We start from the raw sequence: 55,713 nt of genomic DNA, 5'->3' as shown, positions 1-55,713 counted from the left end.
CGGGTGCGCTGGCACTTCCGGCGCCACGACTTCGCCGCGCACGGCACGGAGGTCGTCCAGCCCACCCGCGTCGTGCGCGATGACGAGCGCGGCGCCGTGCTGTGGCTGGCGGGCGAGACGCCCACCGCGGAGTCGCGGATCGCGGGCTTTGAGAAGGTCAACCCGCACGATGTCCCGGACGCCGATCGCTTCCTGCCGCCGGGCCGTGAGCCCGCCCGCGTCCAGCTTCCCGGCCGGTGGCACGGGCGGGGCGTGCTGCGGATCGTGCCGGCGGGGCTGCCGTTCTCCGTATGGGTCTTCCGCGCCCCGGGCGGGGAGCACGCGGCCTGGTACATCAACCTCGAACAGCTCCACGTCCGCGCGGGCGCGGACCTCTACACGGCCGATCACATCCTCGACATCGTCATCCACCCCGGCGAGGAGCCCCGCCTCAAGGACGAGGACGAGCTGGCCGGGGCGCTGGCCGGCGGCATGTACGACCCCGAGGCCGTGCGCACCATCCGCGCGCACGCAGACCTCGCGCTCGCCCAGTACGCGGCGGGCCACTGGGCCTTCGACGAGGAGTGGACGCACTGGGCGCCGCCCCCGGAGTGGGCGATGACCCCCGCCGAGCAGCGGGAGGCCGCCGCGCTCCTGCGCCCGTGGCTGGGCGCGGACGACTAGCCGAAGGCCCCCAGCACCTCGGCGGGATCGGCGCCGGCGCCGAGCGCGAGGATGAGGACGATGCGGGCCTTGCGCGCATCCAGCCGCCCGGCCGGGATGAGGCCCCTGGCGATGAGGTCGATGTCACCGCCGGGATACCCGTACGTGCGCTCGAGCACGCGGCCGCTGCCGGTGCGCGAGGCGAGCACCACGGGCATCGTGGCCGCGAGCTGCCCCAGGCGCTCGGCGGCCTCGGCGCGCACGTGCCCGCCGCCCACGCCGGCGATGACCGCGCCCGCGTAGCCGGCGTCGGGGAGCGCCGGGGCGATCGCGAAGTCCTCGCCCACCCCCGCCTCGACGAGCAGCACCCGGGGCAGGCCGGTGGTCCCGGCGGGCGCCTCGGCTGCGGGCCGCTCGGAGACTGCGAAGCGGCGGGCCGCCGGCGCGGGCAGGTGGGCGAGCACGAGCGCGTCCTCGCTCAGCCAGCCCACGGGGCCGGCGGCCGGGCCGGAGGTGAACGCCGCCGGGGAGCTCGTGTGCGCCTTGCGCACCCAGAGCGGGTCGTGGACCTCGTCGTTGAACACGACGAGGGCGGGGCTGTCGGCGAGGCGCTCGTCGAGGCCGGCGATGACGGCGGCGCGCACATTGGCGGGGCCGTCGGCGCCGGGCTGCTCGGGCCCGCGCATGGCGCCGGTGACGACGATGGGGATTCCGGAGTCGTTGAGCAGCGCGAGGGCGAACGCGGTCTCCTCGATCGTGTCTGTGCCCTGGGTGAGAACCACGGCCCGCGCGCCCTGCGCCGCTGCCCGCCGGGCCGCGCGGACGGTCTCCTCGAGGTCCTCGAGGCGGATCTCACCCGAGCTGACCTGGGCGATCTGCTCGAACGTGACCCGCGGGGCCTGCGCCAGGGTGGGCAGCGCCGCTGCGGCCGCGATCTCCTCGGCGCCCACCTGCGGGCGGACCCCGGCCGCGGCGCCGTGGCCGGTCGAGGCGATGGTGCCGCCCAGGGCGGCGATGTGGATGTGCGGCACGGGAACTCCTTGGGTTCGCAGGGACGGGCCCGGCGCTCAGCGCATGAGCGACCAGATGATGAGCAGCGTGGCGCAGAAGCCGGCGGCGTAGTTGAGCCAGATGAACGCGGACCAGCCGGGGTGCGCCCGGCCGGACTGCGCGTCCGTCAGGCGCGCGAACCGCGCTGTGTTGGCGATGTAGGGCAGTGCGAGGAGGCCGCCCAGGCAGGTCGGCCAGCCGGCGCAGGCCACGAGGGCCCCGGCCGCGGCGTAGAGCGCCACCGCCGCGAGTACGGTGGGGCGGGCGCCGAGCACCGTGGCGATCGAGGCGATGCCGGCCTGGCGGTCCGGCACGATGTCCTGGACCGCGCCGAACGCCTGGCTTGCCACGCCCCAGGCGAAGAACGCCGCGAGCACCAGCCAGCCCGCGCGGCTGGGCCAGGCGCCCAGCAGGGCGAGCGCGAACCAGGCGGGGGAGGAGAAGTGCGTGGAGCTCGTGAGGGAGTCCAGCACGGGGATCTCCTTGAAGCGCAGGCCCTTGACGCTGTAGGCCGCGACGGCGAAGAGGCTGAGCGCCAGGACGCCGGTGCTCGTCCACGAGCCCACCACCAGGAAGAACAGCACGAACGGCAGGCAGCTCAGCAGCGCGGCCCACAGGATCGCGGTGTGGTGGGCGGGTGCCAGGATGTGTCCCTCGATGCCGCCCTTGCGCGGATTGCGCATGTCCGACTCGTAGTCGAAGACGTCGTTGATCCCGTACATCGCCAGGTTGTAGGGGACGAGGAAGAACAGGCAGCCCACCCAGAACGCGGCGTCGGGCCCGCCCCCGGCCAACAGGTAGGCGGCTCCGAAGGGGAAGGCGGTGTTGATCCAGGACACCGGGCGCGAGGCGCGCAGCAGCTCGCTCAGCACCGCCGCCTCCGCTCCCGGCGGCCCAGCAGCTCCCACAGCGCGGGCAGGGCCGCGGCGGCGAGCACCGTGTAGGCGAGGTCCTCCAGGGGCATGAGGCCGATGCGCAGCCCGCTGGCATGCGCATCCGCGTAGACCATGAGGCCGACGGCGATCATGAGGTTGTCGAAGACGATGGTGAGCGCCACGAGCAGCGCCGCGGCCGCGGCCGCCGCCCGCCAGCGCAGCGCGCCCGCCCGCAGCGCGGCGGTCACCAGCGCGGCGGCCGGCAGCAGAAACGCGAGGTTGATGAGCCCGTACGTCATGTCCGCGGCCCGCCCCCGGCACCGCGGAGCCGGGCGCCCGCGCGCTTGGCCCCCGCGTAGGCGTTCATCGCCAGCCAGCACAGGAAGACGAGGAAGAAGACCTCCTCGAGCGTGAACTCCGGGGCCAGCATGATCCCGCTCAGGTAGGGGCTGGGCCCGCGGGAGAAGGCGCCCGCGGCGATGCAGACGAGGTCCCACGCGATGAACACGGCCACCCCGGCGCCGTGGACCGCGGCCGCGCGGCGGGGGCAGGCGAACCAGAAGAGGCGGAAGCGCCAGTCGAGGATCGCCATGCCGGCCAGCGAGGCCAGCAGGCAGCCCAGGTACGCGAGGCTCATCGCCGATCCCCGCGGACGTGGGCGGCGAGGTTGTCGGCGCTGATGAGGCACATGGGCAGGCCCACGCCGGGGGCTGCGAACGCGCCGGCGCGCAGCAGGTTGGCGGCCTTCGGGTGCTGGACCCCGCCGCGGAAGAAGGCGCTCTGGAACAGGGTGTTGGCCGGTCCCAGCGCGGAGCCGGACCAGGCGTGGTAGGCGCCCTCGAAGTCCCCGGGGGCCATGACGGTGCGGGTGAGGGTCCGCTCCCGCAGGTCCGCCGCGCCGATCCGCTGGCCGAGCGCGTCGACGATGCGGTCCGCGTACGCCTCCACGCCGGACTGGCCGGCGCGCAGGCTGGGGTTCGCGGGTGCGGGCACGAGGACGAAGAGGTTCTCGCAGCCGGCGGGGGCGACCTCGGGGTCGGTTCGGGAGGGGGCGCAGACGTACGCCGAGGCGGGCCACGGCAGCCGCGCCCGCGGTCCGAAGATCTGGTCGAAGTTGTCCTCCCAGTCCGCGGAGAACACCATCGTGTGATGGGCCAGCTGCGGCACCCTGCCCCGCACGCCGAGCATGATGACGAGCGCCCCGATGCCCGGGTCGCGCCGCTCCCAGGTCCGCTGCGGGACGGCCCGCAGGCGCGGGTCGATCACCTGCGTCTCCAGGTGGTGGAGGTCGCAGGCGCCCACCACGAGGTCCGCGGGGAACTCCGCGAGGCGCTCGCGGCCCCCCGCGCCGTCGGACACCCGCGCGACGACGCGCTCGATCCGGCGCGCGCCTGTGCCGCGGCCCGCGGGCAGGGCCACCGCTTCGGCGCCGGTGACGATGCGCGCGCCCGCCGCCCGCGCCACCCGCTCCACGGCGGCGATGACGGCGCGCATGCCCCCGCGCGGGTAGGCCGGGCCGTCGATGAGGTCGAGGCGGCTCATGAGCGCGAACAGGGCGGGCGCGCGCTGAGGGGAGGTGCCGAGGAACACGGCGGGGAAGCCCAGGATCTGGCGCAGCAGCGGGTGGGAGAACCGGGCGTCGACCCTGTGCTGCAGCGACTTGCCGAAGAGGCCCGGCAGCTGCGGCAGGCGGGCCAGGACGGAGCGGCGGGCGAACGCGCCGGGCCGGGCGAAGTTCGTGTAGAGGAAGTGGTCGAGCGCGAGGTCGTAGATCCCGTCGGCCTCGCGCAGATAGGCATCCAGGCGCTGCCCCGCCCCGGCCTCGAGGCCCTCGAAGACCTCGCGCACCGTGGCCGGTGAGATGTCGAGGGGGCCGGAGGAGCCCGTGCCCGCGGCGCCGAAGACGCGGTAGCCGGGCTCGATGTCCTCGAGCCCGTACTCGGCGGCGGCCGAGGTGCCGAAGCGGGCGAAGAAGCGGTCGAAGACCTCCGGCATGAGGTACCAGCTGGGGCCCGTGTCGAAGCCGAAGCCGGCCGCGCGGGCGAAACCGGCGCGCCCGCCCACCGCGGCGCGCCGTTCGAGGACGGTGACGTCGTGGCCGTCGGCGGCGAGCAGGGCCGCGGAGGCCAGGCCCGCGATGCCGCCGCCGATCACGATGACCCTCATGCGCGCTCCGCGCCGCGCTCGCCCCGGCTGCCGCGCAGGGCGCGCGCGGCGACGGCGACCTTGCGGGGATTCGACACCCGCACGCGCGTGCGGGCCAGACGGTCCGCCGGCGTGCGCTCGAGCTCGTCGGTGAGCTCGGCGAACAGGGCGTGGGCGCAGCGCACGGCGGGCCGCACGCGCGCGGGCAGCAGCGGGAAGGCCAGGGCGGCGCGGGCCAGGAGCATGCGGATCTGCGCGATCTCCGCTCCCTTCGCGGCCTCGTCGAAGGCGCGGGCGCTTCGCGGCAGATAGCTGCGGCCCAGCTCGCCGCCGTCGTGGCCCAGGTCGCGCAGGAAGTTGATCCGCTGGAAGGCCGCGCCCAGCGCGCACGCGCCCGCGTCCAGCTGTGCGCTCTCCTGTGGGGAGGGCGCGAGGTCCGCGGTGAAGATCCGCACGCACATGAGGCCCACCACCTCGGCGGAGCCGTGGATGTAGGCGGCCAGGCTGGCCTCATCGTGGGCGGCGGGGGCGGCGTCCTGGCGCATCGACTCGAAGAACGGGTGCCACTCCTGCGCGCCGATGCCGGCGCCGCGGGCCGTGAGCGCGAACGCGTGGACGACCATGTCCGTCGAGTGGCCGGTGCGCACTGCCTCGGCGATGCGCGCCTCGTAGGCGTCCAGGGCGGCGCGCTTGTCCTCCGCCGAGACCCCGGGCCAGGCCCCGTCCACCACCTCGTCGGCGATCCGGACCATGGCGTAGAGGGCGGCGATCTGGGCCGCGGTGCGCGGGGGCAGCAGGCGCACGGCCAGGGAGAACGAGGTGGAATAGCGGCCGATGACCTGGCGCGACGCGGCGAAGCAGACGCGGGCGTAGTCCGCCTCGGCCCGCTGCGCTGTCGTCATGTTCCCATCATGGCACGCCGCTCACCGCCGCCCGGGCGGCCGGGGCCCTAGCCTGGACTGCGACGGCAGACGGAGCCGGCGGACGGAGACGGACGGGAGAGCGGGACGATGGGGGCGACGCGGGCGCGGCGCTGGAGCCGCATGCGCATCACCGGGATGTGGCTGCTGGCGGGCGGGCTCGTCCTCGCCGTGGCACTGGGCGGCCTGGGGCTGATGCTCGCCCTGCGCGGCGGTTCGATCGTGCGCGGCACGCTGGCCTCCGGCAGCGCATTCACCGGGCAGACGGCCGTCGAGGTCAGGGCCGGGGACCGGCTGAGCCTCTACACCGAGGTCCCGCCCGCCCCGTCGGGATCCACCGGCGGGGCGCCCACCGCCCCCGGCAGCACCCGCGGAACGTACGACCCCGCGGCGGCCGGCCGGGCGGCCGAGGCGGCGCGGGCGTGCACGCTCACGCACTCGGAAGGGGCGGGCTTCGAGCGCGGGGAGACCGGCACCTACACCACCACGCGCCACGGCCAGAGCTTCGAGGCGCGCGGTTCGTACCGTGCGACGGCGAATGGCACGGTCACCGCCGCGTGCACGGACGGCAAGCAGCATCTGCTCGCCGAGCCGCTCGAGGTGAAGGGCGTCATGGGCCTCGTCGGCGGACTGGGCACGGGGGTCTTCGGCATCGGCCTGGGTGCGCTCATCGCGATCGTGGGCATCGTGCTCGTCTGCGCGGGCGGCAACCGCCGGCGCGGCTGAACTGCGCGGCGGCCGAACTGCGCGGCCGAACTGCGCGGCGGGGCCGCGTGCGCCCCGGTCGCGCGGCCCCGCACAGCGTTCGCACACCCGATTGGCACCGTCGTGCCACCGCGCCCACAGCCGCGGCAAAGCTGGGCTCCGTAGGGTCATACCCAGTGAGGCCGGTTCACCCGGTGACGAGCTGCGGGGCTCGTATCTTTGGGGAGTGGTACCGAATGGTGAACCGGCCTCACCCTCTGCCCTCAGGGCCCGCGAGCCCCAGGAGCGCCGCGGCCGTCGACACCGCCGCCGTCGCCGCCTCGTACCCCTTGTCCTCAGTGGAGCCGGGCAGGCCCGCGCGGGCCAGTGCCTGCTCGTCGTCATCACAGGTCAGCACGCCGAATCCGACCGGAGTCCGCGTATCGAGGGCCACCCGGCCCAGCCCGTCGGCGGCCGCCCGGCACACGTAGTCGAAGTGGGGCGTGCCGCCCCGCACCACCACGCCCAGCGCCACGACCGCGTCGTGGTGCGCCGCGAGGGCCTGCGCGGCCACGGGCAGCTCGAAGCTGCCGGGCACGCGCACGAGCGTGGGCTCGATGCCCGCCTCCGCGCAGGCGCGCAGCGCCCCGGCGACGAGGCCGTCCATGACCTCCGTGTGCCAGCGGGCGGCGACGATGCCCACGCTCACGCGGGAGTGGGCGGCCGGGTCGAGGCCGACGTCGGGGGCTCCGTGCCGTGCCATCAGGACACCTTTCGCTCTGCGCCGGACTGCTGCCCTGCGCTCGTGGGGGTCTGCGCCTGCGGGCCGTCCGCCGGCAGGTCGTGGTGCATCCGCGTGCGCTTAGCGTCGAGGTAGACGGCGTTCTCCGTCCGCGCCGGCACGGCGATCGGCACGCGCGCGAGCACCTCGATCCCGTGTGCGTCCAGCGCCCGGGCCTTCGCCGGGTTGTTCGTCAGGAGCCGGACGCGCGCGATCCCGAGCAGGCGGAGGATGCCCGCGGCCGCCGCGTAGTCGCGGGCATCGGCGGGCAGCCCCAGGGCGGTGTTCGCGTCGACGGTGTCGAGGCCCTCCTCCTGCAGGCGGTAGGCGCGCAGCTTGTTGGCCAGGCCGATCCCGCGCCCCTCGTGCCCGCGCAGGTAGACGAGGCAGCCGCCCTCGCGTCCCAGGCGGGCGAGTGCGGCATCGAGCTGCTCACCGCAGTCGCACCGCCGCGAGCCGAGCACGTCGCCGGTCAGGCACTCCGAGTGCACCCGCACGAGGGGCGCGGTCCCCGAGGCGCCCTGTGCTCCAGCGGCGCCCGAGGCGCCCGGTGCCTCGAGCACCAGGTGCTCGGTGCCGGTCGCGGGTTCCGAGCAGGCCCGCGCGCGGAACTCGCCGTGCGCGGTGGGCAGGCGCACGGCCTCGCCCACGCGCACCTCGGGCACGCGCACCTCGGGCACGGGAGCGTCGACCAGGGCCGCCGCGCGACCCGCCTCCGCAGCCTGGCGCACCTGGGCGCCGCCGGTGTCGAGCCACGCGGCGAGGTCGGCGATGGAGACCGTGAGCAGCCCGTGGGCGGCCCCGAAGGCCAGGAGCGCGGGCAGGCGCATCATCGACCCGTCGTCGTGGACGAGCTCGGCGATGACGGCCACGGGCGCGCAGCCGGCCAGGCGGGCGAGCTCGACGCCGGCCTCGGTGTGCCCGGCGCGCTCGCGCACCCCACCGGGGCGGGCGATGAGCGGGAACACGTGGCCGGGGCGCGAGAGCGCACCGGGCCCGGCTGCGGGATCGGCGAGCACGGCGGCCGTGCGGGCGCGGTCGGCGGCGCTGATGCCCGTCGTGGTGCCGACGGCGGCATCGCAGCTGACCGTGTAGGCGGTGCCCTTGGGGTCCTCGTTGCGCTGGACCATGGCCGGCAGGCGCAGCTGGGCGGCGCGCTCGGGCGTCATGGGGGCGCACACCACACCGGAGGTGTGGCGGACCATGAACCCCATCCACGCGGCATCGGCGTGCTCGGCGGGCATGATGAGATCGCCCTCGTTCTCCCGGTCCTCATCGTCGACGACGATGACGGGTCTGCCGGCTGCGAGCTGGGCGATGGCCGCGTCGATGGCGGCGAGGCTGCGGGTCATGCTGGGGCTCCGATCTTCTGGGCGGGTGTGGGAGCGGGGGCGAACGCGGCGAGCCGCGCGGCGTACTTGGCGAACACGTCGGCCTCGAGGTTGACCCTCCGGCCGGGGGCGGCGAGGCCCAGGACGGTGCGCTCCAGGGTGGCGGGGATGAGGCCCACTTCGAACCAGGCGCGCTCGGCCCCCGGCTCGCTGACCGCGGTGATCGTCAGGCTCGTGCCGTCCACGGCGATCGAGCCCTTCTCCGCGATGAGCGGCGCCAGCTCGGCCGGCGTGGCGATGCGCACGCGCGTCCAGCCGCCCAGGTCCTCAACGGCCGCGATCGTGCCCGTGGCGTCGACGTGGCCCTGGACGACGTGGCCGTCGAATCGGCAGCCGGCGGGCATGCACCGCTCCAGGTTGACGGGGTCGCCGGGGGACAGGGCGCCGAGCGACGTGCGCGCGAGCGTCTCGCCCATGACGTCGGCTGCGAATCCGTCGCCGGTATCCGGCACGGCGGTGAGGCAGACCCCGTTGACGGCCAGCGAGCCGCCGGCGGGCAGCCCGTCAAGCACCGCGCCCGCCGCGATCCGCAGGCGGGCGGCATCCGCGCCGGGGATGGGCTCGATGGCGCTCACCCGGCCCAGCTCCTCGATGATTCCGGTGAACATGTCAGTCCTCTCCGTGGTGGGGTGCTGTGCTGTGGTTGTGCCGTGGAGGGTCCGGCGGGCTCGGCTGCAGCCGTACGAGCGTGTCCGCACCCAGTCGCTCGGGGGCGCCGAGGCGCTCGCCGGTGGGGTCGGGGGTCCACCGCTGGGCCCCGCTCAGGGTGGCGATGCCGAGGTCCGCGAGGGCAGGTGTGCCCGCGCCCAGCAGGACCGGGGCGGTGAAGACGGCCAGCTCGTCGACGAGGCCCGCGCGCAGGAATGCGCTGATGAGCCGCGGCCCGCCCTCGACGAGGAGGTGGCCGATTCCGCGGGAATCCAGGTCTGCGAGCACGGCGGCCAGGTCGCGGCTCGGATAGCGCAGGAGCCGTGCGCTGTCGGCCAGGTGGGAGTCGGGGGCCGGGGCGCGGTGGCCGATGAGCACGGGCACCGGCTGGTGCGCGGCGGGCGCGCCGTCCGGGGTGCGCGCGCTCAGCCGCGGGTTGTCGGCCAGGGCGGTTCCGGTGCCCACCGCGATCGCATCTGCCCGCGCCCGGATGGCGTGGCCGGCGGCGCGGGATTCGGGGCCCGTGATCCACCGGCTCGTACCGTCCGCCGCCGCGACGCGGCCATCGAGGGACTGGGCGATCTTCGCGGTGACGAAGGGGCGGCCGGCCGCGCGGGCGGCGAACCAGCGTGCGTTGAGCGCGCGGGCCTCCTGGGCCCGCAGGCCGGTGCGCACCTCGGCGCCGGCCGCGCGCAGCCGCTGAGCGCCCCCGCCGGCCAGCGCGGTGGGATCCGGAGCGGCGCAGACGACGCGGCGGATGCCGGCGTCCAGGATCGCCTGCGCACAGGGGCCGGTGCGGCCGGTGTGGGCGCAGGGCTCGAGGGTGACGAGGAGGGTGGCCGCGGAGAGGTCGAAGCCGCGGGCGCGGGCCGCTGCGAGCGCGACGACCTCCGCGTGGGCGGTGCCGGCCCCCGCGTGGCGGCCCACGGCCACCCGGCCGTCGGGGGCGAGGACGGCGGCTCCCACCAGCGGGTTCGCACCGCGCACCCCGCGGGCGGCGGCCCCGAGCGCACGGTCCATGGCGGCGCGCTCGGCTCGGCTGAAGTGCGCGGCGGCCGCGGCAAGCGGTGCCGCACAGCACGAAGCCGCCCGGTCGAGCGCCATTTCCCACCTCCCGATCCTGCCGGGAGATGGAAGTGCGCCGCCGTGCGGCTGCTGGGCGCCGGGACGGGCCCGCCCACCCGCGTGTGGGTGCGGACGCCGACGGCGCCTGTTCCTCCCATCCAGACTTTCACTGTCGGCCTCGGAATCTCACCGAGTCAGCCGGCCGGCTCAGCAGGGTTCTGCTGCGCTGACCGGGTCGCGGGCTATCACCGCCGGTACGGAATCTCACCGTCCCCGGAACACTGAGGCGCACGTTACACCGGCCACATCGACAGGCACAAGGGCAAACGTCGTCTCACAGCGGTGTTCGGTACCCTGCCGATCATGTTCGAGGTGACGGCGCTCGAGGTCGCTGTGCTCTGTGTCTGGCTCGCCGGGATCGGCTGTGCGCTGGCTGTGCTCCGGCGCGTGCGCCGCAGCGCGGTGCCTGGTTCCAGCCGCGGCGCGCTCACCCTCGCGGCGGCGGTGTTCATCCTGGTCTTCGGCTCGGCGCTTGCCGCCATGGCCCTTGTCCGCGAGGTGCGCGCCGGCCGACGCTGAGCCGCTCAGGCACTCAGCCCCTGAGGCACGCAGCACCTCGGATTGCGCGGCATCTCAGGTGCGCGGCATCTCATTCGCGCAGGTACGGCGCGGAGGCGCGGTCGAGCCGCGCCACCTGCTCCGCATCCAGCGCGAGGTCCACGGCGGCGAAGAGCGGATCGAGCTGCTCGACGGTGCGAGCGGAGGCGATGGGCGCCGTCGCCCCCTTGGCCAGCAGCCATGCGATAGCGACCGAGGCGGGCGGTGCGCCCACCTCGGCGGCGACCGCCAGGAGTTCGTCGACGACGGCGAAGCCGGCGGGCGTGGCATAGCCGCCCACCGCGGCGGATCGCGCCCCGGAGCCCACGTCGGCGGCGGAGCGGTACTTCCCGGTGAGGAAGCCCGCGGCCAGCGCGAAGTAGGGGAAGACCGCGAGGTCGTACTCACGAGCCAGCGCGCCGTAGCCGTCTTCGGGATGGCCCGGCGTGCCCTCCACGGCGGCGCGGTGGACGAGGCTGTGCTGCGGCTGGATCGCCACGGGCGCCGCGAGCCCATTGGCGCGCGCGGCCTCGAGCCACGCGCGCTGGCGCTCGGGGCTCAGGTTCGACATGCCGATCGCGCGGGCCTTGCCCGAGCGGACCACGGCGTCGAACCCCGCGGCCAGGTCCTCCGCGCTCGTCTCTTCGTCGTCCCGATGGGCATAGTAGAGGTCGACGCGGTCGGTGCGCAGCCGGCGCAGGGAGTCGTCGAGCGCCGCCGCGACGTTGGCCGGGCTCAGGCCGGGGCGCTGGTCCCACGAGCCCACCTTCGTGGCGATGACGGTCTCGTCGCGGCGGCCCGTGCGCTCGAACCACTGGCCGATGATGTCCTCGGATTCGCCGCCCGTGTGCCCCTCGCCCCAGGCGGAGTAGACATCGGCGGTGTCGACGAAGTCGCCCCCGCGGTCTGCGAACGCATCGAGGACCGCGAAGGACTCCTCGCGGTCGGCCGTCCAGCCGAAGACGTTGCCGCCCAGGTTGAGGCGGAAGACTTCGATGTCCGTGCGCGGGATGCGCGCCGTGTGCTCAGTCGTCATGTCCTGTCCGACACCGCACGCCGCGCGCTTATTCCCCCTGGCGGGCGGACCGTGCCGGGCCAGCGGACCGTGCCGGGCCAGCGGGCCGCGCCGTGTGAGCGCGCAGCCCCCGGTTGAGCTCGGCGACGAAGCCCAGGGCCACGAGGGTGATGGCGGTCAGCGCCGCAGTGACCGTAGTGGGCGCGCTGGACGCCAGCTCCTCCCACGTGGCGGGCCCCGCCGTCACCAGCGCCGTGAGCCGCGGTGCCGCAAGGGCGGCGAGCACTGCGAGCGTGCAGGCGCCGTCCGCGCACAGCGCGGTGGGGGTGGGCGGAGCCGAGGCCCCGCGCGCGACGGCCACGATGACGAGTGCGCCCACGGCCCCCGCGAGGGCGAACACGGCGGGCGCACCGGGACCCAGACCCGCCTGCGCGCTGCAGGCCGCAATGAGCGCGGTGGCGATGGACAGGGCGGCGGCGATCCGGAACATGCTGCCAGTCTTGCGCCCGCGGGGCCCGCGCACACGGTGGTCAGCCCGCCGGGCGGGTCGGGAAAACCCGAACCGGCGGCCCCGGGTGCGAGGATGGAGCCATGATCGAGCTGAAGACCCCCGCCGAGATCGAGAAGATGGCCGTGACCGGCCGCTTCGTCGCCCACACCCTGCGCACCCTCGCCGAGCGCGCCGAGCCGGGGGTCGACGTCATGGACCTGGAGCACGAGGCGCGGCGGATGGTGAAGGCGCGCGGGGCCGAGTCCTGCTACTGGGACTATGCGCCGGCGTTCGGCAGCGGGCCGTTCCGCAATGTCATCTGCCTGTCCGTCAACGATGCGGCGCTGCACGGCAAGCCCCGTCCCCACGTGCTGGCCCCCGGCGACCTGCTCAGCCTGGACTTCGCCGTGTCGATCGACGGCTGGGTCGCCGATGCCGCGGTCTCCGTCGTCGTCGGGGCGGACGCCGGCAGCCCGGCGGGCGCAGGTGTGCCGGATGCGGATGCGAGCGCCGCCCTCATCGCCTCGACGCGGGACGCGCTGGACGCCGGGATCGCCGCCGCCGTTCCGGGCGGCCGGCTGGGAGACGTCTCCGCGGCCATCGGGGCGGTGGGCAGGTCCCGCGGCTACCGGATCAACACGGACTTCGGCGGCCACGGCCTGGGCCGCACGATGCACGGCGAGCCCCACGTGCCCAACCAGGGCCGCGCGGGCAAGGGGCTCCGCCTCGAGCCGGGCCTCACCATCGCGATCGAGCCCTGGTGGGGGATGGGGACGGAGGCGCTCACGGTCGACGGCGACGGCTGGACCCTGCTCATGGCCGATGGGAAGAAGGCCGCGCACACGGAGCACACGATCGCGGTGACCGAGGACGGCCCGCGCATCCTCACCCTGCCGGAGTAGGCGCCACCCCCTCCGGGATGGGGCGGCGCTTGCACATAAACATAACCCAGGTATATAACTGGTTGATATGAATCTCGACGACCTGGGCTCCGACCTCGTGACCGTGGGCGGGCGCCTCATCCGGCGCCTGAGCCGGGAGACCCGGACCGGCGAGTCCGCGAGCGTCTGGCGCGCCCTATCCGTCATCGAGCAGTACGGCTCGGTGACGATCGGCGGCCTCGCGCAGGCCTACGGCAGCTCGCAGCCCGCCGCCACGAAGCTCGCCTCCAAGCTGGAGGCCGAGGGGCTCGTCGAGCGCCGCCACGACGCGGACGACGCGCGCATCAGCCGCCTCTCGCTCACCGCGGCCGGGGGCGAGCGGCTCGCCGTGGAGCGGGCGATCGCCGCGGACTACCTCAAGCCCATGATGGCCGGCCTGAGCGCCGACGATCAGCGCGCCATCGCGCGCACCGTGGAGATCCTCAGCGCGTTCATCGACGGCCAGCCCGGGATGCCGGACCTGCCCGCCGCGCTCACTCCCGCCTGAGCCCGCGTGCCCCACGGCACGCAGCCCCTGCCCGCATCCCCCACGAAGAAGGTGTTGACCACGTCCTCCCCGTCCTCCTCCCCGTCACTCCTGCACCAGCCGCGCGCCGTCTGGGCCGTCGCATTCGCCTGCGTCATCGCGTTCATGGGCATCGGCCTCGTCGACCCGATCCTGCCGGCGATCAGCGCCTCGCTGCACGCGAGCCCGGCCCAGTCGATGCTGCTGTTCACCAGCTACCTCTTCATCACCGCGATCACGATGTTCTTCTCGTCCTTCGTCTCCTCGCGGATCGGGTCGAAGGCCACGCTGCTCATCGGCCTGGCGCTCATCGTCGTATTCGCCGCGCTTGCCGGCGCCTCCGGCTCCGTGGGCCAGGTGATCGGCTACCGGGCCGGCTGGGGTCTGGGCAACGCGCTCTTCATCTCCACCGCCCTCTCGACGATCGTGGGCGCCGCCTCCGGCGGCTCGGAGCGCGCGATCATCCTCTACGAGGCGGCGCTGGGCGTGGGCATCGCGACCGGCCCGCTGCTGGGCGGCCTGCTGGGCGGCATCAGCTGGCGCGGCCCGTTCTTCGGCACCGCCGCGCTCATGGCGATCGGCTTCGCCGCGATCGTGGTGCTGCTGCGCGGCGAGGCGGGTGCGCGCCCGGAGCGGGTGCGCCTGTCTGCCACGCTGCGCGCGCTCGGCCACCCCGGCATCCTCGCCCTGTCGATTGCCGCGCTGCTGTACAACTTCGGCTTCTTCACCCTGCTGGCCTACACCCCCTTCCCGCTCGAGGCGGCCGCCAAGGAGGCGGGCATCGAGGGCTTCGGCGCGCACCAGCTGGGCCTCATCTTCTTCGGCTGGGGCATGTGCCTGGCGCTCACCTCGGTGCTCGGCTCGCCGTGGCTGACCCGCCGCTTCGGACACCTCAAGGTGCTCGCCGGAGCGCTCACGGCCACCGCGGCGATCCTCGCTGCGATGATCTTCGCGGTGCACTCGATGCCCGCGCTCATCGTGTGCGTCGTGCTCGCCGGCCTGCCGCTGGGCATCGTCAACACCGCGATGACGGAAACGGTCATGGAGGCCTCCGAGCTGCCGCGGCCGGTCGCCTCGGCGACGTACTCCGGGGTGCGCTTCTTCGGCGGCGCGCTCTCGCCGCTCGTGGCCGGCCAGGTGGCGCTCGCCGGCGCGGGGATGCCCTACCTGCTGGGCGCTGCCACGGTGCTCATCGCGGCGGTCGTGCTCGTGTGCTGCCGGCGCTTCGTGGCCCGCGTGGACGCCCGCGCGGAGCGGGAGGCGGCGGCCGAGGCGGAGCTGACCGAGGCGTACGCCGTGACCGGCGGAGACGCCTGAGCGGCGCCGCCGGCGCTGATACGATTGGCCATTCACACCTGGGAGGTCCTCGTGGGTTCTCTGTTCTCGTTCTTCTCCGCCCCGCGGATCGCCGCCGACTGGGACCCGGAGATGCCCGCCATCGCCGCCGCGGGCCTCGGCATGAAGGGCAGCAGGCCTGTCTTCGAAGGCGTCGAGACGCACGTGCCCACGGGCGGCCTGCTCGTCATCACCGGTCCCGAGGGGTCGGGCAAGACCTCGCTGCTGCTCGCCCTCGCGGGGCGCATGCGCGTCGATGCCGGGTCCGCGCAGATCTACGGGGTGGACCTGCGCCGCAGCGCGCGCACGGTTCGCGGGCTCGTCTCGATCGGCCACGTGAGCGGGCTGACGGACTTCGACAACAACCTGCGGGTGCGCCAGCTCGTCGCCGAGCGCCTCATCATGCTCCAGCCCTGGTACAAGCCGTGGGTGTCGAAGAAGCGGGTGAACGAGGTGCTCGAGCGGCTCGCGCGGATCTACCACGAGGTGCAGGGCGCCTATTCCGCCGTCGCGGGGTCGGACCCCAGCCCGTTCCCCACCGGCGCGTACGCCGATGAGCTGACCGACCTCGAGCAGTTCCTGCTCGACGCCGCCCTCGCCTCGCTGGCGAGGTCGCCCGTCCTGGCGCTCGACAACATCGACCTGCTGCGCCGCCGCGAGGACCGCGAGTGCGCATGGCTCGCGCTCCTCGTGGGCCGCACCATCTTCGAGAGCCCACAGGTGGGCCAGCCCACCCTCATCGTCACGTGCGAAACCCACGAGGAGCTCGACGAGGTCCTCGCCGACCGCGTCGCCCTCGACCACGCCCACGTCGCCGATCCCGCGTCCGAAATCGTCCACCTCGGGCTCCGCCCTCGCTCCTAAGGCAGTGCAGATGTTCTCCCTTCCGTTCCTCGAGCTCTCCCGCTTCAAGCGGAGCACGCTCACGCGACTCGCGATCATCGTGGTGCTCATCATCCCCACGATCTACGGCGGCACGTACCTGGCGTCGAACTGGGACCCCCCGGGCAACCTCGACAAGCTCGATGCCGCGATCGTCAACCTCGACCGGGGCGCCGAGCAGCCCTCGGCGACCGGGGGCAAGAGCGAGGGGCACGTGAACGCGGGCGATGAGCTCGTGGAGAACATGACCGGCGAGGACGGCGCGGGCTTCACCTGGAAGTCCACGAGCGCCTCGGAGGCCCAGCAGGGCCTGGACTCCGGGAAGTACGCGGCGATCCTCACGGTGCCCTCGGACTTCTCCGCGCACCTGGTCTCCACCGGCGGCGACGACCCGGAGCAGGCCCAGCTGAACATGCAGACCAACGATGCGAACAACTACATCGTGGGCAAGGCCGCCTCGCAGATCCTCAATGTCATCCGCGAGAACCTCAACAAGACGACGACGGGCAAGTACGTCAACCAGGTCTACATCGGCTTCAACAACATCTTCGACAACATCAGCAAGGCCGCCGACTCCGCTGGCGAGCTGCACGACGGGGCGGCCCAGCTGCACACGGGCTCCGTCAAGCTCGCCGACGGCGCGGACCAGCTGGCCGACGGCACCGGAGAGCTCGTGGACGGCACGGGGCAGGCCGTCACCGGCTCCCGCCAGCTGCACTCCGGGCTCGTCAAGCTCGACGCGGGGGCCGGGGACCTCGCCGATGCGACCGGCCAGGCCCGCTCGGGGTCGAAGACGCTGGCGTCCGGCGCCTCGCAGGTGGCCGACGGCACCGCGCAGCTCCAGGACAAGGCCGATGACGCGACGAAGAAGGCCGACGACTTCCACAGGCGCGCCGATGACCTCGTCAACGCCACCGCGCCCAAGATCGACCGCGCCGCGAAGGACTTCGACACGGCGCGCAACACCGTGCGCGGCGACATCGGCGACGACGTGGAGCGGCTGGCCAAGAAGTACCCCGACGATCCGGACATCCAGCGCCTCGTCAAGCGGGCGGATGCCGTGGGCGACGACCTCGACGCCGCCCACCAGCGGGCCGTGGACGCATTCGAGGACGGCAAGCAGCTGCGCAAGGACGCCCAGTCATCGGCCGACCGTCTCATCAAGCAGGTCGACCGGGCCGATCGCCAGATCGGCAAGCTCAACGACGGCGCGCAGCAGGTCGCCGCGGGCGCGGGCACGCTGCACACGGGGCTCGTGAAGCTCGACAAGGGCGCGAACACCCTCCACGACTCGACCGGCCAGGCGGCCAGCGGAGCCAAGCGGCTGGCGGACGGGGCGGTCAAGCTCAACGACGGCGCGGTCAAGCTCGACAAGGGCGCGAACACGCTCGCGGACAGCTCCCACCAGCTGGCCGACGGCGCCAAGAAGATCGACGACGGCTCCGGCCAGCTCGCCGCCGGCCTCGACGACGGGGCCAAGCAGATCCCCACGTACTCGAAGTCGGACCGCGAAAACCGCTCGGAAGTCGTCGCCCTGCCGGTGACCGGGGAGAACGAGCCCCAGAACGCGGTGAACTACTACGGCGAGGGGCTGGCGCCGTTCTTCATCTCGCTGGCGCTGTGGATCGGCGGCATGATCACGTACATGGTCATCAAGGCCATCCCGTTCCGGGCGCTCGCCTCCACCGCGAGCTCGTGGCGCGTGGCCTGGAGCGGCTACGTTCCGGCGCTCATCTTCGCGGTGGGCCAGGTCCTCATCCTGTGGGCCACGCTCGCGTTCATCCTCGACTTCACGGTGTCGTCGTGGCTGTGGACGCTGCTGTTCTCGATCATCGTCGCGGCGTCATTCCACACGATCCACCAGATGTGCGTCGTGCTGTTCGGCGCTGTGGGCCGCCTGCTGGCCCTCGTCCTGCTCATGGTCCAGCTGGGCGCGGCCGGCGGCACGTATCCGGTGCAGACGGCGCCCGCGTTCTTCCAGGCGATCTCGCCCTACCTGCCCATGACGTGGGCGGTGAGCGGGCTGCGGGCGCTCATCGCCGGCGGCGAGCCCATCCACGCGGTCCGCGCGGCGCTCGTCCTCATCCTCTTCGGCCTGTGCGGCCTGCTCGTGAGCACGATCGCGTGCTCGGCCAAGCGGGTGGTGAGGATCAAGGACCTCCACCCGAGCCTCGAGCTGTAGCTCCGTCCTCGAGGTCTCGCTCAGTCCTCGAGGTCGGCGACGCTCTGCGAGGTGCCCGGGGTGCCGTCCGTGCGCACCCACGAGCAGACGAGCTCGTCGCGCCGGCCGAACCGGATGAGGTGGATGCCGAGCACGTGCTCGAAGCGCGCCAGCGCCTCGGCGTCCACGGCCTCGAGCGCGAAGTCCAGCGCGGTGGGGGCCGAGGTCAGGCGCGCGGTGGCGGCGCCGTCGGCGAAGACGATCGTGCCGGTGCCCGCCTCGGCGTCCCACTGGGCGTCGGCCTTGCGGCCCATGTGGTCGCTCAGCTGCTTGGCGTAGCGGCCGGCGCGGTCGGTGGGCACGGATGCGGTGGAGGTGTGTGCGCTCATGCGCCCAGGATAAGCCGCAGCGCCAGCAGGGTCACGACGATCCCGATTCCGATGTCGATCCAGCGCCACGCGCGCGGCGACGACACCAGCGGGGCCAGCGCGCGGGCGCCGTACCCCAGGGCGGCGAACCACGTGACCGACCCGAGCATCGCCCCCAGGGAGAACGCCCACGCGTGCCCGGCCGACTGGTTGGCAAGCGTGCCGAGCATGGCCACCGTGTCGAGGTAGACCGCCGGGTTGAGGAACGTGATCGTGAGCGTGGTGAGCACCACCGTGCGCACCGAATCGGAGCCGCCGCCTGCGCGCAGCCCGCTGGCCGTGGCGGCGCTGCGGAAGGACTGGAAGGCGAAGTAGAGCAGGTAGAGCGCCCCGGCCCAGCGCAGCACCTCGAGCGCCCACGGGGCGGCCGTGACGAGGGCCCCTACGCCCAGGTTCCCGGCCGCGATGAGGCCGATGTCGGCCAGCGTGCAGATGGCGACGACCAGGCCGACGTGCTTGCGCGCCAGGCCCTGGCGCAGGATGAAGGCGTTCTGCGGACCGACGGCGATGATGATGGACCAGCCGGCGAGTAGGCCGGAGAAGGCGTGAGTGAGCATGGCTCAACGGTAGGTCCGCGCGGCCCGCGGCGGGGCCGAAAACGGGCCGTGAGTGGGTGAAGAAACGTGACAGATTCTCATCCTCATGCAGAATTGCTTCATGAGAGCGCGCGGGTCGGAGGGCAGGACGGGATGAATGTCGAGCAGTTGCGCGCCTTCGCCGCGGCGGTCGACGCCGGTGCGCTCGACGCCGCCGCACGGCGCCTGCACATCACGCCCTCGGCCGTGAGCCAGCGCATCCGGGCACTCGAGGCGCACGTGGGGGCGGTGCTGCTGCGGCGCACCTCGCCAGTGGCGCCCACGGAGGCCGGGCAGATCGTGCTGCGCACCGCCCGCCAGGTGCTGCTCGTGCAGGCCGATGCGCTCGCCTGCCTCGCCGAGGCGGGTCTCGGCGGCCCCCTCGCCACCGGCTCGGGCTCTGGTGGAGACGGCGACGGAGAGGCCGACGGAGCTGCGGGAGGCGCCGTCGTGCCCGTCGCACTGCGCCTGGCCGTCAACGCGGATTCTCTGGCCACGTGGCTGCGCCCGCTCTTCGCGCGCGCCGCGCAGTGGCCGGATGCGCTGCTCAGCCTGGAAGTCGTCGACCAGGGCAGCTCCGCTGCGCTGCTGACGAATGGGACCGTCATGGCCGCGCTCAGCTCGCAGCCGCGCCCGCCGGCGGGCTGCGCTGCGGTGGCGCTGGGCCGGATGCGCTATCGCGCGGTGGCCAGCGAGGCGCTGCTCGCCGAGCGCGGCATCGCGGTGCCGGCGGGGGATGCGGCGTCGTCGGACGGCGCGGTCCAGGAGGGGAGCGGGCCCGGTGGGGGCCTGCGGCGCGCCTCCGTGAGCGCGGCGCAGCTCGCCGCGCTGCCCTGGGTGGACTACGGTGCCGACGACGATCTCCAGACCGATCTCCTGGCCGCCCGCGGTGTCACCGAGGCGCCCGCCCACCACCAGGTGCCCACCTCCGAGGCATTCGCGCTGGCCGTGCGCGCCGGACTCGGCTGGGGCATGGTGCCCGAGGCGCAGCTGGCCGACGCGGCGGCGGGTGGTGCGCTGCCGCAGCCGCCCGCACCGCTCATCGCGCTCGCCGGACGCGGCACCACCGCCGATGTGCCGCTGTACCTGCACCGCTGGAAGCTCGCCTCCGAGCGGCTGGACCGCGTGTGCGCGGCGATCGCGGACCTGGCCCGCGCGGGCCTGCGCCGGAACTGAGTGCCGGCCCGCGCCTCGGCGGCGGGATGGTGCGGGTGCCAGCGAGGCCAGCGGGGCAGCGGCGAGCAGGCCGGCGGGCCGCCCGGCTCAGGCCGCGGCGCGGTCCTCCGCATCCACGTCCACGCCCGTGGGATCCCAGCGGATGAGCGCCACCGCGATCGCACCGGCCAGCGGGGCGCATGCGACGATCCAGAAGACGCCGGTGGACAGCGAAGCCGCGAGCATGGGGAACGCGATGAGCGAGACGATGGAGAACGTGCGCAGCACCGCCTGGTTGAAGCCCACCCCGATCCCGCGCAGCCGGCTGGGGTAGGACAGCGTCGCATAGTTCATGAGGTTCGCGCCCGGGCCGCCGGCCTGAGCGAAGATGAACGCGGCGAGCATGGCGATCGAGACGACGACGAGGCCGCCGGCCGGGATGCCCACGGCTGCGAGCACGATGAGCGCGGCCGCCTGGATGGCGAAGCCCGTGCCCGTCACCGCGCGCGTGCCGAAGCGGTTGACGATGCTCATGCCCAGCAGCCCGCCGAGCGCGCCGAAGCACAGGTTGATGATGAGCGAGGCCATGATCGTGACGAGCGGGCCCTGATGGAAGAGCGTCGTGATGATGAGCGGGGTTCCGTAGGCCACCGCGTTGTAGCCGAAGGTGGAGAACACGGAGACGCACAGCGCCAGGATCGTGCGCTTGCGGTAGCGGGGGCTGAAGAGCTCCGCGAAGTTCGCCCAGCGCGCGCGGCCCGCCCGGCCCTGCTGCGCCTCGGGCGCCTCGTAGACGACGTCGAGCGCGTGGTGGCTGCGCATGATGTCCACGGCGGAGGAGACGTCGCCGTTGTCGGCCAGCCACTGCGGCGATTCCGCCATGTAGCGGCGGCGCACGAGGAGCACGATGAGCGCCGGCACCGCGCCGAAGCCCACGACGATGCGCCACAGGATCGCGTGCTGCTCCATGGGCAGGAGCAGGAAGACGATGAGGACGATGAGGTAGCCGGTGCCCGTGGCGATGTACCAGGCCGGCGACCACGCGTTCACGCGCTGCGAGCGGTTGCCGCGCCCGGCGAGCTTGGAGAACTCGGCGAGGAACGCCATCGCGACGGGCAGGTCGAGGCCCACGCCGATGCCCATGATGAAGCGGAAGCCGATGAGCGACCACGCGTCCCAGGCCAGCGCGCAGCCCACGGCCGCGACGACGAAGAAGACCATGTCGGCCATGAACAGCTTGTAGCGGCCGAAGCGGTCCACGAGGTAGCCGCCGAACACCGCCCCCGCCACCGCGCCGATCATGATCGCGGCGTTGACGAAGCCCGTCATGAAGCCGTTGAGCCCGAACTCCGCCTTGATGGCGGTGATGCCGAATGCGATCGAGGAGAAGTCGTAGGCGTCCATGAAGATCCCGCCCAGCGCCAGCAGGATGATCGCCTTCGTCTTCGTGCCCTGGGAGCCGTAGAGGCCCAGGACGCGGTTGACGTCACCGGCGGTGCGGATGATGAGCGGCGCTGGCTGGCCGTGCTGTTCTGGCTGGCCGTGCTGTGAGGTGGGGGAGGGGGACGCGGAGGGGGAGGAGCCCGTGGCTCGGTGCTGTGCGTTCACCAGCGCATTCTGCTCCGGTGGTGGGTGGGCGGCGCGCCGGAAGGTCATGCGGTGTCACACGGGCACCGCGCGCCCCGGTGCTGGGCGGTCTCCCATCCGGACAGGGTTGAATGGGGCGATGAGCCATTCCGCCCCCGCCCCGTGATCACGGCATGGGCGGTGGCCGTCACCGAGGCGTTCTCTCCCGCGGGCACCATCCTGCTCGCGCTCGCCACCGGGCTGGTCCTGTGGTGGGCGCGCCGCAGCTGGCGGGTGCCGGTCTACGTCTTCGGGTCCGTCGCCCTGGCGGCGGGGATCACCTACCTGCTGAAGTTCGTCTTCGAGCGCCAGCGCCCGCCCGCCATCGACCGGCTCGTGTTCGAGGCGGACTACAGCTTCCCCTCGGGCCACGCGACCGGGACCGCCGCGCTCGCGTGCGCGGCGGCGGTGGTGGTGTGCGGGATGCTCCGACGCCCCGTGTCGATGGCCCTCGTGTGGGCGGCCGCCCTGGGGCTGTCCGTCCTCGTGGCGGCCACCCGCCTGTACCTGGGCGTCCACTGGTTCACCGACACCGCCGCCGGGTTCTGCGTGGGGGCCGGCACGGCGCTCGTCCTCTCCGCCCTCATCGATCCCGGGCGCGCTCCGGGTCTTGTGGCAGCGGGTGGTGCGGCCACGCGCAGGTCGTCCGAGAGCGGGCCGCACGAGGGCAGGTCACATGAGGGAGGGCCGCCCGAGGCCAGGTCACACGGGGGTGGGGCATCCGAGGGCTGACCGCCCGCAGGCGGTTCACGCCCGGGATGATCCGGCGGCCGGGGGCGATGCGAGGCCGAATCTGTCGAGCAGCGCCTTCAGTTCGGCCGCGTCGAGACCCGTGACCGTGTTGCCGTCGCGGCCGACCATCGTGGGGGCCGAGAGCATGGCGTTGACGATGGCCTCCTCGGTGGCTTCGATCGTGGCCCAGTAGAGCTCGTTGATGCTGCGATCGGTGAGCGTGCGCAGCCGGTCGAAGTCCGGTGCCTGCGCCGGATACCGCGTCGACTCCGCGAGCCCGGCCGTCGTGGAGAACGCAACGATCATGTCGCCGCTCGAGTACTCCCCGGCTCCGCCCGTGCGGGCGATGCCCATCCCGGCCCGCTGCGCGATCCGGCTGAGCTGATGCGGCAGCAGCGGCGCATCCGTGGCGACGATGACGATGATCGACCCCTCGCCCGGGGCCAGCGGGGAAGGCGAGGCCGAGGCGCTGCCGGACTCGCTGACTGACCCGCTGCCGGGCTCGCGACCGTGTGTGCCGCAGGCGGTGTTGCCTGGCCCGCTGGCGGCTGCGCTGCTTCCACCGGCTGCGCTGCCGGCTGCGCGGTTTCGTCCGGCTGCGCTGCGCCAATCCGTGGGACCGGGCTGCGGCAGCGGTGCGGACAGCAGCGCGCCCACCGGTGCGCCGTTGACCGTCAGCCGGCTGCGCGTGCCGTGGTTCGCCTGGACCAGCACGCCCACTGTGTAGTCACCCGCCTGGCCAGTGCCCGTGGCTGTGCCCATATTCGCGGCGGTGCCCATGTCGGTGTCAGTGCGCGTGGCAGCCTCAGTACCCGTGTCAGCGGCCGTGTTAGGGGCGGGGGCCGGCACGAGGCGCGAGGCGGTGCCGATGCCGCCCTTGAGGTCGTGGCAGATCATGCCGGTGCCCCCACCGACGCTGCCCTGCTCCACGGGGCCGCCCGCTGCGGCCTCGAGGGCCTGTGCGACCGCTTCCTCGGTGACGTGGAAGCCGGCGATGTCGTTGAGGAACGCGTCGTTGGTCTCCCCACAGACCGGCTGGCCGGAGAACGTGGGGTTGCCGTCGCTGCGCGCGGCCTGGTCGGCTCGGTGGCGGATGAGGCCGGTGCGCAGCGTGCCCAGGGCATTCGTGTTGCTCAGTGCGATGGGCGAGCTGAGCGTGCCCGATTCGATGAGCCACTGGATGCCCGTCATGTCCCCCTTGCCGTTGAGCCGGTGGAAGCCCGCGCACAGCGGGGCCGTCCACACGTCGTGGGGGCTGGGATCGATCACCGTGACGCCCGTCCGCACTGGTCCGGCTCCTCGGTCGAGCGGCCCCTCTCCCTCCATGCGCGTCCAGTGCCCCACGCGCACTCCCGCGACGTCGGTGATGGCGTTGTGGGTACCGGCGGTGCGCGTTCCGATCGCGATTCCCGCCTCGTGTGCCTGCATGGCCCCATCGTGGCATGCGCCCAGCAGTTCGGGCATTCCCGCAGCCGGGTTGGACGTGTGCAGCCGGGTTGGACATGTGCGCAACCGATTCAGAAGGGCGGTGGATCGTCGGTCACGGGGTCTGCACCGGTTGCGGGATCTGCCGAGCTGGGGAGGTCTGCACCGCCCGCGGGGTCTGAGGGATCCGCCGGGGGTGCTGCGAGTGGGGGAGGCGCGAGCCGCGCAATCTGGCACGCGTGCTCCACCTCGATGTGCGAGCCCGGTGGTGCCACTGGCCCGGCGACCGCCGCGGGGAACGTCCATCGGACGCCGCCGCCCACCCCCGGTATGCCCAGGGTCGCGACGGCCTCGCCGGCGGGTGCTGTCGCGAGGCCCGCCTGGTCATCTCGGGCGACGGTGAAGACTCCGCTGGTCTTGAGGTTGTGGTGGCGACGGCAGAGCGGATGGAGGTTCCACAGCTGCGTGAGGCCGCCCCGCTCGGGGTGCGCTCGTTGGAATGGGGAGATGTGGTCGATATCCGAGCTCTCCGCCCTGCGCGAGCATCCGGGCACGGTGCACCAGACCCAGCGCGCTCGGATCGCTGCTCTGAGGGCCGCGGGGACGGGATAGCTTCTGGCCATCGCCTCGACGGCCGTCCCCGTGACCGGATCGGTGAGGATGCGGCGCATCGACGGGGCGTGCACCGCGATCCGCCGGGCATCCTCGGCGGAGACCGGTGTGAGGTCATCGAGGTGGCCCGGGAGATCCGAGGCGCCGACGAGCGTGAGGAGGGGCAGCGTCACCTGGACGGCCGCCTGGCCGCGCAGCCAGGCCTCGCTCGTGGGCATGGTGACGGCAATGGCGGCGGTGGTCCCATCGGCCCGCTGCACCGGAAGGGTCAGCCGCGGCACGGAGAGGATGCCGAGGTCGAAGCGCAGCTGGTCGAGTGTCGCCTCGGCGGCGATCCGGTCGGCTGCTCCCAGCTCGGGTGTGTGCTCGGCCAGGACTCCGGTCTGCGAGGCGAGAATCGCCCGACCCCAGGCCGTGTAGCGGCGGTATGCCGCGGCTACGACCACCGTGGGGCCGGTGAACTGCATGCACGCCGTGCCGTCACCGTTGTTCCAATAGGCCACCCGGCGCCCGCGGTGCGCCTCGCTCTCCCGGTCCGGGGTGGGCAGGAGGGTGGCGAAGATGTCGTCGACCGCCTTCTTCCAGCGCTTCCACTCCCAGGCCGCGGGGACCGCGCAGACGAGCCCGTCGAAGCGGCTGCGCAGCGGTTCCCCCAACTGCATGCCCTTGCCGGCGGCGTATTCGAGACGGCCGTAGCGCAGCTGCGCCGCGGCAGCCAGCGCCAACAGGTCCGGCAGCACCGTCAACACGGCAAATGAGCGAGTGCCGAGCGTGTGCGCCCGGTGCAGGCTGATGTCCGCCCCCGCGGCCAGCGCCGCCCACGCCGCCTCCGGCAGTGCCGCGAGGAGGTCTGCGAACTCCGCGGGCAGCTGGTCGGACGAGGCGCGCGCATCCGTGCCCCGTCCGGTGCCCAGGGGTGTGCGCTCGAGGAGATAGGCGCGGGTCAGCTGGGCGCACACGGCCTGCGCTCGCGCGAGGTGGGCCGCGTCGAGGACTGCCTCCGCGGCTGTGAGCGCCGGGGGTGTCTGGGGTGCGTGCTGGGCGGTCACCGGGTGCTCCCTTCGCGACGCTGCGGTTGTCTGGCCGCTCCGGTGACGCCGTGGGAGGTGTCCCTGGAGCGCCCTGCGAGCGGCAATCAAACCACTCGTACGATGCTTGTGTTCGATTGTAGTCCGATATATATTCGAATGGAAGAGGCTGTTGCAGGAATTCTGCGACGCTCTCTGGTGGAGAAAGGGGGGCAGCTGTGGACGAGTGTGAGACGAGCGGTCCGGGTGCGGCCGGGGCCGTGTCAGCGGGCATCGCTACAGTCGGGGGCATGAGCGACGCCGGCAATGATGGAGCGGGCCCTGCCGAAGACGGGCCGGATGCGGTCGAAGTGGGTGAGCATGTGCCGGACGCCGCCCCGGCCAGCGGTGGGGCCGGTGGGCTGCGGGAAGCTGCCGGTCAGGTGCTCGCACAGCTGACGGGGCGCGCGGATGCGCAGTTCCGCGATGGGCAGTTTGAGGCGATCGAGGCCCTCGTGTCCGGCCGCCGCCGGGCGCTCGTGGTCCAGCGCACGGGCTGGGGGAAGTCCGCCGTCTACTTCGTCGCCTCGCGGCTGATCCGGCAGGGCTTCGGGCAGCGTGCCGGGGCAGGCGGGCCCACCCTCATCATCTCGCCGCTCCTCGCGCTCATGCGGGACCAGGTTGCGGCAGCCGCCCGGGCGGGGGTGAGGGCGGTGACGATCAACTCGTCGAACGCCACGGAATGGGACGATGTGCTCGCCGCGCTCGACCGGAACGAGGTCGACGTCCTGCTCATCTCGCCGGAGCGGCTGACGAACCCCAAGTTCCGGGAGCGCGTCCTGGGCCGGCTGCTCGGGGGCGTCGGCATGATCGTGGTGGACGAGGCCCACTGCATCTCCGACTGGGGACACGACTTCCGCCCCGACTACAGGAGGATCGGGGCGCTGCTGGCGGAGCTCCCGGCGGATCTCCCGGTGCTCGCGACCACTGCCACGGCCAACGAGCGCGTCGTCGACGATGTGGCCGCGCAGCTGGGAGCCGACACCCTCGTCATCCGCGGCCCGCTTGCCCGCGACTCGCTGCGGCTCGGCGTGGCCGATACCGCGCCGCCGGGCCGGCGGATCGCCTGGCTGGCCGAGCACCTGGGCGACTTCGCGGGCTCGGGGATCATCTACACGCTCACGGTCTCCGCCGCCCAGGACGTGGCGCGCGCGCTGCGCCAGGCCGGCTGGGAGGTCGCGCCCTACACGGGGGGCACGGACACGGAGGAGCGCGAGGCACTCGAGGCGCGGCTCAAGGGCAATGACCTCAAGGCGCTCGTCGCCACCTCCGCGCTCGGCATGGGGTTCGACAAGCCGGATCTGGGCTTCGTCATCCACCTGGGCGCGCCGTCGTCGGCCGTGGCGTACTACCAGCAGGTGGGTCGCGCTGGACGCGCCACCGATTCGGCGGACGTGCTGCTGCTGCCCGGCCCGGAGGATCCGGATATCTGGGAGTACTTCGCCACGGCTTCGATGCCGGACCCGGAGGCGGCTCGGGCCGTTCTCGCGGCCCTCGACGCGGCGCGCGCGGATTCCGATTCGGGCGGGGGCAGCCCGGCGCTCTCGGTTCCCGCGCTCGAACCGCTCGTGGGCGCCAAGCGCTCGCGCCTCGAGCTGCTGCTCAAAACGCTGCAGGTGGACGGGGCGGTCGATCGCGTGGCCGGCGGCTTCGTGTCGACGGGCGCCGGGTGGACCTACGACGAGGAGCGGTACGCGGCGGTGGCGCAGGCGCGCCGCCGCGAGGCGCAGGCCATGCTCGACTACGAGGCGGGTCGGATGTGCCGCATGCGCTTCCTCGCCGAGCAGCTCGATGACCCCGCGGCTGCCGACTGCGGGCGCTGCGACGTGTGCGCGGGCCCCTGGTGGTCGTCCGAGGTCTCCGAGGAGGGCCGCTCGCGCGCCGAATCGGTGCTCTCCGGGGTGGGTCTCGAACTCGATCCGCGCGCGGCGTGGCCCACGGGCCTGCCCAAGATCGGTGTCCAGCTCAAGGGGAAGATCCCCGAGGCCGAGCGGGTGGGACCGGGCCGGGTGATCGCGCGCCTGACGGACCTGGGCCCCGGCCAGGCGCTGCGCGGGTTCCTCGCCGCCGGTGCCGAGGACGCCCCGGTGCCGGCGAACATCGGCTCCTGGTGCCTGCGCGTGCTCTCCGAATGGGAGTGGGCCGAGCGCCCCACCGCGGTGGTGGGGGTTCCGAGTGCCGTGCGCCCGCACACGGTGCGCTCCCTGGCCGCCGAGCTCGCTGCCGCGGGAAAGCTCATCGATGCCGGTGACCTCCAGCTCCTCCACGACCCGGGAACGCCGGATTCGAACAGCGCGTATCGGCTGCGCGGGCTCCACGACGCGTTCTTCGTCCCGGAGTCGGTCGCCCAGGCGGTCGCGGGGCAGGTCGTGCTGCTCGTCGACACCGAGGTGGTCTCGCGGTGGACCATGACCATCGCCGGGCGCGAGCTGCGCCTTGCCGGAGCCAAGGAGGTGCTGCCCTTCGCCCTGGCGCTGCGCGCCTGAGCAGCAGGGCCGGGAACGGCCCACCCCGCTCGGCGCTGCCCGCAGGCCAGCCGGACCGGTCTTGCCCGCAGGCCAGCCGGGCCGGTCTTGCCCGTAGGCCAGCCGGCTCAGTCCTGCGCGGCGGGGTCTTCGTACCAGTCGGGCAGCGGCTCGAGGCCGAGCTGCGTGGTGTCCCCCGGTCGCGTGAGTGTGAGGAGGGCGCGCGCCACGACCTGCTGGCGCTCCAGCCGGTCCTCCACGTCCTGCATGAGCCGGCGCAGCTCGGACTCGCGGGCGTCACCGGCGACGTCGACCGACGCGAGCACGAGGATCTGGTTGGCGCCCACCCACTCCGTGTGGAAGAAGCTGACGCTCGCGATCTCGGGGCTGTCGAGGATGATCTTGAGCAGCTCGTTGCGCACGAGCGGCGTACCGCCCTCACCCGTGAGCAGCGAGGCGTTGCGGGAGATGAGGACGATCGCGACGATGCCCAGCAGCACCCCCACGAGGATCGAGCCCAGCGCGTCCCAGATCGCATTGCCCGTGATCTGGTGCAGGAACAGGCCCGCGCCGGCGATGAGGAGGCCCAGGAGGGCCGCGGAGTCCTCCGCGAAGACCGCGCGCAGCATGGGATCGGACGTCTTCGCCACGTAGCGCAGCGGATCCAGGCGCCGCCGACGCGCGCCGCGCCGCGTCTGCCGCAGCGCCTGCAGGAACGAGGTCCCCTCGAGCGCGAATGAGATGGCGAGCACCACGTAGCCCCACAGGTAGTCCTCGCCCTCGCTCTCCACGGTCAGCGACTGGATGCCGTGCCAGATCGATACGCCGGCGCCCACCGCGAACAGGCCGATCGCCGCGAACATCGCCCATACGAACCCCGAGCGCCCGTAGCCCAGCGGGTGGGAGCGGTCCGCGGGCTTCCGGGAGCGCTTCTCGCCGATGAGGAGGAAGATCTCATTGCCGGTGTCCGCCCACGAGTGCGCGGCCTCGGCGAGCATCGAGGCGGACCCCGTGAGCGCGGCGACGATGGACTTGGCCACGGCGACGAGGAAATTGGCCGCAAACGCGAGGACGACCGTGACCCCGCTGCCGGACTCCTGCTCGGCACCGCGGGCATGGCTGCCGCCGGCATCACTGGAGGCCGGCGGGTGGCCCTCGCGGGGCTGGGGGTGCTGCGCGGCTGAGCTCATGGCGGTGCCTTCCGGACGTCGAGCGGGATGCGGCGGGCCGAGTGCCCGCAGACGTTCGCGACCGGCGCAGCCCCGCCCGCTCAAGTATGCCTGCCGCAGCCGATGGCGCGGTCACGGGCCGGCAGCCGGTCTCGAGTGACCAGACGTCCTGCATGCCAAGACGCGCCGATTCGGAATCCGGACACTGGGGTGACAATGGCGGCATGGGCGCGGCCGACGGCAGGGATGACACGCACAGCACCAGTACCGGTGCGAACACCAGCGCAGGCCCCGCCGAACCGGTGCCCACCCCCGCACCCGGTGTCCGTCCGTGGGCCCGCAGCCTGGCCATCTGCACGTTCGGTTCGTTCACGACGATTGTCGGCATGACGATGCTCGTGCCCTTCCTGCCCGTCTACATCCGGCAGCTGGGCGTGCAGGACCCGGATGCGATCGTCCACTGGTCCGCGATCTGCTTCGGCGCGACCTACCTCGTGGCGGCGCTCGTCGCCCCGCTGTGGGGGATGCTCGGCGATCGGTGGGGGCGCAAGTCCATGCTCGTGCGCGCGGGGCTGGGCATGAGCATCGCGATCGGCCTCACGGGCCTCGCCCAGGACGTGGGGCAGCTCCTGGCCCTGCGCCTGCTCACCGGTCTGCTGGGTGGCTTCGCCTCCGGTGCCATGATCCTCGTCGCGGACCTCACGCCGGTCGCCCGCCGCGCCTTCGCGGTGGGCGTGCTGACCTCCGGCGTCATGGCCGGCAACCTCGCCGGCCCCGTGCTCGGCGGGCTGCTCCCGCCCCTCGTGGGCCCCCGGGTGGTCTTCGGGTGGACGGGCGCCCTCATCTTCACCGCGTTCCTCGCCGTCGTGCTCGGCCTGCCTGCGGACCGGCCCCAGCGCCGACCCGTCGCTCCCGATGGGCCAGCCACCCCCGCTGCGCCCAGCGCCCCCGCCGGACCCTCCGACCCGCCCGCGGCGCCCGGCCCGCCCGGTGCACAGGGAGAGCGGGCGCCGGCGCGCGCCTCGGCGGCCATCGTGCTGCTGCTCGCGATCGCCTCGCTCATCACGTTCGCGAGCATGTCCGTCGAGCCCTTCATCACCCTGCTGAGCGCCCAGCTGCCGGGCGGGCAGCCTGCGGCGCTGTGGGGCGGGATCGCGCTGTCGGCCACCGCGGCCGGCACGATGATCGCGGGGCCCGTGCTCGGGCGCGCGGCCGATGCCATCGGGCCGCGGCGGGTCCTCGCCCTCTCGCTCGCGGCCGCCGCGCTGTGCGCGAGCGCGCAGTACCTTGCCCACTCGGCCCCAGCGCTCGTCGCCCTGCGCTTCGCGCTGGGGCTCGCCGTGGGCGGGCTGGCCCCGGCCGTCACCTCGGCGCTGCGCGCGCTGGTGCCGGCCGCCCGGGTGGGCCGCGTGCTGGGGCTCATGGTCGCCGCCCAGCACGCCGGCCAGGTGCTCGGTCCGCTCTTCGGGGCCTGGGTCGCGACGGCGGCGGGGATGCGCGAGGCGTTCCTCGCCTCGGGCGCCGTGCTGGCGCTCGGAGCGGGCCTGGCCGCGCTCGCCCTGCGGCGACGAAACCAGCCCTCCTAGCCGTCCACGGTGTCGCGCGGCGCGCGGTAGCGCATGAACGACGGAGCGAGCGCCGCGGCGGCGAGCACGCCCACGATGCACAGCACCCCACCGCCGATCGAGGTCCACGCGGTCCCCACGAGGGACGTCGCGTAGCCGTGGACCACGTCCGCAATGCGCGGGCCGCCGGCCACCACGACGGTGAAGACGCCCTGCAGGCGCCCGCGCTTGTCGTCGTCGGCCGCCTGCTGGAGCATCGTCGTGCGGAACGCCGCGGAGATCGTATCGGCCCCGCCGCCCACCATGAGGCACGCCAGCGCGCCTACCAGGGCCGCCCACCACAGGGAGTGCGCCAGCGGCAGGAAGGCGCCGAACAGGGCCATCGCCGCGCCCCAGACCACGATGCAGATGACGACGGCGCGGCCCTGCCGGGAGACGCGCGAGACCCAGCCGGAGAAGACGCCGGCCGCAGTCGCGCCGATGCTCAGGCCAGCCGACAGCAGCGCGAACACCGCCCCACCGCTGGGCGGGCCGCCGAAGGACTCGTGCGCGATCTGCGGGAACATGGCCCGCGGCATCCCGAAGACCATCGCGATGATGTCGACGACGAAGCTCATGAGCAGCACCGGCGAGGTGCGCAGGTACGCGAAGCCCTCCATCACGCTCGCGAAGCCCGCCCGGCGCACCTGTCCGCCCGCGTCGGTGCGCGGGGGCAGGGCGGGCAGGCGCGCGATCGCCCACAGCGCCACGCCCAGGGCCACGGCATCGAACGCGTAGAGCAGCGGATAGCCCAGCACGGGGATGAGCATGCCGCCCACGAGCGGGCCGACGATCGCCCCGAACGTCATGAGGGTCATGTTCAGCGTGTTCGCGGCGGCCAGCTGGGAACTGTGCACCAGCGAGGGCAGGATCGCCGAGCGGGCCGGCTGGTTGACCGCGAAGAACGCCTGCTGGAGAGCCAGCGCCACGAGCACGAGCCACACGCTGTCGGTGCGGATGAATGCGAGCAGCCACAGCAGCCCGCTCGCCGCCGCGAGGCCCAGCCCCGTGACCATGAGCAGGCGCCGGCGGTCCATCGCATCGGACAGCGAGCCGCCGTAGAGGCCGAACACCACGAGCGGCACCAGGCCGAAGATGCCGGTGAGGCCCACGTAGGCGGAGCTGCCGGTGATGGAGTAGATCTGCGCGGGCACCGCGACGATCGTCAGCTGGGCGCCGATGACCGTGACGATGTTGGCGATGAAGAGGCGCCGATAGGCCGGCACGCGCAGCGGGCGGGTGTCGGCGAACAGGTCGCGCAGAGCCAAGGAGCCTCCTCGGGGCGGGCATCGGGCGTGGGAGAGCCTATGCGATGGGCGCCGTAGCCGTGCACCGCGCCCGAGGCGCGAACCGGACGGGCACGCAGGACGCCTCGAGCGCACCTCGCGCGCACCCCGCGCGCCTCGGGCACGTAGGGCGCCTCGGGCGGCCCAGTGAGAGCGCCTACCGGCCCTGCGCGCTCTGGCGCCGGGCCTCCTTCCAGCCGCTCCACACCGCGATGCCCACGATGATGGCCAGTGAGACCCACAGGGCGTACTTGTCGACGAGCTTGAGCAGGTCGACAGCGGGCTGGCCGATCTCGAAGCCGATCCACGCGCAGCCCCAGCTCAGCACCAGTGCTCCGGCGGCGTTGCACAGGAAGAACGTCCAGAAGCGCATGCCGGACCAGCCGGAGATGAGCCACACGATGCTGCCGGGCACACCGGGGAACCGGCCCAGCACGACGAGCGCGATGAGCAGCCAGCGCGGCAGGCGGCGGATCTGCTCGGCGCGGCGGTACGTGCGCTCCGTGTTCGCGAAGATCGACACGATGCGCTCGCCCCAGCGGCGCCCCGCGAACCACCACAGCCAGTCGAACTTCATCATGCCCGCCCAGCCCGCGGCGACGACGATCCACAGCGGGTGGGACTCGACGGCCGCGAAGGCCCCCGCGCCGGCCACCACGGTCTTGGCCCCGATGAGGAACGACAGCAGCACGGGCATCTTGGCGATGAGCATGGGCCGCAGCGGCCACATGACCAGGTAGAAGAGCGGAATGATGAAGAGGAAGGCGAGCAGCACCCGGTCGCTGGGCCGCGGGGTGCCCTCCCACGGCAGCAGGTCGCGCATGGTGCGCACCTGCCGGGGCCCCTGCGGCGCGAGGCGCTCGGCGACATCGCCATCCGGGGCGGCGTCGTCCTCCGGCGCAGCCGCGTCGTCGGGGACTGCCTTCTCTTCGCTCATGGGCTCCACCCTAGAGCGCGGGCGGGCATAGCATTGCCCCATGGTGATCTTCGGCTTCGAATCCTACGGCGGCCCGAGCGCCGCGCGCTTCATCGAGGTGGACGAGTCCGCCCCGCAGCCCGGGCACGTGCTCATCGAGGTAGAGGCGACCGCCGTGAACCCCGGTGACATCAAGGTCCGCTCCGGTCAGCGCCAGGGCGCATTCCCGGTCGCGTTCCCCATGGCGATGGGCCGCGAGGCCGCCGGCCGGGTCGTCGCTGCCCCGGACGGCGCGTTCCCGCCCGGCACGCGCGTCTTCGGCGCCGCCGCCGCGGGCTTCGGCACGTTCGCCCCGCGCGCGCTGCTGGCCGCGGAGTCCGTCGCCGAGGTGCCCGAGGGCGTGAGCTCAGCCGCCGCCGCCTGCGTGCCGGTCGCGGTGGGCACGGCCTACGACGCGCTTGCCGACCTCCACCTCCAGCGCGGCCAGACCCTCCTCGTGCTCGGCGCCGGCGGCGGCGTGGGCACGGCCGCCCTGCAGCTGGCGCACTCCGCCGGCGCGCACACGGTGGGCGTGGCCTCCGAGTCCAAGCGCGACGTCGTCGAGGCCGCCGGCGCCGTGTTCGTCCGCTCCGGGCCCGGCTGGCCGCAGCGGGCGCTGGCCGCCGCGGGAATCCCGGACGCCGTGCTCGACCTCGTGGGCGGGGAGGCGCTCACCGCCGGCGCGGCGCTCGGCTCCGATACGCGCCCCGCGGGGGCGGGCGATGCGATCCCGTTCGCGCAGGCGCTGCGCGACATGCGCCTCATCAGCGCCGCCGATCCCGAGCGGGCCGCACAGCTGGGCGGCAGCGGGATCCGCCGCCGGCGCTCCGCCGAGGTCTACGCCAAGCTCGCGGCGCTGCTCGCCTCCGGCGCGCTCGAGGTCAGCATCGGCCGCCGCTTCCACTTCTCCCAGGCCGACCGGGCCGTCGCCGCAGTCGAGGGCGGCCACGCCGCGGGCAAGGTCGTCGTCTACATGTGAGCCGCTCTACGGCTCCGGGCGCGCGGCGGGCTGGAGGCCCAGGGCGTGCGCGCGGTCCTCGGCGTAGGCCTGCCAGCGCGCGAGCAGCGGGTAGGGGCCATCGTGGGGCTCGGCGTCGAAGATGCGCACGGCGTGCGATGCGTCCCAGGCCGGCCAGCCGGGATCGCCGGTGGCCGCGAAGCGCACCCACGCCTCGCGCAGCTGCTCGCCCACGCGGCGCTCCGCGGCGCTGGGCCGCGGGTAGATGAGGCGGCCCATGTCCGAATCGAACTGGTCGAAGATGAGCGGCACATCGGCGGCGTGGGCCGAGCCGATGCCGCCCTCCGGGGCGAGGGCGAGGAGGTAGGCGTACGTGGCCCCGCCCGCCTCGGCGTGCGCCTGGGCCAGCTGCATGGCCGGGACCGTGAACACCCAGTCCGACTGCACCGCCTCGTAGAGGTCCTCCGGTTCGCGTCCCTCGAACAGCGCCGCGTAGGCCTCGAGCGCGCCGGCGGGGCCGAGCGCGGCCAGCCGCGCCTGCGCGAGGCCGGCGTCGACCTCGCGGGGCCGGTAGGCCATGAAGAGGCGGAATTCATCGCTGTTGTGGCCGATGATGACCTCGGCATCGCGGCTCGCCCCGTGGGCCAGGGATTCCCAGGGGTCCGCGGGCAGCGTCAGCCCGTCCACCACCGGGCACAGGAGCGGCTCGAAGGCCGAGGCCCGGCCCAGCTCGGAGCGGTGCTCGCGCTGCGCGCTGATGTAGCGAGCCGTCAGGGCCTCGAAGCGGGCGGGCTCGATGCGGGCGAACGCCTCGGGCGTGGGCTCCAGGCCCGCCGCGTCGGCGAAGAGCTCCGTGGCCCGGGCGGCCAGGGCGGAGTCGATGAACATCGCTGGAGGGCTCTGCAGGATCGCCCGGCGGAACAGCCCGCGCGCGGCGGGCATGGCGAGCAGGGCCTGCACGGAGCCGGCGCCCGCGGACTCGCCCATGAGCGTGACCCGGTCCGGATCCCCGCCGAATGCCGCGATGTTCTCCCGCACCCACGACAGGGCGGCGACCTGGTCGAGCAGGCCGCGGTTGGAGGGGAAGTCGATGGTCTCCGGGCTGGCGGGGAAGTGGAGGAAGCCCTCGACCCCCAGGCGGTAGTTGAGGGTGACGAAGACGCAGCCCAGTTGCGCGAAGGGGGTGCCGTCGTAGGTGGGCTCCGCGGAGGAGCCCTGGATGTAGGCGCCCCCGTGGATCCAGACGATGACGGGCAGGCCCTCACCGGCCCCGTCCGGTTGCTCAACTGGGCTTCCGGCGGGGGCCCACACGTTGAGCGTGAGCCAGTCGTCGCCGTCGCGGTGGTCCGCCAGCGGCGCCTGCCCATCCGGGGCGAACTGGGGCGGTGGCGGGCCGAACCGATCGGCGGCGAAGACACCGGTGTGCGCGGCGGGAGGCTGCGGGGCGCGGAACCTGTTGGGTCCCACGGGCGGTGCCGCGTACGGCAGGCCCAGGAACCGGTCGATGCCGTCTGTCGTGGTGCCGCGGACGCGGCCGAGGGCGGTGCTGACTTCCGGTGCGCTCGTCATGGGCCGAGTCTATTCAACGAGCGCGTCGCCGTGCGACCAGAGCGATCCGCCGGGTAACCGCAGCGCGTCGCCGTGTGACTTTTGGGGCATGGTCGATCAGCAGCGCCCCGTGCTCGTGACGGGCGGAACCGGTTTCATCGCCGCCTACTGCATGGCCCAGCTGCTCGCGCAGGGTCGCACGGTGCGCACCACGGTGCGCTCGGCCGGCAGCCAGCAGCGCGTGCGCGAGGCCGTTGCGCGCGCCGGGGAGGCGAGCGGATTCGAGCTGGGCGAGGTGGTTGCCGGACTCGAATTCGCCACCGCCGACCACATGGACGACGCGGGCTGGGCCGCGGCGATGGAGGGCTGCGACGGCGTCCTGCACGTCGCCTCACCGGTTCCGGCCGCGGAGCCCAAGGATCCCCAGGAGGTCATCGCCCCGGCCCGCGAGGGCACGCTGCGGGTCCTGGGGGCCGCCGAGGCCGCGGGCGTCTCCCGCGTCGTCATGACGTCCTCGTTCGGGGCGGTGGGCTTCGGGTTCGGGTCCAGGCCCCCGCGCTTCGATGAGGATTCCTGGACGCGCCTGGCGGGCCCGGGGGTGAGCGCGTACACCGCCTCGAAGACCCTCGCCGAGCAGGACGCGTGGGAGTTCGCGGCCCAGGCCGGTCCCGGGTTCGAACTCGTGGCGCTGTGCCCCACCGCCGTCTTCGGCCCCGTGCTGGGGCCCTCGGTCAGCGGCGGCAACGAGCTCATCCGCCGCATGCTCGCCGGCGCTCTGCCCGGGCTGCTCGACATGTGGTTCCCGGTGGTCGACGTCCGCGACGTCGCCGCCGCCCACGCGGCGGCCCTCACGGCTGCCGAGGCGGCCGGTCGGCGGTTCATCGTGGGCGGCCGGGAGGGCATGACCATGGCCCAGATCGCCGGGACGCTGCGGCAGGCCCTCGGGGCGCGGGCGGCGAAGGTGCCGACGCGGCGCATCCCCAATTGGCTGGTGCGCGCAGCGGCCCGCGTGGTCCCCGCCGCCCGCGACTTCGCCGCGGAGCTGGGCGGGACGAAGGAGATCGACGTCAGCCGCGCCGAGCGCGTGCTCGGCCTGCGGGCGCGCCCGGCGCGCGAGACCATAGCGCAGACCGGGCGCAGCATGCTCGAGCGCGGCGCGGTCTGAGGCCCGCGCCTCGGGCGCGCCTCGGGCGTCTGCGCGCTACTGGCCCATGCGCTCGCGCACCTGGGCGGCGGTCGAGACCTCGATGAGCGGGGCGGAGAGCTCCATGAGCGCGAGCGCGCGCTCGTGGTTCTCCCGGCTGGAGCCCGCGCAGCCATCGGAGACGACGGTGACGAAGACGCCGGCGTCCGCGGCGGCCAGCGCCGTGGCGATGACGCAGCAGTCCGTCGCGACCCCCGTGAGCACCAGGCGGCTGCCCGGGCCCTTCGTCCAGCCGCTCCAGTCCGCCACGTGCTCGTCGACGCCGATGAGGTCGGCGAGCTCGCGGCCCCACTTGCCGAACGTGGGCCGGTCGACGGGCCTGCGGCCCTCCGCGAGCAGGTCCTGTGCCGCCGGGACGAGGTCGAAGAGCGGATCATCGGCCGCGACGTCGGCGAATGGCCAGCGCTCGAAGTAGTCGCGCCACGCCGTGGCGCGGTCCGCCGTGGGCAGCCACCGGGTCACGAGGACCCGCTCGCCGAACAGGGGCGCCAACTCGGAGGTCTGGGCCATGGCGGCATCGAAGCCGTCCGCGCACCATTGGGAGGCGGGGTCGGCGAACACGGACTGCGGGTCGATGACGACCAGGTGCGAATCTGCGAGGCGACAGGCTCTCATTGCTTCTCCTGACGGCGGATCGTGGGGTGGCGGGTTATGAGTGTGACGGCGAAGCTGAGGACCAGGGCGGCGAGCACTCCCAGGCTGGAGTACGCCCACGTGCCGTCCTTGCCGCCCAGCGCGCCGAGCAGGTAGCCCTGCCAGTTGTTCCACGGGGCATCGTCGGCGTAGCCGTTGACCACCAGGCCCCAGCCCAGGACGGAGGCGATGACCATGGTGGTCACCGAGGTCCAGTCCACGGACCCGTAGCGGCCCCGGCGGTCGAAGAGGGCCGCCTCGTCGTAGTCGCGGCGCCGGGTGAGGATGTCCGCGATGAGGATGCCGGCCCAGGAGGCGATGGGCACCCCCAGGGTGATGAGGAAGCTCTGGAAGGGGCCGACGAAGTCCTGGGCGAAGAAGACCACCCAGATGGTGCCGGCCGTGAGGATGAGCCCGTCGACCGCGGCGGCCGCCGGGCGGGGGATGCGGATGCCCAGGCTGAGCAGGGTCAGGCCGGAGGAGTAGATGCCCAGCACCGCCCCGGAGACCAGCGTGAGCACCGCGACGATCCAGAAGGGGATGAGCGCCCACAGCGGCAGCAGCGTCACGAGAGCGCCCAGCGGGTCGGACTCGATGCCGGCGGCCAGCTCGGGATCCGAGCCCGCCAGCAGCAGGCCGAAGACCACGAGGACCACGGGTGCCACCGAGCCGCCGATGACGTTCCATGCGACGATCGCGCCGTCCGAGGTCGATCGGCGCTGATAGCGCGACCAGTCCGCGGCGATGTTGATCCAGCCCAGCCCCATGCCGGTCATCACCATCGTGAGCGCGCCCAGCATCTGCTGCGCCGAGCCGGCGGGCTGGGCGGCCACGGCGTCCCAGTGGATGTGCGGGATCGTCATGAGCATGAAGACCACGGTGCACAGCCCGGTGAGCCAGGTGAGCACGGACTGGAGTCGCATGATCGTGTGATAGCCCAGCACGGAGGCGGTCACGACGAGGCCCGCGATCGCGAGCGTGGCGAGCACGGAGACGAGCGTGCCGGTCGCCCAGCCGAGCGCCTCGAAGACCGTGGCGGTGGCCAGCACCGCGGTGATCGTCAGCGACGTCTCCCAGCCGATCGACGTCAGCCACGACGCGATGCCCGGCAGCTTCTGCCCATCGACGCCGAACGCCGCACGGGAGAGGACCATCGTGGGCGCGGAGCCGCGCTTGCCGGCGATGGCCACGAGGCCGCAGAGCGCGAAGCTCACGACGATCCCGACGACGGCGACGATGCTCGCCTGCCAGAACGAGATCCCGAAGCCCAGCAGATAGGACCCGTAGCTCATGCCGAACACGGAGACGTTCGCCGCGAACCACGGCCAGAACAGGTGGTGGGGCCGGGCGGTGCGCTGAGCGTCCGTGACGATCTCGATGCCGGTGGACTCGAGGAGGGGAGCGCGCGGGCCCGGGGGACCTGAAGAACCGGCGGATTGCGGGGATTCCGGGGATGGCTGGGCAGCCGAATCACTTGTGATTGCAGTCACATAGATGATCCTAACGGTCAGGTTTGCCTGCGATTCATCGGGGGTGTGACGGTTTCGCAACGGTTGCGCGGAGGTCCTGTGACAGTGGCCGCGCGGCCGGGGCGGAGTGGGCGTGTCAGGCGCCTCGGATGCGGCGGTGCACGGCATCGAGCGCGGCGTCGAGAGCCGCGCGGTTGTCCGTGTCGAACCACTGCTCGCGCAGCTGCTCGTTGAGGCCGCCGGGCGTCTCGTGATCCGCGGCGATGCGCTCCAGCGGCGCCTGCGTGCGCAGGGCGGGGCCCACCGCGCCGAAGAGGTCGCGCACGTAGCGCTCGGCGGTCGACTCGTCGATCCCTGCGCCGCGCAGCCAGGCCGCGAGGGCGCTGAGGTAGTGGAAGTGGGAGGACAGGGCGGCGCTCGCGGTGGACAGCGTGGCGAACGCCTCCTCGTCCGGCAGCACGAGGCATGAGCCCACGCGGTCGAAGAGCGCGCGGGCGGCGGGGTGGTCCGGGAAGACGGCGGTCAGGCCCTCACCGGAGCGCACTGCGGGCATGGGGATCGAGCGGACAAGAGCCGGCCCGGTGCCCGTCCACTGGCGGATCCGCTCGAGCGGCGTGGCCGCAATCGCGCTGATGACCACCCGGTCGTCCGGGATCGTGAGGCCCGTGAGGACCTCACGGGCCGCGTCCGGGCGGACGCTGAGGAGCACGATGTCGCAGTCGTCCACGACGGCCTGGTTGGATGCGCCGATGTGTGCGAACGCATGCCGCTCGGCCAGGTCCGCGCTCAGGCGTGCCCCGCGCGGGGACAGCGCGACGCGGAGCGCGGCGGTGGGGCGGGCGCCGCGGCCCAGCCCGTCGACGAGTGCCGCGGCGATCTCGCCGGTGCCGATGATGCCCAGGCGCAGCGCGCTCCCGACGGGCGGGGGCGCTGCCGGTGCCGGTGTGCGAGTCATGCGCGTCCCCTCGGTCTGAGGTGCTGCGAGCACCCTCGATGGGGCGATGCTCTGGCAGCGGGGCGTGTGGTGTCAATGCCGGACGCCGCTGGGAGTTCCGCGGCGGCGGCGCGTTCCGTAGGCTTGCGCTCGGACGCCGACCGGCCGAAGGGGGCCATATGTTCGCCGCACCGCCCGCGCACTGCACGGACCGCGCCGTTCAGGCGGCGCCGAGGTGAGCGCCGATGTGCTCCTCGACTACTCCGGGCTGGTGGGCCGGATCTTCTTCGTGCTCTGCGCGCTGACGGTCATGGTCCTCGCCCTGGTGCGCGCCCGCGGGCGGACCCGGCTGCTGGCCGCGTGGGGCGCCGCACTCCTGGCGGCGGGGCAGGGCGCGATGATCGTCTTCTCCCTGCTGGCAGCCGGCCCCCTGCGCGCCTCCGCGCTCTTCTACCTCCTCGGCCTCGTCGTCGTCCTCATCGTGTGCACGGGGGCCATGGTCATCGTCGGCCTGACCCTGCTCGCGTTCTCCCTGCTCGGCCGGCCGCAGCCCGAAGCGCAGCGGCGGCCCGCTGCGGGGTGGGCGCGGTGAGCGGCGCGGGCTGGGGGGCGCTTCTCCTCCTCCCCGCCGGCCTCGCGGTGGTCCGCGCGCTGCTCATCCTCGCCGCCGCGGGGCTCGCCATCGTCCTCGCGGCCCGATACAGCGAGGGGGCCGGCCGGGTGGCCGGCCTCGTGGGCGGGTGCGCCGTGGCACTTGGCGCGATCCTCGAGTGCTGGGCCCTCGTCACCGCGAGCGGGCGGAGTGGGGGTGCCGATGGCGATCCGCTCGTCTTCCTCGCCACGGCGGTCCCGCTGATCGTCGAGGGCATCGGCGTACTGGGGATCGGCATGGCCGTGGTGTCGCGGCCGCGGTTCCGGCCGCAGGCGCCGGAGCGGTAGTCAACGCCCAGCTCCGGGCGGCAGCGGCGTGGCCGCGCGGGTGTTGCGGCCCGGCCCGCACCTCCGCAGCCTGTGGAAAACTTTTCCGCTCGACCGGAATAATCTCCCGCGCAGCAAAGTTGAGTCAGGTGTACGCAAGTCTGCGTCCCGGGGATTGACAGCCCGGGGAGCAAGCGACAAGACTTGAGCCGATGGCACTCAAGGCGTGCGGCCAGCCGCACGGACGCCAGCGACTCGACTGAAGAACTCAAGCGAAGGAGCATTACATGTCACGTGCAGTTGGCATCGATCTCGGTACGACGAACTCCGTCGTCGCGGTCCTCGAGGGCGGCGAGCCGAAGGTCATCGCAAACGCAGAGGGCAGCCGGACCACCCCGTCCGTCGTTGCCGTCAACAAGAACGGCGACTCGCTCGTGGGCGAGATCGCCAAGCGCCAGGCCGTCACGAACGTGAAGAACACCGTCTCGTCGGTCAAGCGCCACATGGGCGAGGACTGGAAGACGGAGCTGGGCGGCAAGGAGCTGACCGCTCCGGAGATCTCCGCCCGCATCCTCCAGAAGCTCAAGCACGACGCGGAGGAGTACCTGCAGGAGCCGGTGACCGACGCGGTCATCACGGTGCCCGCGTACTTCAACGACGCGCAGCGCCAGGCGACGAAGGACGCCGGCCAGATCGCCGGCCTCAACGTCCTGCGCATCATCAACGAGCCCACCGCCGCGGCGCTGGCCTACGGCCTGGAGCGCGGCAAGGAGGACGAGCTCATCCTCGTCTTCGACCTGGGCGGCGGCACGTTCGACGTGTCCCTGCTGGAGGTCGGCAAGGACGATGACGACTTCTCCACCATCCAGGTGCGCGCCACCAGCGGCGACAACAAGCTCGGCGGCGACGACTGGGACCAGGCGATCGTCGACTGGCTGATCAAGCAGGTCAAGGACAACTACGGCGTGGACCTGTCGAAGGACACCACCGCGCTGCAGCGCCTCAAGGAGGCCGCTGAGCAGGCGAAGAAGGAGCTCTCGTCCGCGACGAGCACCAACATCTCGCTGCAGTACCTGTCCATGAGCGAGAACGGCCCCATCCACCTGGACGAGACGCTCACGCGCGCCAAGTTCCAGGAGGAGCTGACCAAGGACCTGCTCGACCGCACGAAGGCCCCGTTCGAGGCCGTCATGCGCGATGCGGGCGTCAAGGTCTCCGATGTCGACCACGTGGTGCTGGTGGGCGGTTCGACCCGCATGCCGGCCGTCACGAAGGTCATCACCGAGCTGACCGGCGGCAAGGAGCCCAACAAGGGCGTGAACCCGGATGAGGTCGTCGCGATCGGCGCGGCCGTCCAGGCGGGCGTCCTCAAGGGCGAGCGCAAGGACGTCCTGCTCATCGACGTCACCCCGCTGTCGCTGGGCCTCGAGACCAAGGGCGGCGTGATGACGAAGCTCATCGAACGCAACACGCCCATCCCCACGAAGAAGTCGGAGACGTTCACGACGGCCGAGGACAACCAGCCGTCCGTGTCGATCCAGGTCTTCCAGGGCGAGCGCGAGTTCACCCGCGACAACAAGCCGCTTGGCACGTTCGAGCTCACCGGCATCGCGCCGGCCCCCCGCGGCATGCCGCAGATCGAGGTGTCCTTCGACATCGACGCCAACGGCATCGTGCACGTGTCCGCCACGGACAAGGGCACGGGCCAGGAGCAGTCGATGACGATCACCGGCGGATCCGCGATCCCGCAGGAGGACATCGACCGCATGGTTCGCGAGGCCGAGGAGCACGCCTCCGAGGACAAGGCCAAGCGCGAGGCCGCCGATCAGCGCAACATGGCGGAGAACCTGGCGTACTCCACGGAGAAGCTCGTTACCGACAACGGCGACAAGCTGCCCGAGGACGTCAAGTCCCAGGTCACGGCCGATGTGGAGGCGCTGAAGGAAGCGCTCAAGGGCGATGACGACGACGCGGTCAAGGCCGCGGCGGACAAGCTCACTGAGAGCCAGTCGAAGATCGGCGAGGCGCTCTACGCGGCCCAGTCCGCGCAGGAGGGCCAGGCCGACGGCGCCCAGGGCGGCGCCGGAGCCTCCGATGCCGATTCCGGTTCCGACGACGACGTCGTCGATGCCGAGGTCGTCGACGATGAGGACGAGGGGAAGAAGTAATGACCGCCGAGAATCCCGAGAACGGCCCCCAGTCAGACCAGGGCAACCAGGAGGACCAGGCCGCGCAGGGCTTCTCGTTCAGCGACAAGCGCCGGGTCGACCCGGACTCCGGCGCGGTCCGCGAGCCGCACGAGGCCGAGGCGGGGGCGGGCGCTGGCCCGGCCGGCGCCTCGGCCGCGGAGGGGGCCGCAGACGCTGCGGACCTGGGCGTCGACATCCCCGATGACGCCTCCGCGCTGGATCCGGAGAACGCCCCCGCCCCGCAGAGCGAGGAGGCCGCCAAGTACCTCGACGACCTCCAGCGGCTCAACGCCGAGTACGCGGCCTACCGCCGCCGCTCGGCGCGGGAGCAGGACAAGGCGCGCGCCGCCGGTGCCGCCTCGTTCGCCGAGGCGATCATCCCGGTGCTCGACGAGGTCAAGCTGGCCGCCGACAACGGCGACGTCACGGGCCCCTTCGAGTCGCACGTGGCCAAGCTGCGCGCGGCCCTGGAGAAGGCGGGCTTCGTGCAGTACGGCGAGGTCGGCGAGGAGTTCGACCCGAACATCCATGAGGCCCTCATGCAGCAGCCCAGCGACGAAGTCGGCGAGCCCACCGTGTTCGCCGTCATGCAGCCGGGCTACCGGTTGGGCGACCGGGTCCTGCGCGCGGCGCGCGTGGGAGTCTCCCAGCCCGCAGAATGAGCGGTCGTCCGGGGCGGTTCGGCCGTCCCGGACGCGGTCTCGGTTCCGGGCAGCGCCCCAGCGGGGGCGCCTCCCGGAACCGTGAGCGCAGCAGCCGCACACGCGTGGGGCACACCGAACGGCGTGAGCAGCAGACAGCAGATTTTTCAGCACTGATTGGGCGCTATGCCTGAGGAAGGGGGTGCCAGGTGACAGCCGGACCTCAGAACGACTGGTTCGAGAAGGACTTCTACAAGACCCTCGGAGTCTCCAAGGACGCCTCCGAACAGGAGATCAAGAAGGCCTACCGGAAGCTCGCCCGGAAATACCACCCGGATACGAATCCCGGCGACAAGGCCGCGGAGGAGAAGTTCAAGGAGATCAGCCAGGCCAATCAGGTCCTGGCCGATCCGGAGACCCGCAAGCAGTACGACCAGGTCCGCGCCATGGGCTCCGGGGCGCGCTTCAGCGCCGGCTCCGGTGGCAGCGCCGGCGGCGGCGGGTTCGAAGACGTCTTCTCCGACCTGTTCGGCGGTGGCGGGGGCGGCCGCACGCGCTACACGACACGCGGCGGTGGCTACCCGGGCACCTCGGGCGGCGGCTTCGGAGGTGGCTTCGGCGGCGGCCAGCAGGGCTACGGCGGCGGCGAGGTGCCGTTCGACCTCGATGACCTGCTCGGCGGCTTCGGCGGCTCCGGCGGTGGATTCGGCGGCGGGTACTCGACCGGCCCCACGAAGGGCGGGGACATCCGCTCGACCACCACGCTGAACTTCACCGAGGCGGCCAAGGGCGCGAGCGTGCGCCTGAAGATGCCCAGCGGCAAGACGCTGACCGTGCGCACGCCCGTGGGCGTCAAGGACGGCCAGAAGATCAAGCTCAAGGGCAAGGGCAAGGCCAGCCCCAACGGCGGGGAGAGCGGCGACGTCATCCTCACCGTCCACGTGGAGAAGCACCCGGTCTTCACCCGCGACGGGGACAACCTGCGCCTCGAGCTGCCGGTGACCTTCCCGGAGGCCGCGCTGGGGGCCACCGTCGAGGTGCCTACCCTGGACGGGCCCACCGTGAAGATGAAGATCCCGGCGGGCACCCCGTCCGGCCGCGTCCTGCGCGTGCGCGGCAAGGGCATCGAGGGCAAGGCCCGCCGCGGCGACCTGCTCGTCACCGTCGAGGTGGTCGTGCCGAAGAAGCTCGACGACGCGGCCAAGGAGGCCGTCGAGGCGTTTGCGAAGGCGACCGAGGGCGAGGATCCCAGGAAGGACCTCTACAGCAAGGCGAAGGCGAGCTGAGTGCGATGCAGATCGACGAGAATGCCGCCCTCTACGTGATCTCCGTGGCCGCGGAGCTTGCGGGCATGCACCCGCAGACGCTGCGGCAGTACGACCGGATGGGCCTCGTGACGCCCAAGCGCGCGGCGGGCCGCGGACGGCGCTATTCCGCCGAGGACGTCCGCCGTTTGCGCCTCATCCAGCAGCTCTCCCAGGAGGAGGGGATCAACCTGGCGGGCATCCGCCGGATCCTCGAGCTCAGCGAGGAGGTGCGCCGCGCCCAGCGCAGAGCCAGTGCGCTCAGCGCTCAGCTGCGCGGGATGCGCGAGCGCCCTTCGGGTGCCGATCGCGTGTTCGCGGCCGGCACCTCCGGGGACGTCGTCTCGATCGTCCACGGTCGCCAGCGCCGGCGCACCGGGTTTGCCGGGGCGCTCATGCCGGCCGGGACGCTGCGGGAGGCGGCCGGGCAGTAGGGGCGGTACATTGCGAGGCTGGTCCTGCTGAATGCCAAGCGTGCAGCAACGCCAGCGGCGGCGCCCGCACCAGACTCTCGGGAGGGCTCGCTGCGGTGAGCGCGACCGCTGACTCGACCACGGACAGTGACTACGGCCGGGCAACCATTCTCATGGTTGCCCGGCCGTTGTGTTACCCGGGGCCGCCCCGCACGACTCCTGTCAGCACGCGGTGTTCTCCCTCAGCGTTTGACAGTGAATGTCGTTTTGGTCTGACGCGCGTAATCAGGGGTGAGCGTGATGATGTACTTGCCGGGTTTCTTCGACATCAGTCGCGCGACGCGCTTGGTAATACGATAGGCGGGCTTAAGGAAACCGTCGTTTCGGATCGTGCGCTTCGCGATCACCTTCTTGCTGCCGCTTTTGCGAATCGTGAAGCGCTAGTCACCTGCATCGTAGTTCGACTTGTTTAACCTGGCGATTGGCTTGTGCCTTGCGCCACGAAGGCTCTTTGCGCGAAGCGCTTTTGGCGAAACTGTGAGTTTTGCACCCTTAAAATCGTCTAGTATCGGCACGCTACGTGCAAAATAGAATGAATCTATTGTTTCTTCGTAACCGAGTTCGTCAAACCCCATGATCTCAATATGCATCTCGTGCGGACCGGGCGTGGAAAGGCTAATTTTGTACATAGCTTTACCAGAGGCGCTTACTCGAACCGGTTTAGTGCAGTATGAGCTGACGTCATTAGTTACAATCACCGTGCAGAGTCGCACTCTGGCCTTCGGTTTGAGATTGCTCGCTTCAAAGCGCACCCCTTTTCTCGCATTAGAAGAGTAAAGCGGACCCTTGGTGAGCTGCTTTAAAGCAGGTTTTTTCTTCTTGCCTGCTAATGCGTGCGGGCTGTGTGTTTTCGAGTCCATCTTCGATGGTGTTGCGTGGGTAGTGGCAGACGCCGGCGTCGAGGCGATGAGGGCGGTCGCGGCGAGTGCTGCGGCTGCGAAGAGCGCAGGGATCTTCATGGTGCTCCTGGGGGAGAGGGAGTCGGGCGACTCGTTGATGTACGGAATTCGGAATCCGTGGTCGGAACGTAACACCTGCTGAGCGGCAATGGGGCCGCGGTTGTGTTGCGGTGGCACGGCGATAAATTACGAAATGGCAACGATCTATCTCGGGGCGTTCCCCTGGATTGTCGGCTCCGGGCTGCACACCATAATCTGCAAGAGTTCCCACTCGACTCTCAGTCGACTTCGGGGGAGCGCTCCCCGCCCATCCCTGCTGTCCGCTCGGCTTCGCCCGCACGGTCGGCCGACCGAAGGACCCCACACTCCATGAAATCCACCATCCTCTTGGCCGCGGTCGCCTGCACGGCGAGCGCGGCGCTGCTGGCACCGGCCGCCGTGGCCGCACCCGGCCCCCAGCTCACCACCGGCCCGGTCAACGCCGACCTGGGCGGCGCCTCGGCTGCGGCGAGCGCGAACCGCGCCCCCGCCGTCAAGCGGCACACGACTCACACCACTCCCAAGAAGACCGTCACCGTCAAGGCCAACGACCTCACGGTCATGGGCGTGACGTGGAAGGGCAGCGACCCCAGCAGCCAGTACCGCGTGCTCGAGCACGGCATCTGGGGCGCCTGGAAGGACATGCCCGCCGACGACGGCGGCGGGCCGGACAGCTCCTCGGCCGAGGGCAGCGGCGCGGTCGAGGGTACCGAGCCCCTTCTGCTCAGCGCCGGCCAGCAGGTCCAGGTGCGCTCCGCCAAGCCCGCCGCCGCGACGAAGAGCCTGGCGGTCGAGGCATTCGAGACCCCCACCTCGGGTGCGGATGCCGCAGCGGCCGGTGACCCCTCCGCCGCCGCGGACACGTCGCAGGGCGAACTGGGGGCCACGGCGGAGAACGCCTCGGTGGTGCAGGGCGCGGCAGCCCAGAGCGCAACGGCGCAGGGCGCCGGCGTGCAGAACGTCGCCGCGAAGTCCGCGAACATCCCCAACCTGGGCCGCATCGTCACCCGCGCCGGCTGGGGCGCGAACGAGAAGCTCGTGCGCTGCAAGGCGGACACGACGGACGTGAACAAGGCGCTCATCATCCACCACACCTCCGGTGCGACGAACTACTCGCGCTCCCAGGTGCCGGGCATCCTGCGCGGCTACCTCGAGTTCCACACGAAGGGCCGCAAGTGGTGCGACCTGGGCTACAACATGCTCGTCGACCGCTACGGCACCATCTACGAGGGCCGCCGCGGCGCCCCGTACAGTGGCCGCCCGGTCGTGGGCGCGCACGCCAGCGGCTTCAACACCCACACGTTCGGCGTCTCCGTCATGGGCACGTTCAATTCCCGCCAGCCCACCTCGGCCGCGGTGAAGTCCGTCAAGCGCATCGCCACCTGGCAGGCCGTGAAGTGGGGCTGGAACCCGGGCGGCAAGGTCAAGCTCAAGGCGGCCAAGGGCGACACGGTGAAGTACAAGGCGGGCACCGTCGTGACGAAGTCGACGATCTTCGGCCACCGCGACACGTCCTACACCGACTGCCCCGGCACCAAGTTCTACGCGATGCTGCCCTCCATCCGGAAGTCGGTGGCGGCGAGCGCGAAGAAGGCGGGCCCCGAGCACGCGATCGCAGGCGCCATCCGCACGTACTACTACACGCACAACGGCACGGTCACGATCGGCATGCCGAAGGGCCGTGAGGCGAACCGCCTGCGCAGCGGCGGCGCGCGCCAGACGTTTGCGAAGGCCACCCTGAGCTGGAGCAAGGCCACGAAGGTCCAGCCCGTGCGCAGCGGATTCCTCACCGCCTACCGCAAGCTGGGCTACGAGAAGTCGAAGCTGGGCTACCCCAAGGGGGTCGAGCGCAAGGTCAAGGGCCTGGCGCGCCAGGACTTCCAGGGCGGCAGCATGGTGTGGCAGAAGGGCCGCGCCGTCATCGCCTACAACAACAAGGTCAAGGCCGTGAAGTAACCGCGCACAACGCTACAGGGGCGGTGGCCGTCATCCGACGGCCACCGCCCCTGTAGCGTTGTGGTGCTTACTTGCTGGTGCGGCGGCGGGTCACGAGGACCGTCGCACCGCCGACGAGCAGGAGCGCGGCGCCGACGCCCAGGGCGCCGAGCTCGGCGCCGGTGCGCGGCAGCGAACCGCCGTTGTCACCGGAGCCGTTGTCATTGCTGCCGCTGTTGCCGTTGTCGTTGTTCGAGCCGCTGTTGCCGTTGTCACCGTTGTCGCCGTTGTCCGAATCGTTGCCGCTGCTCTTCTTCGCGACCACCTTGAACCCCTCGGTGAGGGTCTTGCCCTCGGCCTTGGCGGTGACGACGTAGCTGCCGATGTAGGCGCTGGGGTTGGCGGAGTTCGTGCCGTAGACGGACCACGTGGCCACGCCGTTCTTATCCGCGGTGGCCTCCTGCTTGGCGAGGTCCCGGACGCCCTTGCGCTTGGCGGCCACCGAGTAGACGGCCTTCTCACCCGGCTGCAGGTGGCTGACCGTGAGGGTGACGCCCTTCTTCTCGTTGACGAAGTCCTTGGCCGTGACCGTGTGCGGCTTGACCGACAGGACCGGCTCTGCGTCCTTCGTGGGCGCCGAGGTCTGCGTGGGCGTCGCGGTCTTTGTGGGCGCGGCCGTCGCGGTCTTGGTGGGCGTCTTCGACGGGGTAGCCGTCTTCGTAGACGGGATGGTGGCGGGCTCGTCCTCTGCGATCGTGTAGGTCTTGACGACCTCATTCGTGACAGCCGCACCCTCTGTGGGGGCGTAGGTGACCGCGATGGTCACGGTGGCCCCCGGTACCAGGTACTTGTCCTGTCCGGCCAAGTAGTTGATCGTCGCGGTCGCGGTGGAACCGTCGGTCGCGGTGCCTTCGCCCGAGCCGATGCGGTTTTCCCCGATCTTCGCGAACGCGGAGAACGGCTGGCCCGCCTTGACGTTGTCGGCCGTGACCGTGATGGCGTTGGCCTTGATCTGCTTGGCGGTGATCTTCTCCGCGGCGGGGCTGACGGTGACGTGGGAGTCCGCCGCGCGGGCTGCGGGCGCCGCGTCGACGATGAACGTCGACATGGGCACGGCGGTGAGAGCGCCCAGTGCCGCGATCGCGACGGCGGGAGCGAGGAGCTTCTTCTGCATGGTTGCCTCCGGTGGGAGCGGTGCGAGCGGATGTGCTCAGCTGACTGGCACCAGTCAAGCGCGCAGAGGCGATTCATTCAACTTTAGAACATTGTGTAATCGGGCGGCGATCATGCGGGTGAGGAGGGGTGGGCGAGGGATTCGACAGTGGGCCTTGTGCGCACTGCCGGCGCGGTGCGGCAGGGTGCCCTGCGCCCCAGGTGAGCGCGCTCATGCAGCCGTTCCGGTCCTGCCGTCGGCCCGTGAGGCACATGCCATGGCTCGGCCGTGCCATGCGGCCGGCAGCTGCCAGCGGCCCCCCGGGCGAAGCCGCTAGAGCCAGCGCGGTGGGGCCGGGAGGTCCTGCGGGGTGGCGGAGCCTTGGCCGCCCTTCGCGGTGTCGTCCTGCGCCGAGCGGGGCCAGCCGCGCCCCGCCAGGTAGGAGGCGACCTCGGCGGCCTCACCCACCACCTCGACGGGCTGCGCGGCGAAGGCCTGCGCGTCCCCGGTGGCGATGAGCCGCTCCGGATCCTCGGGGCGATCGGCCAGGCGCAGCAGGAAGTGGGCGTCCTCGCCCCGCGCGGCCCACGTGGCCGGCACATCGTCCAGCAGGCGGTCGACGGCCGCCGCGGGGAAGTCGAGTGCGGTCATCCCGATGCCCAGGTCCAGGCTGTGCAGGAGCGCCTCCCGGGCGCGCATCCACGGGATCGCCGAGGCGCCGATCGGCTGGCCCTGCCCGCCTGTCACCTGCGCGTCCCAGGCCTCGGGCGCAAGCCCGGCCAGCGCCTCGGCGAGCTCCTGCGCCACCTCGTGGGAGATGGACCGCACATCGCCCGCCGGAGTCTGGGCGACGCCGTCCTCGATGTCCTGGTCGCGGGCCTCGCGCGACGGGTACATGGGGTTCTCCTGGCCGGTGCGCGCCCATTCGAGGAGGCGCATGAGGCCCTCCGCGTTGTTGATCATGTGGATCGCCACGTGCTTGCGGGTCCACCCGGGCAGCGGGGACGGCTCATCGAGTGCGGAGGTGGAGAGCTGGTCGAGGGCCTGGAGGTAGAAGCCCTCGGCCAGCGTGCGCAGGTCCAGGTCCGTCTGGAGCTGGACCTGCTGGCCGTGGGGCTGGACCTGCTGGCCGTGGGGCTGGGCCGCGGGTGTGCCGTTCGCGTCGCTCATGGGCTCAGCCTAGTCCGCGGAGCCGGCCGGGCGGCAGGGCGCGGACCATCCGATGCGAATGCCCTGGCTCAGACCAGGCCCAGCCACGACCAGTACGTGGCGGAGAAGAGCATGATGAGCAGGTAGCCCACGATGGTGAGCGGGATGCCCACCTTGAGGAACTGCTTGGCCGTGAACGCCCCGGTGCCGTAGGCGAGCATGTTCTGCGGTGCGGAGACCGGCAGCAGGAACCCGAAGCTGATGACGAACTGCTGGATGATGACGAAGCCCAGGCCGCCCTGCGCCGCGTTGGGGATCGACATGGCCAGGGCGATGAAGACGGGGATGAGCGCCGAGCTCAGCGAGGTGGCGGACGCGAAGCCCAGGTGGATGAGGATCGTGAACGCGGTGACGATCGCGATCATCGCGAGGATGGGCATGTGCGCGAGCCCCAGCGCGCCGAACGTGCGCTCGGACAGCCAGGCGGCCGCGCCCGTGGACAGGAGGAGGCTGCCCAGCGAGATGCCCACCGCGAAGACGATGAGGGTGCCCCAGTTGATGAGCTTCTCCACGGTCTTCCAGCTGAACACGCCGATGCGCGGGGTGAGCAGCACGCCGATCGCCACGAGCGTGGTTGTCGTCGAGTCGAACGGGTGAAGGACGTCCTCGGTGGACCACATGAGCAGCAGGAGGACGGAGACGACGATGAGGCGGATCTCCTTGCCGGTGATGGGGCCCAGCTTGGCGAGCTCCTGGCGGATCATCTCCTTGCCGCCGCGGATCTCCTCGACCTCCGGTTTGATGGCCCAGCGCATGATGAAGTACAGAGCTACGGACATGAGCGCGGACCGGGGGGCGGCCCACAGGAACCACTGGCCCCACGGCACATCGGTATGCATCTGATCGCGGATGAACCCGATCGCCACCTGGTTCTGCGCGGCCGCGGTCTTGATGCCGATGTTCCAAATCGAGATGGACTGCGCGGCGGTGATGATGAGCAGCGCGCCCAGCTTCGAATTCGCCTGCAGGCCGAACGCCGCGACCATGCCCAGCAGGATGGGCACCACCGCGCCGCCGCGCGCAGTGGCCGAGGGGACGAAGAACGCCAGGATAATCGAGATGACGATGGCGCCGATGAGGATGTTGCGGGTCTTCTCGCCCGCGAAGCGCAGCACGAGTAGGGCCAGGCGCTTGTGCAGGCCGGTCGCCTGCATCGCTGCCGCGAGGGCCAGGGCCGCGGCGACGAGCGCGACGGCGGGCGAGGCGAAGCCGCCCAGTGCGAGCTTGAGGGAGGCGGCTGTGCCCATGGCCGTGTTTCCCTCGCCCGTGGCCGGGGGCGCGAACGCCAGCATGACCGCGATGAGCCCCAGGATCATGATGGAGGAGACCGCGTAGCTCACCGCCTCCGTCACCCACATGATGACGGCGAACACGAGGATGGCGAGCGCCTGCTTGGCGGCCAGGGGCAGGTCGGGGCCGGTGGGCAGCAGCAGGACGACGATGAGCCCCGCCCACGCGAGCGCGAACCAGCCCATCTTCAGTGTGAGGTGGGAGAGCACGCTGTCCTGGAAGCGGTGCCCACGGCCGGATTCGTGGCGTTCGACGGCCTCCTGCTCGGCGCGCGCCTGCTCGGCGAGCTTCGCGCGCCGCTGGGCGGCCGTGCGCAGGCGGCCGACGGGAGCGTGCGCTGTGTCCTGCTTCGTCTCCTGCTGGGGGTGCGGGGGCGTGTTCTCGGGTGCCACGGCGGGGCTCCGTTCGCGGATTGGGGGCAGGGCGTCATGGATGTGGTCCTCGTGGCTCCACGCTATGCCCCATCCCGCAGTATGGGTACCCGCCGCCGAGGCGCGGCTCACCCCGTCTCACCAGGTGGCCCAGTCGCGGCGCGAGAGGGCCGGGGGACTGCGCGGCGGCAGCGAGCTGCGCCTCGCGGGCGGCGCATGACGGAGGCCCGGAGGAGCGAATCCTCCGGGCCCCTCGTCCGTGCCTCAGTCCCGGGTGCGCCGGCGGGTGAGCATGACCGCCGCGCCGCCCACCAGGAGCAGTGTGCCCCCGATGGCGAGGCCGCCCAGCTGCGCGCCGGTGCGCGGCAGATCGCCGTTGTCCGAGCCGGTGTCGTCGCGGCCGCTGTCCCCGCCGTTGTCACCGGGGTTGGCGCCGCCGCGGCTGCCGACCGTGAAGGAGTCCTCGAGGACACGCGTCTTGCCCTGCTTGGCCTGCTGGTCCTGCTGGGCGGCCTGCGCACCCGCGCGGGCCACGGTGCCGCCCGCGTGCGCGGCCTCGCCCTGGGCCGAATCGCCGTGCGCATCGTCCGGCACCGGCGGGATGCTCGCGGTGACGTCGTAGGTGCCCACATAGGCCCCGAGGTTGTGGGGGTTCGTGCCGTAGAGCTTCCAGCCGGCCACGCCGTCCGCGTTGGAGACGATGGTGCGGCTGTAGGCCTTCACGTGCGAGTTGTGGGGCTTGACCGTGAACGTCACCGCCTGGCCGGGCTCCAGCTTGGTCGCCGCGATGTCCACGCCCTTGTGGGCGTTGGTGAACGCGGCGGGCGTCAGCCGATGCGGGTTGACGATGAGGCGCGCCTCGGTGTTCGTGTGGCTCCCGGGCGAGGTGGGCGGATCCGTCGGATCGCTCGTGGGAGCGGGGGAGGTGGGCGTCTCGGTGGGCGCGGTGGTCGGCTCGTCCGTGGGGTCGTCGGTTGGCGGCGCCGTCGGGTCCTCGGTGGGGTCGGTGGTGGGCTCACCGGTCGGAGTTGAGGTGGGGTCAGTCGTCGGCTCGTCTGTCGGAGTCGAGGTGGGGTCGTCGGTCGGAGTCGAGGTCGGATCGCTCGTGGGATCCGCCGTCGGCTCTTCCGTCGCATCATCCGAAATGGCGGTCGACAGCGTCGTCGCATAGACCGTTCCGTCGGTGCGGGTGTACTCCACGCGCACGGAGGCGATCACTCCCGGGGTGAGCTCCTTGGCGTCGCCGGTGAACTTCGCTTCGATGCGTCCCGTTCCATCATCCTTCGTGGTCCCGGAGCCTTCCGCGACGACGGGGCTGCCCGGCGTGCTGAGCCTGACGGAGGTCTTGACTTCGGACCCGGGCTTCACATCGGCGATCTGGACGGGGAATCCCTTGGTCAGGATCATCTGCTTGGGTGCAGGATTCGGCAGGTCCAGCGCTAGCGTCGCGAGGGGCGCCTCCTCGATCTCCTTGCCGACGTGGGTGGTCAAGGTGTCGGCGCCATCGGCGCCGCTGGCGCTGGTGTACTCGAGGTGGACGTCGATGGCGACACCGGACTTGAGGTTGGTGGTGCTGCCCTGGTAGGGAACCTGCAGCGTGAGATCACCGCTTGCGTCAGCCGTGCCAGTCCTTTTGCCCACCGAGTTGTCATCGAGGTACGCGGTTCCGAACACCTTCGAATTGGGCTTGAGGCCGGTGAGTTTGACCGACAGCCCATGGTCGCCGATCTCGACGGCATCGACCGGGTCGCCGAACAGCGGGGTCACAGAGCTCGCGGGGGCCTCAGACGTCTTCTCGTCAGCCTGTGGCTCCGGCGAGGTCTTGGGAGCGCGGATTGCCTTCGGGCTTGCCTTCGCCGCAGACGGGGCCGCCTGCGCTGCGGGCTTGGCACTCGGCTCTGGCTTCGCGGGAGCAGCCTTCTTCGCGGGGGCGGTCTTCGCCTCGGCCTTCTTCACCGGGGCAGGCGTCTTCTCCGGTGCGGGCTTTGCCTGCTCGGACGTGGGCTCGGCCTTCTTCTCTGTCGTGGCTGCGGCCTTCGCCTCGGCGGTCTTGGTGGGAGAGGCGGTCGCGTCCGCGATTGCGGGCAGCGTTGTCAGCGACAGCGCTCCCACGGTGGCGATGACGGCGGGGGCGAGAAGCTTCTTCATGTCAACCTCACGTAGGCCAAGGGGATGGAGAGGACGGCGTTGTCCGCTGGTGTGTAGTCAACGTCACACCCGGTCGTCGTGCAACTTACGTACATTTCGTAATCTGGCGTGTCTCAGCGGCGGCTGCGGCGGGTGAAGAGCACGGTTGCACCGCCCATGAGCAGCAGGGCGGCACCGGCGCCCAGGCCGCCGAGCTCCATACCGGTGCGCGGCAGGCTGCCGTTGCCGTCGTCACCACCGTTGTTGTCGTCGCCCCCGTTGTCATTGTGGTCCCCGTCGTTACCGTCATCACCGGGCCGGGGCGCGTTGCCCACGGAGAACGCCGCCGACAGCTTCTTTCCACCGCAGTGGGCGCTCACGACGTAATCGCCGATGTAGGCGGCCGGGCTGCTTGGATTTGTCCCGTAGACGTTCCACGCCGCGGTTCCGCTGGCATTGGCCGTGGCCTTGCGGGTCAGGGGCGTGACATCGGAGTCCTTGGGCGCCACGGAGAAGTTCACGGTCTCACCGGGCGTGCAGTGCGCCGCGGTGAGGCTGACGCCCTTCTTCGCGTTGACGAAGTCGGCGGCGCTCACGCGTGCGGGCCTTGCGGTGAGCGCGGGCTTGGCGGCCGTCTGGGTGGGAGACGGCGCTGCGGTCCGCGTAGGCGTTTCGGCCGGGGTGGTCGAGGTTGAGGGCGACGTGGTCGAGGTTGAGGGCGACGTGGTCGGAGGTGTCTCCTTATCGCGAACGATCCTCCATGTTGCGGATGCGACCAGCGACCGCGTGCCGGCATCCTTCAGCGAGGCCGTGTACGTGCCAACGGCCTCCTCGGTATCGTTCGGCTTGTAGATCTCACCGTTGATGGTGACCCGACCCTCAGCATCGGCCTTCGCGGGCAGGGGCTCGAGTTCGGGAGTGTCCCTGGGGTCGAAGAGATATTCGCCGTTCGGAGTGAGACCGGTGGCCCTCGCGATGATTTTGGTGCCCTTCTTCGCCTCGGCAACGGTGATGACCGACGGAGTGACGGTGAGAGTGGCCTTCGTGCTGTCCGAGGTCGGCTGCGTTGTGGCCGGGGCCTTGCCCTCGGACGGCGCCGCCGCGGCCGGCAACGAGGTCATCGGGATGGTGACGAGCGTGAGTGCGGCTGCTGCTGCCAGGAGCGTCTTCTTCATCCTGATCCGTTTCAGGAG

General features: G+C 72.2%; 52 protein-coding genes and 1 riboswitch (1 of these 53 only partly in view). Of the genes, 21 read left to right on the top strand and 31 right to left on the bottom strand.

The annotated features are described in order from the left end of the window. Positions 1-663: the 3' portion of a DUF402 domain-containing protein gene (locus BRM1_RS08490; protein WP_268525193.1), read on the top strand. It extends 84 nt beyond the left edge of the window; only the last 663 of its 747 coding nucleotides appear in the window; its start codon lies off the left edge, out of view; the stop codon is at positions 661-663. Here the strand turns inward: BRM1_RS08490 and BRM1_RS08485 are convergent. The 6 genes from BRM1_RS08485 to BRM1_RS08460 are packed head-to-tail and all read right to left on the bottom strand — an operon-like array spanning position 660 to position 5,614. Next, a complete protein-coding gene (locus tag BRM1_RS08485; RefSeq protein ID WP_268525192.1) occupies positions 660-1,673 on the bottom strand; it encodes an asparaginase domain-containing protein in 1,014 nt (337 codons plus the stop codon). The two genes, BRM1_RS08490 and BRM1_RS08485, sit on opposite strands and share 4 nt — an antisense overlap. A gap of 36 nt (positions 1,674-1,709) precedes the next feature. After that, positions 1,710-2,564, bottom strand: coding sequence for a prenyltransferase (locus BRM1_RS08480; RefSeq protein ID WP_326956690.1), 855 nt, complete (start codon positions 2,562-2,564; stop codon positions 1,710-1,712). Then, positions 2,558-2,866 (bottom strand): lycopene cyclase domain-containing protein, encoded by a 309-nt coding sequence (locus tag BRM1_RS08475; protein ID WP_160952816.1) that lies wholly within the window; start codon positions 2,864-2,866, stop codon positions 2,558-2,560. Before BRM1_RS08475 ends, BRM1_RS08480 begins: the two co-directional genes overlap by 7 nt. After that, complete coding sequence (locus BRM1_RS08470; RefSeq protein ID WP_268525190.1) at positions 2,863-3,204, bottom strand: lycopene cyclase domain-containing protein; 342 nt, start codon at positions 3,202-3,204, stop codon at positions 2,863-2,865. The genes BRM1_RS08475 and BRM1_RS08470 overlap by 4 nt, the downstream gene beginning before the upstream one ends. Next, positions 3,201-4,733 (bottom strand): phytoene desaturase family protein, encoded by a 1,533-nt coding sequence (crtI, locus tag BRM1_RS08465; RefSeq protein ID WP_268525189.1) that lies wholly within the window; start codon positions 4,731-4,733, stop codon positions 3,201-3,203. Before crtI ends, BRM1_RS08470 begins: the two co-directional genes overlap by 4 nt. Then, a complete protein-coding gene (locus BRM1_RS08460) occupies positions 4,730-5,614 on the bottom strand; it encodes a phytoene/squalene synthase family protein (protein ID WP_160952819.1) in 885 nt (294 codons plus the stop codon). Before BRM1_RS08460 ends, crtI begins: the two co-directional genes overlap by 4 nt. Positions 5,615-5,755: 141 nt before the next feature. Here BRM1_RS08460 and BRM1_RS08455 point away from each other — a divergent pair, with 141 nt between their 5' ends. Then, positions 5,756-6,358, top strand: coding sequence for a hypothetical protein (locus BRM1_RS08455; RefSeq protein ID WP_268525187.1), 603 nt, complete (start codon positions 5,756-5,758; stop codon positions 6,356-6,358). A gap of 229 nt (positions 6,359-6,587) precedes the next feature. On the opposite strand, the gene ribH is transcribed toward BRM1_RS08455, so the two are convergent. From ribH to ribD, 4 genes are read right to left on the bottom strand one after another with little or no spacing between them, the layout of a single operon-like run. Next, positions 6,588-7,079 (bottom strand): 6,7-dimethyl-8-ribityllumazine synthase, encoded by a 492-nt coding sequence (gene ribH, locus BRM1_RS08450; RefSeq protein WP_268525185.1) that lies wholly within the window; start codon positions 7,077-7,079, stop codon positions 6,588-6,590. Beyond that, positions 7,079-8,449: a 3,4-dihydroxy-2-butanone-4-phosphate synthase gene (ribB, locus tag BRM1_RS08445; protein ID WP_160952822.1), complete on the bottom strand. Its 1,371-nt coding sequence runs from the start codon at positions 8,447-8,449 to the stop codon at positions 7,079-7,081. The genes ribH and ribB overlap by 1 nt, the downstream gene beginning before the upstream one ends. Then, positions 8,446-9,096: a riboflavin synthase gene (locus tag BRM1_RS08440; protein ID WP_268525182.1), complete on the bottom strand. Its 651-nt coding sequence runs from the start codon at positions 9,094-9,096 to the stop codon at positions 8,446-8,448. The genes ribB and BRM1_RS08440 overlap by 4 nt, the downstream gene beginning before the upstream one ends. Position 9,097: 1 nt before the next feature. After that, the gene (gene ribD / locus BRM1_RS08435; protein ID WP_160952824.1) at positions 9,098-10,240 is read right to left on the bottom strand and encodes a bifunctional diaminohydroxyphosphoribosylaminopyrimidine deaminase/5-amino-6-(5-phosphoribosylamino)uracil reductase RibD; all 1,143 of its coding nucleotides are present in this window, start codon (positions 10,238-10,240) and stop codon (positions 9,098-9,100) included. Positions 10,241-10,343: 103 nt separating this feature from the next. Further along, positions 10,344-10,486: riboswitch (FMN riboswitch) on the bottom strand. A gap of 78 nt (positions 10,487-10,564) precedes the next feature. On the opposite strand from ribD, the gene BRM1_RS08430 reads away from it, so the two are divergent. Continuing rightward, the gene (locus BRM1_RS08430; protein ID WP_268525179.1) at positions 10,565-10,780 is read left to right on the top strand and encodes a hypothetical protein; all 216 of its coding nucleotides are present in this window, start codon (positions 10,565-10,567) and stop codon (positions 10,778-10,780) included. 70 nt (positions 10,781-10,850) lie between these two features. Here BRM1_RS08430 and BRM1_RS08425 read toward each other — a convergent pair whose 3' ends face one another. After that, on the bottom strand, positions 10,851-11,834 hold the full coding sequence (locus BRM1_RS08425) for an aldo/keto reductase (RefSeq protein ID WP_160952826.1): 984 nt from the start codon (positions 11,832-11,834) through the stop codon (positions 10,851-10,853). A gap of 28 nt (positions 11,835-11,862) precedes the next feature. Continuing rightward, positions 11,863-12,303, bottom strand: coding sequence for a hypothetical protein (locus BRM1_RS08420; RefSeq protein WP_268525177.1), 441 nt, complete (start codon positions 12,301-12,303; stop codon positions 11,863-11,865). 101 nt (positions 12,304-12,404) lie between these two features. Here BRM1_RS08420 and map point away from each other — a divergent pair, with 101 nt between their 5' ends. From map to BRM1_RS08395, 5 genes are all read left to right on the top strand, one after another. Next, positions 12,405-13,205: a type I methionyl aminopeptidase gene (map, locus tag BRM1_RS08415; RefSeq protein WP_268525175.1), complete on the top strand. Its 801-nt coding sequence runs from the start codon at positions 12,405-12,407 to the stop codon at positions 13,203-13,205. A gap of 67 nt (positions 13,206-13,272) precedes the next feature. Then, the gene (locus tag BRM1_RS08410) at positions 13,273-13,731 is read left to right on the top strand and encodes a MarR family winged helix-turn-helix transcriptional regulator (RefSeq protein ID WP_268525173.1); all 459 of its coding nucleotides are present in this window, start codon (positions 13,273-13,275) and stop codon (positions 13,729-13,731) included. Between the two features lie 54 nt (positions 13,732-13,785). Beyond that, on the top strand, positions 13,786-15,066 hold the full coding sequence (locus tag BRM1_RS08405) for an MFS transporter (protein ID WP_268525171.1): 1,281 nt from the start codon (positions 13,786-13,788) through the stop codon (positions 15,064-15,066). Positions 15,067-15,117: 51 nt separating this feature from the next. Next, entirely contained in the window at positions 15,118-15,948 is an 831-nt protein-coding gene (locus tag BRM1_RS08400; protein WP_268525169.1) for an ATP-binding cassette domain-containing protein, read from the top strand. Between the two features lie 10 nt (positions 15,949-15,958). Then, positions 15,959-18,148: a YhgE/Pip domain-containing protein gene (locus tag BRM1_RS08395; protein WP_268525167.1), complete on the top strand. Its 2,190-nt coding sequence runs from the start codon at positions 15,959-15,961 to the stop codon at positions 18,146-18,148. Positions 18,149-18,168: 20 nt separating this feature from the next. Here the strand turns inward: BRM1_RS08395 and BRM1_RS08390 are convergent, their stop codons facing one another. Both BRM1_RS08390 and BRM1_RS08385 read right to left on the bottom strand, forming a co-directional pair. Continuing rightward, positions 18,169-18,516: a DUF2218 domain-containing protein gene (locus BRM1_RS08390; protein ID WP_160952832.1), complete on the bottom strand. Its 348-nt coding sequence runs from the start codon at positions 18,514-18,516 to the stop codon at positions 18,169-18,171. Further along, on the bottom strand, positions 18,513-19,112 hold the full coding sequence (locus BRM1_RS08385; protein ID WP_160952833.1) for a LysE/ArgO family amino acid transporter: 600 nt from the start codon (positions 19,110-19,112) through the stop codon (positions 18,513-18,515). The genes BRM1_RS08390 and BRM1_RS08385 overlap by 4 nt, the downstream gene beginning before the upstream one ends. A 132-nt stretch (positions 19,113-19,244) precedes the next feature. Here BRM1_RS08385 and BRM1_RS08380 point away from each other — a divergent pair, with 132 nt between their 5' ends. Beyond that, positions 19,245-20,306, top strand: a complete 1,062-nt coding sequence (locus tag BRM1_RS08380; RefSeq protein ID WP_160952834.1) for an ArgP/LysG family DNA-binding transcriptional regulator — start codon at positions 19,245-19,247, stop codon at positions 20,304-20,306. Positions 20,307-20,393: 87 nt separating this feature from the next. Here the strand turns inward: BRM1_RS08380 and BRM1_RS08375 are convergent, their stop codons facing one another. After that, positions 20,394-21,893 carry an MFS transporter gene (locus BRM1_RS08375; RefSeq protein ID WP_268525161.1) on the bottom strand — a complete coding sequence of 500 codons (1,500 nt, stop codon included), beginning with the start codon at positions 21,891-21,893 and terminating at the stop codon, positions 20,394-20,396. Positions 21,894-22,034: 141 nt separating this feature from the next. Here BRM1_RS08375 and BRM1_RS08370 point away from each other — a divergent pair, with 141 nt between their 5' ends. Continuing rightward, positions 22,035-22,643 carry a phosphatase PAP2 family protein gene (locus BRM1_RS08370; RefSeq protein WP_268525159.1) on the top strand — a complete coding sequence of 203 codons (609 nt, stop codon included), beginning with the start codon at positions 22,035-22,037 and terminating at the stop codon, positions 22,641-22,643. Positions 22,644-22,658: 15 nt separating this feature from the next. Here the strand turns inward: BRM1_RS08370 and BRM1_RS08365 are convergent, their stop codons facing one another. Together BRM1_RS08365 and BRM1_RS08360 are read right to left on the bottom strand one after the other, a co-directional pair. Next, a complete protein-coding gene (locus tag BRM1_RS08365; RefSeq protein WP_268525156.1) occupies positions 22,659-24,071 on the bottom strand; it encodes a P1 family peptidase in 1,413 nt (470 codons plus the stop codon). An 89-nt stretch (positions 24,072-24,160) separates the two neighbouring features. Next, positions 24,161-25,729, bottom strand: a complete 1,569-nt coding sequence (locus BRM1_RS08360; RefSeq protein ID WP_268525154.1) for an HNH endonuclease signature motif containing protein — start codon at positions 25,727-25,729, stop codon at positions 24,161-24,163. 269 nt (positions 25,730-25,998) lie between these two features. On the opposite strand from BRM1_RS08360, the gene BRM1_RS08355 reads away from it, so the two are divergent. Then, a complete protein-coding gene (locus tag BRM1_RS08355; RefSeq protein WP_268525152.1) occupies positions 25,999-28,233 on the top strand; it encodes a RecQ family ATP-dependent DNA helicase in 2,235 nt (744 codons plus the stop codon). A 107-nt stretch (positions 28,234-28,340) separates the two neighbouring features. Here the strand turns inward: BRM1_RS08355 and BRM1_RS08350 are convergent, their stop codons facing one another. After that, positions 28,341-29,402 (bottom strand): cation diffusion facilitator family transporter, encoded by a 1,062-nt coding sequence (locus tag BRM1_RS08350; protein ID WP_160952840.1) that lies wholly within the window; start codon positions 29,400-29,402, stop codon positions 28,341-28,343. Positions 29,403-29,605: 203 nt separating this feature from the next. Between BRM1_RS08350 and BRM1_RS08345 the strand changes: the two genes are divergently transcribed. Beyond that, positions 29,606-30,967, top strand: a complete 1,362-nt coding sequence (locus tag BRM1_RS08345) for an MFS transporter (protein WP_268525147.1) — start codon at positions 29,606-29,608, stop codon at positions 30,965-30,967. On the opposite strand, the gene BRM1_RS08340 is transcribed toward BRM1_RS08345, so the two are convergent. Together BRM1_RS08340 and BRM1_RS08335 are read right to left on the bottom strand one after the other, a co-directional pair. Then, a complete protein-coding gene (locus tag BRM1_RS08340) occupies positions 30,964-32,253 on the bottom strand; it encodes an MFS transporter (protein ID WP_268525144.1) in 1,290 nt (429 codons plus the stop codon). The two genes, BRM1_RS08345 and BRM1_RS08340, sit on opposite strands and share 4 nt — an antisense overlap. Positions 32,254-32,428: 175 nt before the next feature. Next, positions 32,429-33,208: a DedA family protein gene (locus BRM1_RS08335; protein ID WP_268525142.1), complete on the bottom strand. Its 780-nt coding sequence runs from the start codon at positions 33,206-33,208 to the stop codon at positions 32,429-32,431. Between the two features lie 40 nt (positions 33,209-33,248). Between BRM1_RS08335 and BRM1_RS08330 the strand changes: the two genes are divergently transcribed. After that, positions 33,249-34,205 carry a zinc-binding dehydrogenase gene (locus BRM1_RS08330; protein WP_268525140.1) on the top strand — a complete coding sequence of 319 codons (957 nt, stop codon included), beginning with the start codon at positions 33,249-33,251 and terminating at the stop codon, positions 34,203-34,205. Positions 34,206-34,211: 6 nt separating this feature from the next. On the opposite strand, the gene BRM1_RS08325 is transcribed toward BRM1_RS08330, so the two are convergent. Beyond that, a complete protein-coding gene (locus BRM1_RS08325) occupies positions 34,212-35,753 on the bottom strand; it encodes a carboxylesterase/lipase family protein (protein ID WP_268525139.1) in 1,542 nt (513 codons plus the stop codon). 88 nt (positions 35,754-35,841) lie between these two features. Here BRM1_RS08325 and BRM1_RS08320 point away from each other — a divergent pair, with 88 nt between their 5' ends. Continuing rightward, on the top strand, positions 35,842-36,897 hold the full coding sequence (locus BRM1_RS08320) for an NAD-dependent epimerase/dehydratase family protein (RefSeq protein ID WP_268525137.1): 1,056 nt from the start codon (positions 35,842-35,844) through the stop codon (positions 36,895-36,897). 36 nt (positions 36,898-36,933) lie between these two features. Here the strand turns inward: BRM1_RS08320 and BRM1_RS08315 are convergent, their stop codons facing one another. The 3 genes from BRM1_RS08315 to BRM1_RS08305 form a co-directional block, all read right to left on the bottom strand. Then, positions 36,934-37,551: a cysteine hydrolase family protein gene (locus BRM1_RS08315; RefSeq protein ID WP_160954008.1), complete on the bottom strand. Its 618-nt coding sequence runs from the start codon at positions 37,549-37,551 to the stop codon at positions 36,934-36,936. Further along, complete coding sequence (locus BRM1_RS08310) at positions 37,548-38,948, bottom strand: purine-cytosine permease family protein (RefSeq protein ID WP_268529788.1); 1,401 nt, start codon at positions 38,946-38,948, stop codon at positions 37,548-37,550. The genes BRM1_RS08315 and BRM1_RS08310 overlap by 4 nt, the downstream gene beginning before the upstream one ends. 226 nt (positions 38,949-39,174) lie before the next feature. Further along, positions 39,175-39,993, bottom strand: coding sequence for an NAD(P)-binding domain-containing protein (locus BRM1_RS08305; protein WP_268525133.1), 819 nt, complete (start codon positions 39,991-39,993; stop codon positions 39,175-39,177). Between the two features lie 214 nt (positions 39,994-40,207). On the opposite strand from BRM1_RS08305, the gene BRM1_RS08300 reads away from it, so the two are divergent. From BRM1_RS08300 to BRM1_RS08275, 6 genes are all read left to right on the top strand, one after another. Beyond that, complete coding sequence (locus BRM1_RS08300; protein ID WP_268525132.1) at positions 40,208-40,564, top strand: hypothetical protein; 357 nt, start codon at positions 40,208-40,210, stop codon at positions 40,562-40,564. Beyond that, a complete protein-coding gene (locus BRM1_RS08295) occupies positions 40,561-40,911 on the top strand; it encodes a hypothetical protein (protein WP_268525130.1) in 351 nt (116 codons plus the stop codon). Before BRM1_RS08300 ends, BRM1_RS08295 begins: the two co-directional genes overlap by 4 nt. Before the next feature lie 266 nt (positions 40,912-41,177). After that, positions 41,178-43,058 carry a molecular chaperone DnaK gene (dnaK, locus tag BRM1_RS08290; protein ID WP_268525128.1) on the top strand — a complete coding sequence of 627 codons (1,881 nt, stop codon included), beginning with the start codon at positions 41,178-41,180 and terminating at the stop codon, positions 43,056-43,058. Further along, positions 43,058-43,741, top strand: a complete 684-nt coding sequence (locus tag BRM1_RS08285; protein WP_160953999.1) for a nucleotide exchange factor GrpE — start codon at positions 43,058-43,060, stop codon at positions 43,739-43,741. Before dnaK ends, BRM1_RS08285 begins: the two co-directional genes overlap by 1 nt. A 188-nt stretch (positions 43,742-43,929) precedes the next feature. Next, positions 43,930-45,006, top strand: coding sequence for a DnaJ C-terminal domain-containing protein (locus BRM1_RS08280; RefSeq protein ID WP_160953998.1), 1,077 nt, complete (start codon positions 43,930-43,932; stop codon positions 45,004-45,006). A gap of 5 nt (positions 45,007-45,011) precedes the next feature. Then, positions 45,012-45,458, top strand: a complete 447-nt coding sequence (locus tag BRM1_RS08275) for a heat shock protein transcriptional repressor HspR (RefSeq protein ID WP_160953997.1) — start codon at positions 45,012-45,014, stop codon at positions 45,456-45,458. A gap of 221 nt (positions 45,459-45,679) precedes the next feature. Here BRM1_RS08275 and BRM1_RS08270 read toward each other — a convergent pair whose 3' ends face one another. Both BRM1_RS08270 and BRM1_RS08265 read right to left on the bottom strand, forming a co-directional pair. After that, positions 45,680-45,844, bottom strand: coding sequence for a hypothetical protein (locus BRM1_RS08270; RefSeq protein ID WP_160953996.1), 165 nt, complete (start codon positions 45,842-45,844; stop codon positions 45,680-45,682). Positions 45,845-45,877: 33 nt separating this feature from the next. Then, entirely contained in the window at positions 45,878-46,456 is a 579-nt protein-coding gene (locus BRM1_RS08265; RefSeq protein WP_268525121.1) for a hypothetical protein, read from the bottom strand. Positions 46,457-46,765: 309 nt separating this feature from the next. Between BRM1_RS08265 and BRM1_RS08260 the strand changes: the two genes are divergently transcribed. Then, the gene (locus BRM1_RS08260; RefSeq protein ID WP_268525119.1) at positions 46,766-48,391 is read left to right on the top strand and encodes an N-acetylmuramoyl-L-alanine amidase; all 1,626 of its coding nucleotides are present in this window, start codon (positions 46,766-46,768) and stop codon (positions 48,389-48,391) included. A gap of 67 nt (positions 48,392-48,458) precedes the next feature. Here BRM1_RS08260 and BRM1_RS08255 read toward each other — a convergent pair whose 3' ends face one another. The 5 genes from BRM1_RS08255 to BRM1_RS08235 form a co-directional block, all read right to left on the bottom strand. Then, entirely contained in the window at positions 48,459-49,544 is a 1,086-nt protein-coding gene (locus BRM1_RS08255) for a hypothetical protein (RefSeq protein ID WP_268525116.1), read from the bottom strand. A 312-nt stretch (positions 49,545-49,856) separates the two neighbouring features. Further along, a complete protein-coding gene (locus BRM1_RS08250) occupies positions 49,857-50,693 on the bottom strand; it encodes a maleylpyruvate isomerase N-terminal domain-containing protein (RefSeq protein WP_160953734.1) in 837 nt (278 codons plus the stop codon). Between the two features lie 68 nt (positions 50,694-50,761). Next, on the bottom strand, positions 50,762-52,414 hold the full coding sequence (locus BRM1_RS08245) for a DASS family sodium-coupled anion symporter (RefSeq protein WP_268525113.1): 1,653 nt from the start codon (positions 52,412-52,414) through the stop codon (positions 50,762-50,764). A 243-nt stretch (positions 52,415-52,657) separates the two neighbouring features. Further along, positions 52,658-54,541 (bottom strand): LPXTG cell wall anchor domain-containing protein, encoded by a 1,884-nt coding sequence (locus BRM1_RS08240; protein ID WP_268525111.1) that lies wholly within the window; start codon positions 54,539-54,541, stop codon positions 52,658-52,660. Between the two features lie 113 nt (positions 54,542-54,654). Next, the gene (locus BRM1_RS08235; RefSeq protein WP_160953736.1) at positions 54,655-55,695 is read right to left on the bottom strand and encodes a hypothetical protein; all 1,041 of its coding nucleotides are present in this window, start codon (positions 55,693-55,695) and stop codon (positions 54,655-54,657) included. Positions 55,696-55,713 lie beyond the last annotated feature (18 nt).

Origin of the sequence: Brevibacterium sp. BRM-1 (genome assembly GCF_026802075.1) — a bacterium.
GTDB lineage: Bacteria > Actinomycetota > Actinomycetes > Actinomycetales > Brevibacteriaceae > Brevibacterium > Brevibacterium rongguiense.
The sequence above is the reverse complement of the archived record's forward strand: the minus strand, read 5'-3'. Positions and strand labels throughout refer to the sequence as shown.

Coding starts and splice junctions, on each gene's coding strand:
- BRM1_RS08330 (WP_268525140.1), top strand. CDS start 33,249: ATGGTGATCTTCGGCTTCGAATCCTACGGCGGCCCGAGCGCCGCGCGC.
- map (WP_268525175.1), top strand. CDS start 12,405: ATGATCGAGCTGAAGACCCCCGCCGAGATCGAGAAGATGGCCGTGACC.
- BRM1_RS08440 (WP_268525182.1), bottom strand. CDS start 9,096: ATGTTCACCGGAATCATCGAGGAGCTGGGCCGGGTGAGCGCCATCGAG.
- BRM1_RS08350 (WP_160952840.1), bottom strand. CDS start 29,402: ATGAGCTCAGCCGCGCAGCACCCCCAGCCCCGCGAGGGCCACCCGCCG.
- BRM1_RS08410 (WP_268525173.1), top strand. CDS start 13,273: ATGAATCTCGACGACCTGGGCTCCGACCTCGTGACCGTGGGCGGGCGC.
- BRM1_RS08260 (WP_268525119.1), top strand. CDS start 46,766: ATGAAATCCACCATCCTCTTGGCCGCGGTCGCCTGCACGGCGAGCGCG.
- BRM1_RS08315 (WP_160954008.1), bottom strand. CDS start 37,551: ATGAGAGCCTGTCGCCTCGCAGATTCGCACCTGGTCGTCATCGACCCG.
- BRM1_RS08320 (WP_268525137.1), top strand. CDS start 35,842: ATGGTCGATCAGCAGCGCCCCGTGCTCGTGACGGGCGGAACCGGTTTC.
- BRM1_RS08420 (WP_268525177.1), bottom strand. CDS start 12,303: ATGTTCCGGATCGCCGCCGCCCTGTCCATCGCCACCGCGCTCATTGCG.
- BRM1_RS08460 (WP_160952819.1), bottom strand. CDS start 5,614: ATGACGACAGCGCAGCGGGCCGAGGCGGACTACGCCCGCGTCTGCTTC.
- ribH (WP_268525185.1), bottom strand. CDS start 7,079: ATGGCACGGCACGGAGCCCCCGACGTCGGCCTCGACCCGGCCGCCCAC.
- BRM1_RS08275 (WP_160953997.1), top strand. CDS start 45,012: ATGCAGATCGACGAGAATGCCGCCCTCTACGTGATCTCCGTGGCCGCG.
- BRM1_RS08365 (WP_268525156.1), bottom strand. CDS start 24,071: ATGCAGGCACACGAGGCGGGAATCGCGATCGGAACGCGCACCGCCGGT.
- BRM1_RS08395 (WP_268525167.1), top strand. CDS start 15,959: ATGTTCTCCCTTCCGTTCCTCGAGCTCTCCCGCTTCAAGCGGAGCACG.
- BRM1_RS08265 (WP_268525121.1), bottom strand. CDS start 46,456: ATGAAGATCCCTGCGCTCTTCGCAGCCGCAGCACTCGCCGCGACCGCC.
- BRM1_RS08475 (WP_160952816.1), bottom strand. CDS start 2,866: ATGACGTACGGGCTCATCAACCTCGCGTTTCTGCTGCCGGCCGCCGCG.
- dnaK (WP_268525128.1), top strand. CDS start 41,178: ATGTCACGTGCAGTTGGCATCGATCTCGGTACGACGAACTCCGTCGTC.
- BRM1_RS08385 (WP_160952833.1), bottom strand. CDS start 19,112: ATGCTCACTCACGCCTTCTCCGGCCTACTCGCCGGCTGGTCCATCATC.
- BRM1_RS08285 (WP_160953999.1), top strand. CDS start 43,058: ATGACCGCCGAGAATCCCGAGAACGGCCCCCAGTCAGACCAGGGCAAC.
- BRM1_RS08470 (WP_268525190.1), bottom strand. CDS start 3,204: ATGAGCCTCGCGTACCTGGGCTGCCTGCTGGCCTCGCTGGCCGGCATG.
- ribD (WP_160952824.1), bottom strand. CDS start 10,240: ATGGCGCTCGACCGGGCGGCTTCGTGCTGTGCGGCACCGCTTGCCGCG.
- BRM1_RS08255 (WP_268525116.1), bottom strand. CDS start 49,544: ATGCAGAAGAAGCTCCTCGCTCCCGCCGTCGCGATCGCGGCACTGGGC.
- BRM1_RS08305 (WP_268525133.1), bottom strand. CDS start 39,993: ATGACTCGCACACCGGCACCGGCAGCGCCCCCGCCCGTCGGGAGCGCG.
- ribB (WP_160952822.1), bottom strand. CDS start 8,449: ATGACCCGCAGCCTCGCCGCCATCGACGCGGCCATCGCCCAGCTCGCA.
- BRM1_RS08235 (WP_160953736.1), bottom strand. CDS start 55,695: ATGAAGAAGACGCTCCTGGCAGCAGCAGCCGCACTCACGCTCGTCACC.
- BRM1_RS08425 (WP_160952826.1), bottom strand. CDS start 11,834: ATGACGACTGAGCACACGGCGCGCATCCCGCGCACGGACATCGAAGTC.
- BRM1_RS08335 (WP_268525142.1), bottom strand. CDS start 33,208: ATGAGCGAAGAGAAGGCAGTCCCCGACGACGCGGCTGCGCCGGAGGAC.
- BRM1_RS08355 (WP_268525152.1), top strand. CDS start 25,999: ATGAGCGACGCCGGCAATGATGGAGCGGGCCCTGCCGAAGACGGGCCG.
- BRM1_RS08380 (WP_160952834.1), top strand. CDS start 19,245: ATGAATGTCGAGCAGTTGCGCGCCTTCGCCGCGGCGGTCGACGCCGGT.
- BRM1_RS08240 (WP_268525111.1), bottom strand. CDS start 54,541: ATGAAGAAGCTTCTCGCCCCCGCCGTCATCGCCACCGTGGGAGCGCTG.
- BRM1_RS08390 (WP_160952832.1), bottom strand. CDS start 18,516: ATGAGCGCACACACCTCCACCGCATCCGTGCCCACCGACCGCGCCGGC.
- crtI (WP_268525189.1), bottom strand. CDS start 4,733: ATGAGGGTCATCGTGATCGGCGGCGGCATCGCGGGCCTGGCCTCCGCG.
- BRM1_RS08250 (WP_160953734.1), bottom strand. CDS start 50,693: ATGAGCGACGCGAACGGCACACCCGCGGCCCAGCCCCACGGCCAGCAG.
- BRM1_RS08430 (WP_268525179.1), top strand. CDS start 10,565: ATGTTCGAGGTGACGGCGCTCGAGGTCGCTGTGCTCTGTGTCTGGCTC.
- BRM1_RS08455 (WP_268525187.1), top strand. CDS start 5,756: ATGCGCATCACCGGGATGTGGCTGCTGGCGGGCGGGCTCGTCCTCGCC.
- BRM1_RS08345 (WP_268525147.1), top strand. CDS start 29,606: ATGGGCGCGGCCGACGGCAGGGATGACACGCACAGCACCAGTACCGGT.
- BRM1_RS08325 (WP_268525139.1), bottom strand. CDS start 35,753: ATGACGAGCGCACCGGAAGTCAGCACCGCCCTCGGCCGCGTCCGCGGC.